We start from the raw sequence: 56,941 nt of genomic DNA, 5'->3' as shown, positions 1-56,941 counted from the left end.
CCCACCGGCTGACCAGCCGGGCGGGAGGCGGATCAGCCCTGCCAGCAGCCGTTCAGCCCTGCCAGAAGCGGATCAGGTCGAGCCCCGCGCCGTAGAGCCAGGGCGGCAGGCCGAGCGCGTCGGCCACCGCGAAGACCGCGCCGAAGAACCAGCCGCCGATCCGCGGGTTCCACAGCAGCGCGAACAGCAGCAGGAAGCCGTACGGCGCGAACAGGTCGTACATCTTGCGGTACTGCGGGTTCAGCCACGGCTGGATCATGTTGCCGCCGTCCAGGCCGGGCACCGGCAGCAGGTTGAGCACGCTGGCGGTGAGCTGGAGAAACGCCAGCAGCGCCAGGCCGGCCCAGAACTCGATCGGACCGCCCGCGCCGAGGCCGATCCGCAGCACCGCCACCAGGATCAGGGTGAACAGCACGTTGGTGGCCGGGCCGGCGAGGCTGACCAGGGTGTGCCGCAGCCGGCCCGGGATGGCGTGCCGGTCCACCCAGACCGCGCCGCCGGGCAGGCCGATGCCGCCGAGCAGCACCACCACCACCGGCAGCACGATGGACAGCAGCGGGTGGGTGTACTTGAACGGGTTCAACGTCAGGTAGCCCCGGTGCGCGATGTCCCGGTCGCCGGCCCGGTAGGCGACCACCGCGTGCGCGTACTCGTGCAGGCAGAGCGAGACCAGCCAGCCGGAGACGACGAAGAGGAACACGTCGAAGCGGACGTTGCCGAACCTGTTCCAGGCCATCACCCCGCTGGCCGCGAAGAGCGCGACCAGGCCCAGGAAGATCGGGCTGGGCCGGAACGCCGCCCGGGGCACGCCGAGCACCAGCGGTTCCCCGCCCGGGCGGTCCCAGGCGGTCATCACTCCGCCGTCGGCAGCAGGCTCATCCGGTACTCCACCCGGTCGTCCTCGACGAGCGCGACCGAGGTGACGCCGGACGCCGCGAGCTCCCGCCAGGTCTGGCCGATCCACGACTCGGCGTCCGCCTGACTGCTGAACGCCTCCGCCGGTCCGTCGACCGACGCACCGCCCGTGCCCTCGTACCGCCAGCTCCACGCCATGCCGCGTCTCCCCTCGCCGCTCGCCGCCCCGGGGGCGGAACCCCCGCAAGCGTAGTCGGAGATCGCCGCGCCGGCCGACGCGCGCCGCCCGCCGGGAGGCCCGGCCGCCCGGCGGGCGGCCACCGGCCGGTCGGCTCTAAGGTACGGGGCATGTCCGTTGACGGGTGGAACACGGTCCTGGTGCTCGGCGGTACCCGCTCGGGCAAGTCGGAGTTCGCCGAGTCCCTGGTGGTCGACGCGGCCACGGTCCGCTACCTGGCGACCGCCGCGGACGCCGACCCGGAGGACGCCGAGTGGGCGGCCCGGTTGGCCGGTCACCGGGAGCGCCGGCCGGGCAGCTGGACCACCGAGGAGACCGCCGAGGACCCGCGCCGGCTGGCTGACGTGATCGCCACCGCCGGCCCGAACGAGACGCTGCTCGTGGACGACCTGGGCGGCTGGGTGACGGTGCTGCTGGACCCGGCGCACCAGCCCGCCGACGACGTGGCCACGATCGCCGAGCTGGCCGAGGCGGTACGCGCCAGCGAGGCGCGGATCGTGCTGGTCAGCCCCGAGGTGGGGCTGTCGCTGGTGCCGACCACCCCGCTGGGGCGGGCGTTCACCGACGCGCTCGGCGCGGCCAACCGGGCGGTGGCGGACGCCTGCGACGCGGTGGCGTTGGTGGTCGCCGGGCAGCCCGTCTGGCTCAAGCCGGCCGCCCCGGCCCGCCCGACCGCAGTGCCCGCCCAGCCCGCACCCGGCGGCGCGCACCGGCACACCGAGGTCGCCGCGAGCCGCCCCGCCGAGCAGCTCACCCTGGCGCCGACCGACGAGCCTGAGGCGCCGCTGCCGGACGTGCTGACCCCGTCCGTGCCCGACGAGCCGACCGCGGCCGACACCAACGGCACCGCCTGGGCGGCGCCGACCATGGCGCTGCCGATGGTCGCCACCGGCCTGGTCATCCAGCCCGGCATGGAGCTGCCGATGCCGGACGAGTACGCCGGTCCCCAGGCCGTCGAGCGGCTGGGCACCCTGGACGTGCCCGGAGCGGGCCTGGGCGTGCTGGACCGGGTGGTCGGCTTCGCCGCCGCCACCCAGGGCACCCCAACCCCCGCGCCCTGGACGAACGTGCGGGTGCTGCTGCTCTACGGCGACCACCAGGGCGGCGCGGCGGCCGGCACGCTGCCCGGTGAGTCCGCTCGGCGCGCGGGTCAGGCCCGCGCCGGCCGGGGCGCGCTGGCCCGGCTGGCCGCGGAGAGCGGCGCCAGCCTCCAGGTGGTGGACACGCCCAGCTCCGCGCCGATCGAGCAGGAGCCGGCGCTGAACGGCGCGGCGGTGGAGTCCGCGCTGCGCTACGGCTGGCGGCTCGCCGAGGAGGCCGCCGACGCGGGCGTACGGCTGCTGGTGCTGGGCGCGTGCGGCGCCGGCACCGAGGCGGCGGCCGCGGCGGTGCTGGCGGCGACCGCCGGCGCGGAACCGCCGGCGGTGCTCGGGCGGGTGCACACCGCCGACGGCGAGATCGACGACGCGGCCTGGATGGTCCGCTGCGCGGCCGTCCGGGACGCCCTGCACCGCACCCGGCGCTCCCCCCGGGACGCCAAGGACGTGCTGGCCGAGCTGGGTGGCGGCGACATCGCGGTGGCCACCGGCGTGCTGCTGGGCGCCACCGCGCGCCGGGTGCCGGTGCTGCTGGACGGCCCGGTCGGGCTGGCCGCCGGCATGGTCAGCCGGGACCTGGCCGGCCAGGCCCGGCACTGGTGCCTGCTGGCCGACCACGGCGGTCACCCGGCCGTCCGGCTCGCCGCCGACGTGCTCGGCCTGAACCCCCTGCTCGACCTGCGGCTCGACCTCGGCGAGGGGGCCAACGCGCTGACCGCGCTGCCGCTGCTGCGCTCGGTGCTGGCGCTGGCCGCCGCGCTGCCGGCGCACCCCCGCCTGGGCGAGCCGGACTTCGCCGAGCCCGAGCCGGCCGGCCCCGGGCCGGCCAGCACCGCGCCGGAGCGGGACCCGTCCGGCTGGCGTGCCGGCTGACCCGGGCCGCGGCGGCGACACTCCGACCGACCGGCCGGCTGGGCCGGGGCGGCTCGACGGGCTCCGGCTGGCGCTGACCACGTTCACCGTGCTGCCGGTGCACGCCGGCCGGGTCGACCGGCGCACGGCGGGCCCGGCGATGACCCTCGCCCCGCTGGTCGGGGCGCTGCTCGGGGCGGCGCTCGCCGGGGTGCTGCTCGGCGCCGCCGCGCTGGCGCCGCCGCTGGTCGCCGCCGGGGTGACCGTGGCCGCCGGCGCGCTCGCCACCCGGGGGCTGCACCTGGACGGGCTGGCCGACACCGTGGACGCGCTCGGGTCGTACCGCCGGGGGGCGGCCGCGCTGGAGATCATGAAGAAGCCGGACGTCGGCCCGTTCGGGGTGGTCGCGCTGGTGGTCGTACTGCTGATCCAGGCGGCGTGCCTGGCGGAGCTGGCCGGTCGGTCCTGGCCGGCCACGACGGCGGCCGTGGTCGCGGCGACCGCCGCCGGCCGGGCCGGGGTGGCGCTGGCCTGCCGGCGCGGCGTGCCGGCGGCCCGGCCGGACGGGCTGGGCGCGCTGGTCGCCGGCACGGTCGGGCCGGTGGCGCTGGTCGCCGGGGTGGCCGCGGTCGCGCTGGCCGCGGCGCCGGCGGTGCCGGGCCGCCCGTGGCAGGGGCCGCTCGCCGTGGTGGCGGCCCTCGCGGTCGCCGCCGTCCTGCTGCGCCACCTGGTACGCCGGCTCGGCGGGATCACCGGCGACGTGCTCGGCGCGAGCGTGGAGCTGGTCACCACGCTCGCCTACCTGGGTCTGGTGCTGTCCGGCTGAACGCGGCGCGGGCCGGCGGGTAGCGTTTCCCCCGACAGCACCGGCACGTCCTGGCGGGGGAACGACTTGCTCATCACCGACGACTTCCTGCCCGTGCCGGTCCCCGAGTCGCTGAGCGCGACCTACCTGGTGCCGATGGCCGGGCTGCCCCGGGTGAGCGCGAAGACCGCGGTGCAGGCCCTGGAGGGCCGGCTGGCCGGGCCGGTGCACGGCCTGGCGCGGCAGATGCTGGACAGCCCGCTGATGAGCGTGGACACCCGTACCATCGACGAGTTTCCGCAGCTGCCGCCGGATCTGCTCACCGCGTTCGGGGCCACCGAGGCGCAGCTGGGCCGGCTGGCCGCGGCGAGCCACCTGGTGGTGGTGCAGGCCGAGTACCGGCCGGGCTGGCCGCCGGCGCACGAGTGGGCGGCCCGGGCGGTGGCGGCGGCGATCGCCGAGTCGGTCGACGGCGACGTGGTGGACGTGTTCGGCCTGCAGTTCCTCGACCCGGCCACCGCGCTGCGCTCGCTGCCGGACGAGCAGGGCCGGGTACGCCTGGTCGACTGGGTGCTGGTGCCGTACTCCTCCGACGCGGAGGGGCTCTGGTTCACCACCAAGGGGCTGCGCCGGTTCGGGCTGCTGGAGTTGCAGACCCAGGGCGTGCCGGACCACCTCACCCGGGCCTGGGGCGCGGTGATGACCGGGGCGGCCCGCCGGCTGCTGCGGGACTGGACCGACGGGCTGGCCGGCGAGGAGGCGCCGGCGTTCGTGCAGCTGCCGGTGCTGGCCACGGTCACCGGGCACGACATCGCGGTGGCGTACGGCAATCCGGAGCAGCACGGCGCTACCGCCCCGGTGCTGCTGCGGCTGGAGCTGGACCCGGCCACCGACCCGGAGGCCGACTCGTTCCTCAGCCTCCGCCCGCCGCCCGGGCATCCGGGGCCGGACGGGAAGTACTACGCGGCGGCCTGCGCGACGCTCTTCTCCGGCATCCAGCCGGACGTCCGGTACGCCCGGGCCGGCGACGCGATGAGCCGGGCGGTCGCCACCGCCCGGGCCGGCCTGGACGGCATCCGGGCCCGGTTCCTCGCCGACGCCCTGCCGCCCGAGGCGCAGCTGGTGGTGAAGTACGGCCTCCCCGGCGACGAGGGCCCGGAGTACGTCTGGGCGGGGGTGACCTCGTGGGAGGCCGCCGAGCGGATCGTCGGCGCCAGCGCCAGCGATGCCGACACCGACCCCACCGTGCGGATCGGCTCACCGGTGGTGGTCGAGGTTACGGACGTCGTCGACTGGGCGCTGCTGGACGGCACCGGCGTCATCGAGGGCGGCTGGACCCAGGCCGTCCTGGACGCCGGCGAGCCCCCCACCCCCTCCTGACGGCCGGCCCCCCGGCTCAGCTCCGGACCGAGGGCTGGACGAAGGGCGGGCGGGTGACGCGCATCCGGGCGCGGCGGCCGCGGATGTCCACCTCCACCAGGTCGCCGTCGGCGAGCTTCGGGTCGGTGTCCAGCAGCGCCAGCGCGACGCCCTGCTTGAGCGTCGGGCTGAACGTGCCGCTGGTGACGGCGCCGACCTCGGTGTCGCCGGCGTACACGGTCATGCCGGTGCGCGGGATGGCCCGGTCGACGGCCTCCAGGCCGCGCAGCGTACGGGCCGGGCCGGCGGCCTTCTCGGCGCGCAGCGCGTCCCGCCCCCAGAACGCCGGCTTGTCCCAGCCCACCGCCCAGCCGGAGCGGGCCTGCACCGGGGTGATCTCCAGCGACAGGTCCTGCCCGTGCAGCGGGTAGCCCATCTCGGTGCGCAGCGTGTCCCGGGCGCCCAGCCCGCAGGCCCGCGGCGCGGGGTCGGCCGCGAACAGGGCGTCCCAGACCGCCACCGCGTGCTCCGCGGGCACCACCAGCTCGTAGCCCAGCTCCCCGGTGTAGCCGGTGCGGCAGACGGTCAGCTCGGCGTCGCCCAGGGTGGCGGTGGAGAAGCTCATGTAGTCGTGCCCGGTGGGCAGGCCCAGCGCGTCCAGCAGCTCCGCCGAGCGGGGCCCCTGCACGGCCAGCACCGCGTACGCCTCGTGCTCGTCGGTGACGGTGATCCCGGCCGGCGCGGCCGCGCGCAGCCGGCGGACCACCTCGGCGGTGTTCGCCGCGTTCGGGATGAGGAAGACGTGGTCGTCGGCGTGCAGGTAGGCGATGATGTCGTCCACCACGCCGCCGGTGGCGTCGTCGCAGCAGAGCGTGTACTGCGCCCGGCCGGGCCCGATCTTGGCCAGGTCGTTGCTGAGGCAGGCGTTGACGAAGTCCGCCGCGCCGGGGCCGGTGACCCGCGCCTTGCCCAGGTGGGACACGTCGAACACGCCGACGGCCTCGCGGACGGCGGTGTGCTCGCGCAGCACGCCGCCGCCGGCGTACTCCAGCGGCATCTCCCAGCCTCCGAAGGGGGCGAACTTGGCGCCGAGAGCGGTGTGCCGCTCGTGCAGCGGGGAACGTCGCAGCCGGGTCGCGGCGGCGTCGGAGGTCACGTCCGTCATGGGTGGCAACCTACCGGTGGGCACCCGGCTGGTTAGCATCGGCGGGAACCCGTCATGAACATCGGCGGGACGCGCCCGACCTCCGGCGGGTAGGTTGCGCCGGAGACCCTCACCGCCGGTACGCGACGACGCGACCGGCCCGGCCCGCCCGGAGTAGCCTCAGTGACATCGCCCGGTACCACCACCCTTAGCCTGGTCGACACCGACCCCGCCGAGCTCGCCGTCGACGCGATCGTGATCGGCCTGCACAGCCAGACGGGCGGGCAGGACGCCGCGAGCGGCCTCGCCGGCACCCTGCTGCTGGCCAGCGGCGCGGAGAGCATCGCCGCCGCCTTCGACGGCAAGCTGACCGAGACGCTGGCGCTGCTCGGCGCGACCGGCGGCCCCGGCGAGGTGATCAAGCTGGCCACGCTGGGCACCGTCTCCGCACCGATCGTCGCCGCGGTCGGCCTCGGGCCGGAGCCGACCGGCGCGGCGCCGGCCCCGGAGTCGCTGCGGCGGGCCGCCGGCGCGGCCGTCCGGGCGCTCGCCGGTGCGTCGCGGGTGGCGCTGACCCTCCCGCTGCCGGACGACGCGGACGCCCCGGCCGCGCTGCGCGCGGTCGCGGAGGGCGCGCTGCTGGGCGGCTACCGGTTCGCCGGCTACAAGACCCGCCCGCAGCCGGCCCGGCGCGAGCCGGTGGCCGAGGTGCTGGTCGCGGTGCCGGACGCCGCGGACGCCACCGCCCGGGCCGAGATCGACCGGGCCACCGTGGTGGCCGGCGCGGTCCGCACCAGCCGGGACTGGGTGAACGCCGCCCCGAACGAGCTGCGCCCGCCGGCCTTCGCCGACGCCGTGGCGACCGCCGCCCGGGCAGCCGGCCTGACCGTGGAGGTGCTGGAGGAGGAGGCCCTGCGCTCCGGCGGGTACGGCGGCATCACCGCCGTCGGCCAGGGTTCGGAGGCACCGCCGCGGCTGGTGAAGCTCACCTACACCCCGGCTGGTGGCGGCAACGGCAAGCGGGTGGCGCTGGTCGGCAAGGGCATCACCTTCGACACCGGCGGCATCTCGATCAAGCCGGCGCAGGGCATGTGGGAGATGAAGTCCGACATGGCCGGCGCGGCGGCCGTCGGCGCCGCCATGCTGGCGATCGCGGCGATCAAGCCGTCGGTGGCGGTGAGCGGCTACCTGCCGATGGCGGAGAACATGCCGTCGGGCGCCAGCTACCGCCCCGGCGACGTGATCACCATGTACAACGGCAAGAAGGTCGAGGTGCTCAACACCGACGCCGAGGGCCGGATGGTGCTCGGCGACGCGATGGCCCGGGCCTGCGAGGACGGCACCGACTACCTGTTCGAGACGTCCACCCTGACCGGTGGGCAGGTGATCTCGCTGGGCAAGCGGATCGCCGGCGTGATGGGCACCCCGGAGCTGTGCGAGCGGGTCAAGGTCGTCGGCGAGTCCGTCGGCGAGCCGGCCTGGCCGATGCCGCTGCCGGACGACGTGCGCAAGGGCATGGACTCCGACGTCGCCGACATCTCCCAGGTCAACGCCGGGATGGACCGGGCCGGGCACATGCTGCAGGGCGGCGTGTTCCTACGCGAGTTCGTCACCGACGAGGTGGCCTGGGCGCACATCGACATCGCCGGCCCGAGTTACCACTCGGGCGAGCCGACCGGCTACTGGACCAAGGGCGGCACCGGCGTCCCCGTCCGCACCCTGATCCAGCTGGTGGAGGACGTAGCCGCCAACGGCTGACCCCTCCCGCGCTGCCCCCGCGCACATTCCCGGAAAGAGTGGCCATTCCCCGGGGAATGGCCACTCTTTCCCGTGAAAGAGGCGCGTCAGGGGTGGGTCAGAAGAGTTCGGGGCGGCGCTTGCGGCGTTCGTTGTGGTCGCGCATGCGTTGCGGGTAGCCCATCAGGCGGACGTCGTAGATGGGGATGGCGAGGCGGTGGGCGAGGCGGCGGGCGCCGTCGGGGCCGTCGATCCGTCGCCGGGTCCACTCGCCGTCGTCGGCGATCAGCATGACCGTGGTCTCGGTGACCGTGGTCCGCGGCTCGATGTACGCCTCGACCCCGCGCCGGGTGCGCACGAAGTTCTCCAGGTGCTCGAGGTCGGCCCGGTCGGCCGCCCGCTCCCGGCTCGTGGTGCCCGCGCGCCTGCGTCGTCGGAAGAGCCCCACCGACCGTCCCTCCCCCGCCCGTGCTCGACAACGGTGCCCAGCGTACGTGTCGGCGACGTGTCGTTGGGCACCTCACTACGCGCCCCGAGTGGGGTAGTGACAAGATGACCGAGGTGGGGTGTGTCCCTGTCATCCCGCCGTGACCCCCGATGCAGCGACGCGACCTGGGAGTTGAGCGTGAGCGAGCCGAACGAAGCGACCTTCGACATCGTCATCCTCGGAGGTGGCAGCGGCGGCTACGCGGCGGCGCTGCGCGCCGCCCAGCTGGACCTGTCCGTCGCGCTGATCGAGAAGGGCAAGCTCGGCGGCACCTGCCTGCACAACGGCTGCATCCCGACCAAGGCGCTGCTGCACGCGGCCGAGGTCGCCGACAACACCCGCGAGTCGGAGCAGTTCGGTGTCAAGGCCGAGCTGCTCGGCATCGACATGGCCGCGGTCAACTCGTACAAGGACGGCGTGGTCTCCCGGCTCTACAAGGGCCTGCAGGGTCTGGTGGGCGGCGCGAAGAACATCACCTTCGTGGCCGGCACCGGCAAGCTGGTCGGCCAGAACACCGTCGAGGTCGACGGCAAGCGGTACACCGGCCGCAACGTGATCCTGGCCTCCGGGTCGTACGCGAAGAGCCTGCCCGGCCTGGAGGTCGACGGCGAGCGGATCATCACCAGCGACCACGCGCTCACCCTGGACCGTGTCCCCTCGTCGGCGATCGTGCTGGGCGGCGGCGTGATCGGCGTCGAGTTCGCCAGCGTGTGGAAGTCGTTCGGGGTGGACGTGACCATCGTCGAGGCGCTGCCCCGGCTGGTCGCCGCCGAGGACGAGGAGTCGTCCAAGGCGCTGGAGCGGGCGTTCCGCAAGCGTAAGATCAACTTCAAGGTCGGCAAGCCGTTCGAGAAGGTCGAGAAGACCGAGAACGGCGTCAAGCTGACGATCCAGGGCGGCGAGACGGTCGAGGCCGAGCTGCTGCTGGTCGCCGTCGGGCGCGGCCCGAACACCGCCGACCTCGGCTACGAGGAGCAGGGCGTGAAGATGGACCGCGGCTACGTGCTGACCGACGACCGGCTGCGCACCAGCGTGCCGAACGTCTACGCGGTCGGCGACATCGTGCCCGGCCTGCAGCTCGCCCACCGGGGCTTCGCGCAGGGCATCTTCGTCGCCGAGGAGATCGCCGGCCAGAACCCGGCCGTGATCGACGAGGTCGGCATCCCGCGGGTCACCTACTCCGACCCGGAGCTGGCGTCCGTCGGCCTGACCGAGGCGAAGGCCAAGGAGCAGTACGGCGCCGACAAGGTGAAGACCTTCAACTTCAACCTCGCCGGCAACGGCAAGAGCCAGATCCTCAAGACCAGCGGCTTCGTGAAGCTGGTCCGGGTGGAGGACGGCCCGGTCGTGGGTGTGCACATGGTCGGCGCCCGGGTCGGCGAGCTGATCGGCGAGGCGCAGCTCATCTACAACTGGGAGGCGTACCCGGCCGAGGTGGCGCAGCTCGTGCACGCCCACCCGACCCAGAACGAGGCTCTCGGCGAGGCGCACCTGGCCCTGGCCGGCAAGCCGCTGCACGTCCACGGCTGACCCCACACTCATTCCGCGACGCCGGCGGCACAGCGGGCGAGGATCGCACCAGGCCACGAAGGAGTTTCAGAACATGCCGGTATCGGTCACCATGCCTCGGCTCGGCGAGAGCGTCACCGAGGGCACCGTCACCCGCTGGCTCAAGCAGGAGGGCGACACCGTCGAGGTCGACGAGCCGCTGCTCGAGGTGTCGACCGACAAGGTCGACACCGAGATCCCGTCCCCCGCGGCGGGCGTGCTGAGCCGGATCGTGGTGGGCGAGGACGAGACCGCCGAGGTGGGCAGCGAGCTCGCCGTCATCGCCGGCGAGGGCGAGTCCGCCGGTGGCGGCGAGGCCGCCCCGACCGAGCAGGCCGAGCCGGCCGCCGAGCCGACGGCCGCCGCCGAGGGTACCGGCCCGGAGCCGGAGCAGCAGCCGGCCGCCGCGCCGGAGCAGCCGGCCGAGCAGCCGCAGGCCCAGGCCGCCCCGGCGTCGTCCGGCGCGGGCACCCCGGTGAAGATGCCGGCCCTGGGCGAGAGCGTCACCGAGGGTACGGTCACCCGCTGGCTCAAGCAGGTCGGCGAGACCGTCGAGGTGGACGAGCCGCTGCTGGAGGTCTCCACCGACAAGGTCGACACGGAGATCCCCTCGCCGGTCGCCGGCACCGTGCTGGAGATCAAGGTCGCCGAGGACGAGACCGCCGAGGTCGGCGCCGACCTGGCGATCATCGGCGCCGCCGGCGCCGCCCCGGCCGAGGCGAAGCCCGAGTCGCAGCCGCAGCCCGAGGCGAAGCCGGCCGCCCAACCGCAGGCCGAGCCGGCCCCGCAGCCGAAGCCGCAGGCCCAGCCGCAGCAGGCCCAGCCGCAGGCCGGTGCCGAGGAGCCGACCCCGGGCATGTCGTACAACGAGCCGTCGGCCGAGGCCGAGACCGCGGCCGAGCCGGCGAAGGCCGAGGCGGCCGCCCAGCCGTCCGCCCCGTCGCCGGCCCCGCAGCGGCCGACCGCCCCCGTTCAGGGTGGCGGCGAGGAGGCCGCCGGCTACGTGACCCCGCTGGTGCGCAAGCTGGCCGGCGAGCACGGCGTCGACCTCTCCTCGGTCAACGGCACCGGGGTCGGTGGCCGGATCCGCAAGCAGGACGTGCTGGAGGCGGCCGAGAAGGCCAAGGCCGCCAAGGCCGCTCCCGCCCCGGCCGCCCAGGCGCCGGCCGCCACCGGGGGCGCCCCGGCGCAGCCGGCCGCGAAGCCGCAGCCGAGCAGCAAGCGGGGCACCACCGAGAAGCTGCCCCGGATCCGCAAGGCCATCGCCAAGCGGATGCACGAGTCGCTGCACGAGATGGCGCAGTTGACCACGGTGGTCGAGGTGGACGTCACCCGGATCGCCAAGCTGCGGGCCCGCGCGAAGGACTCCTTCCAGCAGCGGCACGGCGTGAAGCTCTCCTTCCTGCCGTTCTTCGCTCTCGCCTCCATCGAGGCGCTGCAGGCGCTCCCGGTCGTCAACGCCCAGTTGGACCTGGAAGGTGGCACGATCACCTACCCGGCCGCCGAGCACCTCGGCATCGCCGTGGACACCGAGCGGGGCCTGGTGGTGCCGGTCATCCATGACGCCGGGGACCTCAACCTGGGCGGCATCGCCAAGCGGGTGGCCGACCTGGCCGAGCGCACCCGGACCAACAAGATCAGCCCGGACGAGCTCGCCGGGGCGACGTTCACGCTGACCAACACCGGCAGCCGGGGCGCGCTCTTCGACACCCCGATCGTGCCGTCGCCGCAGTCGGCGATGCTCGGCACGGGCGCCGTGGTGAAGCGTCCGGTCGTGGTCAACGACCCGGAGCTGGGCGAGGTCGTCGCGATCCGTTCGATGGTCTACCTGGCCATGTCCTACGACCACCGGCTGATCGACGGCGCCGACGCGGCCCGCTTCCTGTCCGCGGTCAAGGAGCGCCTGGAGGCCGGCAACTTCGAGGCCGAGCTGGGCCTGTAAGCCACCGCGCTGGGTCGGTGACCCGCTACGCGCACGAGGGCGCCCCGGTCGTGATCGACCGGGGCGCCCTTTTGTCTTCGCGGGACGGGTCAGCCGCGCAGCGTCTCCTCGGAGACCTGCCAGAGCCGCTGCGCGGCCTCCGGGTCGAGGGCGTACGCGGCCACTCCGGTGCGGGTGCCGGGCTGGTTGAGGCCGGCCTGCTGGCGGTCCTCGAAGTAGCGCCCACTCACGCCGTCGAGCAGCGGCGAGGCCGCCACCAGCACGGACGTGGCCGCGCCCTGCTCCGGGGTCTTCCAGCTCGGGGCGGCCGAGCCGCCGCTGGCCGCCCGCAGCCGGGCCAGCTCCTCCTCGGTCACGTAACGCTGCAGGTTGGTGCGGATGCCGCCGGGCATCAGCGCGTTGGTGCGGATGCCGTCGTCGGCCCAGCGCCGGGTCGCCTCCACCGCGAAGAGCACGTTGGCGGTCTTCGACTGCCCGTACGCGGTCCACGGCTCGTACGGCCGCCGGTGGAAGTGGGTGTCGTCGAAGTCCACCGCCGCGCGCAGGTGCGCGCTGGAGCTGACCGAGACGATCCGCGCGCCACCGGCCGCGGCGAGCGCCGGTCGCAGCCCGGTGGCCAGCGCGAAGTGGCCCAGGTGGTTGGTGGCGAACTGCATCTCCCAGCCCTGCGGGGTGCGCATCAGGGGCGAGGCCATGATGCCGGCGTTGTTGACCAGGATGTGCAGCGGGCCGGCCCAGGAGGCGACGAACGCGGCGACGGAGTGCTGGTCGGCGAGGTCGAGCGGGGCGACGAGAACCCGCTCGTTGCCGGTCGTACCCGTGATGTCGGCCGCGGCGACGCGGCCCGAGTCGGGCCTGCGGACGGCGAGGGTGACCTCGGCGCCGGCCGCGGCGAGCGCGCGGGCGGTCTCCACGCCGATGCCCGACCCGCCGCCGGTGACGATCGCCCGCCGGCCGGTCAGGTCGACGCCCCGCACGACCTCGGCGGCGGTGGTCCGGGCGTCGAAGGGCGTGCTGACTGGTGTGCTGCTGGTCATTGGTCCGTCCTTGTCCGAGGCGGCCGGCGTCCGGCCGCTACGATGAGAAGCGGAGGCCCCTCCGGTACGTCTCCGAGACTAACCGGAGGATCCTCCGGTTGCCAACCGCAGCCCGTCATCGGCGAGGAGGAGACGTGCCGGAGCCCGGACCCCGACCACTGCGCGCCGACGCGGCCCGCAACCGTGAGCGCCTGCTGGAGGCGGCCGTCCGGGCGTTTTCCCGCCCCGGCCCCGAGGTAACGCTGGACGCCGTCGCCCGGGAGGCGGGCGTCGGCATCGGCACCCTCTACCGCCACTTCCCCACCCGGGACGCGCTGGTCGAGGCCGCCTACCGCAACGAACTGGCGAAGCTCTGCGACGCGGCCGCCGACCTGCTCGACCGGCTGCCCCCGGACCAGGCGACCCGGGCGTGGATGGAGCGGTTCGTCGACTACCTGGCCACCAAGCGCGGGATGGCCGACGCGCTGCGGCAGGTGATCGCCACCGGGGCCAACCCGTTCGCGCAGAGCCGGGACCTGCTGGTCGGCGCGCTGGCCCGGCTGCTCACCGCGGGCGCCGCCGCCGGAACGGTCCGCCCGGACGTGGACCCGGCGGACGTACTGGCCGGGCTCTCCGGGGTGTCGCTGGCCGCCGGCGGGCCGGAGGCCCGGGAGCTGGCCGGCCGCCTGCTCGACCTGCTCATGGACGGCCTGCGGTACGGCCGGACGGGTTGAGGCGGAATCGCCGCCGGCGCGGTCGGACGCTGAAAAAGTGGACGGATGGGCGGTGGGCGGCGCAGCAGGCGGCTGGGCCCCGCCGTCGCCGTCGCACCCGGCGCCCGGGTCGACCGCTTCGAGATCTTCTTCGACCTGGTCTTCGTCTTCTCGTTCTTCATCATCACCCGGGCCACCGCGCTGCACATCACCGGCGCGTCGCTCCTGCACGCCCTGCTGGTGCTCGCCGTGCTCTGGTGGGCCTGGGTGGTGCACAGCATCGTCGCCACCCGGGTCAGGCTCGGCGAGGGTTTCGTCCCGGTACTGATGACGGTGGGAATGGCGGCGCTGTTCACCTTCGCCCTCGCCCTACCGCAGGCCTTCCAGGATCCCCGGGGCAACGCCGCCGGGCCGCTGGTGGCGGCGGGGAGCTACGTCGTCATCCGCCTCGTGCACCTGACGCTCTACCTGCACGCCGTCCGGGACAGCCCGAACGAGCGCCGCCAGTTGCGGCAGTTCACCCCGGAGCTGATCGCCAGTACGCTGGTGTTCCTCGCCGCCGCCCTGGTCCCTGTCCGGATCAGCGACCCCGGGACGGCCGCGCTGGTGCGGGACTCGCTGTGGACCGCGGTGGTGCTGGTGCAGTACAGCAGCGGCATGATCGCCGGAACCTCGGGGTGGGGGATCACCTCGGCGGAGCACTGGACCGAGCGGTACGACCTGATCCTGATCATCGCTCTCGGCGAGTCGGTGATCTCGGTCGGCGTGGGCAGCAACCTGATCGGCCAGCCACCGACCTGGCCGGCGGTCACCGCCGCGGTACTCGGCATCATCTTCACGGCGGCCCTCTGGTGGGCGCACTACGACATGATCGGGCCGGCCGCCCGGATCGCCCTGCACGCGGCGAAGGACGGCCCCCGGGTGGCGATGGCCCGGGACGCGTACTCCTACCTCTACCTGCCGATGATCGCCGGAATCATCCTGTTCGCCCTCGGCGCCGAGGGGATCGTGCACCAGATCGCCGATCCGCACCTGACCACCAACGCCCCGGCGATCAGTCCCAACGTGCCGCTGCTCTTCGGCGGGGTGATCTGCTATCTCAGCGCGAACATGCTGTTTCAACTGCGTACCCTGCGCACGGTCAGCTGGACCAGGATCGGCGCCGTGCTGGTGCTGGTGGCGGCCATGCCGGTGGCCGGCGCGCTGCCCGCGCTGGCCGCGCTCGGCGTGCTGACCGCGATCTGCGTCGGCCTGGTGGCCACCGAGGTGGTGGTCTTCGCCGACGCCCGGCGGGCCCTGCACGAACTGATCTTCGAGGAGCGGACCACCCACGAGGCGAACGAGGCCGCCTGGCGGGCCCGCTGGCACGAGCCGGACGAGGGCGAGTGACCACGGCCGCCCAGTCCTGTCGGGCGGTTGCCCGGCGGGTCACTACGCCGAGTGCGAATTCGCCGGTCGGCAGAATCGGCGCCTCCGGGGTGGCCGGGCCTACGCCACCCGGGCAGGCTCGGCCCGGTGACCACCTTCTCGCTCCAGTCCACCCCCGCCGACGCGGCGAGCTGGCTCGACCTGGCCCGCCGCGCCGAGTCCGCCGGCTTCGCCGCGCTGCTCGCCGCCGACCACCCCGGCGCGGTCACCTCCCCATTCGTCGCGCTGGCCGCCGCCGCGTCGGTGACCTCGACGATCGAGCTGGGCTCGTACGTGTCGAACCTCGGCGTCCGGGAGCCGCTGCTGCTCGCCACCGACGTGGCCACCCTCGACCTGGTCTCCGGCGGCCGGGCCCGGCTCGGCGTCGGCGCCGGCCACACCCCCGCCGAGTGGCACGCGGTGGGCCGCGAGCGCCCAGACGTGGCCGGTCGGGTCCGCCGCTGTGTCGCCGTCGCCGAGGCGGTCCGGGCCCTGCTCGACGGCGCCACGGTGACCGTCGACTCCGCCGATCTGGTGACCCGGGACGCCCGGCTGGACAGCCCCCGGCCGGTGCGTGAGCGCATCCCGCTGACCATGGGCACCGCCAACTCGACCCTGCTGCGCTGGGCCGGCGCGCACGCCGACGTGGTCGGGCTGACCGGCTTCGGGCGTACCCTCGCCGACGGCCACGCCCACGACGTGCGCTGGCGGCCCGACCAGATCGAGGCGCAGCTGGCCTGCGTCGCGGCGGGCGCGGCCGGCCGGAGCGACCCGCCCGCGCTGGAGGCGCTGGTGCAGCAGGTGGTGGTCACCGACGACGCGGAGGCCGTCGCGGCGGAGCACGCGAAGGAGCTCGGCCTGACCGTCGCCGAGCTGCTGGCCACCCCGTTCGTGCTGATCGGCACCGCGGACGAGATCGTCGCCGCGGTCGCGGAGCACGAGCGCCGCTGGGGCGTCACCCGCTTCGTGGTACGCCGGGACGCGCTCGACCCGCTCACCCCGGTACTGGCCCGACTGGCGTGACGGTGCGAGAGGCGAGGGGCATCCTGATCCCGGCGGGCCAACTTTCGCGGATACCAGTGTGTAGCACCTTGTAGCACAGGGGGTTAAGCTCTATTCGTGGCTGAGCATGCTTCTCGAGAGATCACCCAACGCGAGTTGCGGAACGACTCCGGCTCGATCATGCGCGGCGTAGAACGGGGAGAGTCGTTCACGATCACCCGTAACGGCACGCCGATCGGTCGGCTGATCCCCATCAGGCGACGTACCTTCGTGCCGCGGGCCGAGGTGATGGCGGCCTTCGCCACCGCGCCCGTGCTCGACGGAGCGCAGTTCAGACGCGACCTGGACGAGGCACTCGACCAGGACCTGCCCGATCGTGAGTGGTGAGTCGCCGGCTCGTGGCCTGGTGGACACGAACATCGTCATCCACCTGCCCGGGCTGGACCCAGCCGAGCTGCCGGACGAGCTGGTCATCAGCGCCGTAACGCTGGCCGAACTCTCGGCAGGCCCACACCACGCGGACGAGCCTCGGGAAAGAGCGCGCCGCATGAGCCTGCTCCAGCACGCAGAAGCCACCTTCGACCCACTTCCGTTCGATGCAGAAGCGGCGCGCGCATTCGGTCTGATATCCGCTGCCGTGCTCGCCGCAGGACGCGGCACCCGTCGCCGCATCGCCGACCTGATGATCGCCTCGGTGGCACACACGAACGACCTGCCCCTGTACACCACCAACCCCGCCGACTTCGTCGGACTGGACGACCTGGTGACCATCCGTCCGGTGCGTCGTCCTTCCTGAGCCGAGGGCAGGCACCGGTACCACCCTGGCTGGCTCAGGTCGGCTGTTCGTAGAAGCGGATCTTCTCGCGGGCGTTGGCCGGCCGCGCGACGACGCGGTTCGGCAATGTCTCCGACGAGGCCACCCGGCGGTGGACCGGCACCGACGCCGGCCCCGCGTACGCGGTGACCAGCCTGGAAGAGTCGCTGCGCCGGCTCGGCACCGACCACGTCGACCTGTACCAGCTGCACCTCAACGACCTGCCAGCGTCCGCCGCGCTCGACCTGGTCGACGCCCTGGAGGGCCTGGTCACCCAGGGCAAGATCCGGGCGTACGGCTGGAGCACCGACAACCCCGCGTCGGCGCGGGCGTTCGCCGAGGCGGGGCCGCACTGCGCCGCCGTGCAGCACGACGAGTCGGTGTTCAAGGACAACCCGGAGATGTTCGCGGTCTGCGACGCGCTCAACCTGGCCAGCCTCAACCGCGGCCCGCTGGCGATGGGCCTGCTCACCGGCTCGACCCGGTCGGTCGGCCCGGACGACGTACGCGGCCGGGCACCCGAGTGGCTGGTCTGGTTCCGCGACGGCCGCCCCACCCCGCAGTGGTCGGCCCGGCTGGAGCGGATCCGGGCGGCGCTGACCGCCGACGGCCGCACCCTCGCCCAGGGCGCGCTGGGCTGGCTGCTGGCCCGCAGCCCGCGCACCCTGCCGATCCCCGGGTGCCGCACGGTCGCCCAGGCCGAGGAGAACTTCGGCACCCTGGCGTACGGGCCACTGCCCGCCGACGCCTTCGCCGAGGTGGAGCGGTTGCTGGCGGACCTGCGAGCGGCAGCCTGAACAGTTGGCGGCACCGACGGAGCGGGTCGGGTCGGTGCCGCCGGCCCGGGGCGCGGTTGTCCCTCACCTCGTCCGTCGAGGAGTGGACGTGCGGTCGTAGAGGCCGTCTTCCTCGGCGTCCGCCGTCATGCGATCGAGAATCTCGCGCCGCTCACGGAGCGTGCGCTCCTGGTGGTCGTCAGGGTCGCGCGGCTCTCGGAGATGGCCTCCCTGCAGGCAAGGTGGCGGTATCGCTCGGTCCTGACCTGTATCCATCCCGCTCCTTTGGAGCTGATGACGCAAACGCATCACTTGGCCGACCGGTCCAGCGCTCGATCCCCTCAGCGTGGCGACCGTGCCGGACCTGCCCTCCTGCCCGGCCTACGCCATTGGCGACTTCTCGATCACGAAGACGCCCAAGCCGTGCACGCCCTCCACCAGCCCTTCGGTCTTCAGGACGATCATGGCGTGGTTGACCACCCCCGCCGACACACCGTGCTGACTGCACAGCTGAGCCGTGGACGGCAACTTGTCGCCGGGGGCGAGTTCTCCGGACGCGATCTGCTCGCGGATGAGATCCGCGAGCTGCGCCCACTTCGGTTTGGCGGGCATCTACTCTCCCTGGTCTGCACCGCCATTTGAGCACGCCAACTCTTTTACTGACAAGTAAGAGGTACTAGGTGGTTGACCTATGAGTGGTACTAAGTATAAGTTCGCATCGACCCGCTCACCTGGTCTGCAAACCGCGAGCTGGTCGTCCTGTGGGAGCACCCGGCCGGCCACTTCCCCGGTGACCGGCCGGGTGCTCCCTGCCCGCGACCAGCAGTCGTCGGGCTTCATCCGAGCAGGCCCGGGGCGGGTGCCGGGCTCCGGCCGACCCTGCGCGCGCACGGTCGACCCCGCCCGCCCCGGCGCCACTGACCGAAACGGAGGCGACCGACGTGCGGTCGACGACCGACGAACCGGTGGACGCGATGGAACGGGTGCTCGGTGAGCTGCCCCAACCGTGGCTGGCCACCATCGAGGACGTACGGCTCGCCCTGCGGGCGCTGCGCGTGCACCAGCCGGAGGAGTGGCCCACCGGTGCGCTGTGCCGGGCCGACCGGACCCCGTACCCCTGTCTGGTGCATCGCTGGGCACGGCGGCTGCTGTGCTCGCGCGGCCTGCCCGACCAGGTGGTCGACGGGCTCGTCGCGCGTGGCGGGCAGTTGGTCGACGTACCCGGTGGTGGGTCGTGCTGAGGTGGCCGCGACGGAACGCGACGCCGGTTCCGCTCGCGCCGCGGCACCGGCGAACCTGGCGGTACGGGCGACGGTGGTGCTCGTGCGGGCTACGGTGGACCGGCTGCCCGGACCGGCACACCCCGGTGCCCACCGAGCCGCCCACGCCACCGCCGAACACCCGCTGGTGGGACGAGGCGACCCGGGCGAACCCGCAGGTCGGACGGGTCGGCTGGCTCACCCCGGCGCAGACCTGGCGGGCCAACGGCGGCCGGTGGTGAGCGTCCCGCACACGCCGCTGCGCCCGCTGTGGCTCTGCCGGTGCTGCGCGGGGCCGTGGCCGTGCGCCGCGGCCCGGTTGGCCCTCCGGCACGAGTACGCACACGACCGGGTCGCGCTACTGGTCTACCTGGGCGGGATGCTGCACGACGCGGCGGACGAGCTGCACCGGCTACGCCCGGACGACGGGCCGACGGCGCAACAATTGTTCGCCCGCTTCCTCGGTTGGGCGATTCCGCGCCGACCGGCGGAGCCCGGAGCTGCCGTCGAGCCTTCCCAGGACGCTTTCGGCCCGGGTGCGACGAGTGAGGGATTTCGCTCAACGCATCCAAGTCGCCGTCCGTACCCGAAGATATGAGCATGCGGATCCTGATGGCCGGCGCGTCCGGCTTCCTCGGCACCCGGCTGGTCGACCGGCTCACCGCCGACGGGCACCAGGTCACCAGGCTGGTGCGGCGGCCACCGCGCACCCCCGACGAGCGGCAGTGGAATCCGTCCGCGGCGCAGCTCGACCCGGCCGTGGTGGCCGGGTCCGACGCGGTGGTGAACCTGGCCGGCGCCGGGGTGGGCGACAAGCGGTGGGACGACGCCTACAAGCAGCTGATCCGGTCCAGTCGGGTGGACACCACCAGCACCCTGGCGATCACCATCGCCGGCCTGCCGGCCGCGGACCGGCCGACCGTGCTGCTCAACTCGTCCGCCGTCGGCTGGTACGGCAACACCGGCGACCGGGCCGTCGAGGAGGACGCCCCAGCCGGCGAGGGCTTCCTGGCCGACGTCTGCCGGGTGTGGGAGGCCGCGACCCGGCCGGCCGAGGACGCCGGGGTACGGGTGGTGCGGCTGCGCACCGGGCTGCCGCTGCACCGCGACGGTGGGCTGCTCAAGCCGCAGCTGCTGCCGTTCAAGCTGGGCATCGCCGGGCGGCTGGGCAGCGGCCGGCAGTGGCTGCCGTGGATCTCCATGCGGGACTGGCTGGACGCGGCGGCGTTCCTGCTGGAGCGGGACGACATCGCCGGCCCGGTCAACGGCGTCGGCCCGGCCCCGGTGACGAACGCCGAGTTCACCCGGGAGCTGGCCAGGCAGCTGCACCGCCCGGCGCTCATCCCGATCCCCGCGCTGGCCCTGAAGGTCGCCCTGGGCGGCTTCGCCCAGGAGGCCCTCACCAGCACCCGAGCCCTCCCCGCAGTGCTGACCAGGACCAACTTCCCCTACGCCCACCCCACCCTGGCCACGGCCATCCACGCCGCCCTGACGGACTAACCCCCCGGCACACCCGCCTGGCCGCCCGCCCGCCTGCCGTCGTCGATCATGGAGTTGTGGCTGTCGACAAAGGCGGCGAGCCTGACAAATCAGGTGCCACAACTCCATGATCGACGGGCCGGGGCCAAGGCCAGGGCCGGCGGGCGGGGCGGGTCAGGTGGGGTGGGGTGGGGTCAGCAGCCGATCACCCAGTAGCTGGGGGCGGTCTGCTTGAGGGTGGTCGTGTAGAAGGTGTTGTAGAGGCCCATTCGTTGGTTGCTGCCGAGGGCGTAGGCGTAGCCGGCGGACTGGTAGGCGCGGCCGGCGGCCACGTGGGCGTAGTTGCTGGCCGTGACGCAGGTCGGGGACGCGGTCGGGGTCGGGGTGGGCGTGGGGGTCACGGTCGGCGACGGGGTGGCCGTCGGGGTCGGGGTGGGGGTGCCGCCGCCGGGGTTCAGGCCGAAGAACAGGGCGTCGCGGTACGTCGAGCAGATGGTGTCGAGGAAGTACGCGGCTGCCGTGCCGCACTGGTCGGCGCCGGCGCCCGGGTCGACGGGCGTGCCGTGGCCCATGCCGGAGACCCGGTAGACCCGGACGGCGTCGTTGCCGTACACCTCCATGCTGGTGCCGGCGGGCAGCGACGACGTGCTGGTCGGGGTCTGCGACACGCCCAGCACGTTGGTCCACTGGTCCCGGCTCTCGGTGGCGTTCGCCGGCACCACGGTGGTGTCCGAGGTGCCGTGCCAGACGGACACCCGGGGCCGGCGTCCGGAGTACCCCGGGTACGCGTTGCGCACCAGGTCACCCCAGGCGGCCGGGGTCTTGTCCACGCCGCTGTACTGGCAGGTGCTGGTCGCCGCCGGCGGCGAGCAGCGGTACGGGATGCCGGCGATCACCGAGCCGGCGGCGAACACGTCCGGATAGGTGGCGAGCATGACCGAGGTCATCGCCCCGCCGGCCGACAGCCCGCTGACGAAGACCCGCCTGCCGTCCAGGCCGTAGTTCGACGTCGCGTAGTCGACCATCTGCCGGATCGACAGCGCCTCGCCCTGCCCCCGGCTGATGTCCCCCTCGACGAACCAGTTGAAGCAGCTCAGCGACTGGTTCGCGGACGACTGCTGGGGCACGATCAGGGCGAACTTCCACAGGTCGGCGTACTTCTGCCAGCCGGAGTTGGCGAAGTAGCCGGCGGCGTTCTGGGTGCAGCCGTGCAGCAGCACCACCGCCGGGGCGTTGGCCGGCAGGCCGTCCGGGCGGTACGCGTACATGGCCAGGTTGCCGGGGTTCGAGCCGAAGCCGGCGACCTGGGTCAGGCTGGCGGCCTGGGCCGGCGCGGCCACGGCGACCAGGGCGGCGGCGGCCAGCGCGGCCCCGGCGACCGCCCCGGCGAGCCGGGTGAGAAGGGACGATGAGCGGCGCACGGCGACCTCCCGTAGCAGACGGTGAGCTGAGTCACCCCCGAGTTGCCGCGACGTTACGTCGATGTTTCCGGCCGACGACATGGCCACCGCTCACACATTCGTCGCTGCCGATGTGGCGGTGGATCGCCCGGCGCGTCGCCGCGGACCGGCTTTCGTGTCCCACCGGTAGCGCCGGTTCCGGTTGGTAACGTCCGCTCCGTGCCGATCTCCGCCACCCGGACCGCCGACCAGCCGCCCGCCCCCGCGCCCGCCGTCGGCCCGGGTCGCCGGGCCGACCTGGTGGTGACGCTCGCCGCGATCGCGCTGGCCGTCTGGGTGACCAGCGGGCTCTGGCGCGACCCGAACCACCGGGCGATCACGGTCAACTCCAGCGACCAGGCGCTCTTCGAGTGGCTGCTCGCCTTCGGCGGGCACGCGCTCACCCACGGCGAGAACCCGCTCTTCACCCACCTGATCAACGTGCCGGACGGGGTGAACCTCGCGGTCAACACCTCGATCACCGTGTACGCGGCGGTCTTCGCCCCGCTGACGTACCTGGTCGGGCCGCCGGCCACCTTCCTGGTGGTGCTCACCCTCAACCTGGTCGCCACCGCGCTGGCCTGGTACTGGCTGCTGTCGCGGCACCTGGTGCGCAGCCGACTCGCCGCCGGGACGGGCGCGTTGTTCATCGCGTACTCCCCGGGCATGGTGGCGCACGCCAACGCCCACCTGAACTGGACCGCGGGCTGGCTGGTGCCGCTGCTGATCCACGGCGTGTTCGCGCTGCGCCGGCCGGAGCACCGGTGGCGCAACGGCGTGCTGCTGGGCGTGCTGGTCGCGGTGGCGTTCTCGATCGCCGCCGAGGGGCTGTTCTTCACCGCCCTGGCGCTCGCCGTGTTCCTCGCCGCCTGGGCGCTGCACCCGGCCCGCCGCGCCGAGGCCCGGGCGGCGCTGCCGCACTTCCTGCGCGGGCTGGCGGTCACCGCGCTGGTGGCCGGGGTGCTGCTGGCGTACCCGCTGTGGCTGCACTTCGCCGGGCCGCAGCGCTTCCACGGCACCGGCTTCGACCCGATCATCCACTCCGAGGACATCGCGGCGTTCGGGGCGTACCCGAGCCGGTCGCTGGCCGGGGCGGCCGGGCTGGACACCGGGCTGGCGCCCAACCCGACCGAGGAGAACTCGTTCTTCGGGGTGCCGCTGCTGCTGCTCGCGGTGGCCTGCTTCGCGCTGCTGTGGCGGCGCGCCGACCGGGCTCGCCGGGCCACCCTCGCCGCGCTGGGGACGACCGCGCTGGTCTTCGCGGTGCTGTCCTGGGGGCCGGTGGCGAAGTGGGCCGGCACCCGTACCGGCCAGATACTGCCGTTCGGCGTGCTGGACAACCTGCCGGTGGTCAACGCCGCCCTGCCGTCCCGGCTGGCGCTGGTGGTCGCCCCGGTGATCGGCGTGCTGCTGGCGTACACGGTGGACCTGCTGCGGGCGGACCCGCCGCGCCGCCGCGGCACGGCGGTGGCCTGGGTGGTCGGCTTCGCGGTGGCGCTGCTGCCGCTGCTGCCGGTGCCGCTGCTGACCACCGTCCGCCCGCCGGTGCCGCAGTTCATCACCGCCGGCACCTGGCGGCAGTACGTCCCGCCGGGCGGGGTGCTCACCCCGCTGCCGCTGACCCTGGACGTCACCCCGGACGGTCAGCGCTGGCAGGCGTACGCGCTGGCGCACCGGCAGGGCGAGTTCCGCATCCCGGCCGGGTTCTTCCTCGGCCCCGGCGGCCCGGACGGCCGGGGCCGGATCGGTCCACCGCCGCGCACCCTCGACACCCTGATGGACGAGGCCGCCCGGTACGGCCTGATGCCGATCGTCACCGACGGCAGCATCCGGCTGGTCCGGGCCGACCTGCGCTACTGGGGTGTCGACGCGGTGGTGCTCGCCGACGAGGTGGACGGCGCCAAGTACGACGTCGACGAGGAGACCGTGCGCCGCACCGCCACCGCCCTGCTCGGCGAGCCGCGCCGGGTCGACGACGTCTGGCTCTGGACCCGGCCGCCCGGCGGCTGGTGACCGACGCGCCACCGACGGGGCGGCGCGGGACGGCGCCGATGGTGTGCAATGGAGCGATGTCCGGTCGCCGACTCCTCGCGATGGTGGGTGCGACGCTGGCGCTCGCCGCCGCGCTGCCGGCCGGCGTGCCCGCGGCCGCCGCGCTGCCGGCCGGTGCGACCGCGGCCGGCGACGGCCAGGCCGAGGTGCCGCGGCGGCTGCACGACCCGTGGCTGTGGCAGGCCACCGTCGGGCAGCGCCCGGTCGGCCCGGCGACCGTCGTCTTCCACACCGACCAGACGCGCTACTTCGAGTCGACCGGGGTGCTGGTCGGCCGGGACGGCGGCTACCGGCTCCTCTACCAGGACATCGGCGAGGACGACGGGCTGCTCTCCCCCGACGGGCGGCACTATCTGCGGCCCGGCCGGGGCACCCTGATCGACCTGACCACCGGCGACGAGCGGCCCACCCATCCCCGCGGCATCCGCGCGCTGGCCTGGTCCCCCGACGGCCGGACGGTGCTGGGCACCCGCGACAACGACGACGCCGTGATCACCTACGGGCCGGACGGCCAGGCCCTGAACGACCCCGCCCACCCGGACACCCTGGTGACCGTCGACCCGTTCTCGGGCGCGGAACGGCGGGTCGACCCCGGCCCGTACGCCAGCCACGCGGCCGGCGCCTGGTCGCCCGACGGCGCGCTGGTCGCGGTGGCCGGGCCGCCGGACGAGGCCGCGGTGATCTCCGGGCGGCAGCGGTTGACCGTCCTCGACCCGGCCACCGGCCGGGTCAGTTGGCGGGTCGACCTGGACGAGCGGCACGCGCTGGCCGGCCGGGGCGCGTGGTCCCCGGACGGGCGCCGGGTCGCCCTGCTCGCCGTCGACGGCTGCACGACCCGCTGCCGGGACGACGCCGAGCTTGTCGCCCAGGCCTGGCGGCTGGAGTTCCTGGACGCGGCGACCGGCCGCCCGGTCGGCATCCCGGTGCCGGTCGACGGCCTAGCCGAGGAGCTGCTCGGCTGGCAGGGCGCCGACCCCGTGGTGGAACGGCACTCCCGCGACGAGGACTCCCACGCCCGGCACACCGAGATCGTGGCCGTCGGCCCCGGGGCGGGCGAGCGGGTCCTGGTCACCGCCCCGGCCGCGTCCACCGGGATCGAGATCCCCGGCCAGCTGCTCACCCGGGCGGCGTACGGGCAGGGCGAGCCCCGCCCCTCGCCCTGGGCCGCACCGTACTGGCTGTACGGCGTGCTGCTGGTGGTGCCCGGGCTCGCCGCCGCCCTGATCGTCTGGTGGCGCCGCCGGCGACGGCCCGCTCCGGCCGACCCGGTGGCTACCGCCGACTGACCGGCCCGGGCCGGCACTCGCGCGACGAGGCTCACGCCGGGTCGGGGGCCGGCGCGGGTCTACGCTGGTGGGGTGAGTGCGACTACTTCCGGGTTGGCGGCCGTACGGGCCGGGGTGCTCGACTACCAGGCCGCGTGGGACGAGCAGCGGCGGCTGCACGAGGCGGTGGTGGCCGGCGAGCGCGGCGACACCGTGCTGCTGTTGGAGCACCCGAGCGTCTACACCGCCGGCAAGCGCACCGAGCCGTGGGACCGACCGATGGACGGCACCCCGGTCGTCGACGTCGACCGCGGCGGCAAGATCACCTGGCACGGGCCGGGCCAGCTCGTCGGCTACCCGATCGTCAAGCTGCCCGACCCGGTGGACGTGGTCGCCTACGTGCGGCGCACCGAGCAGCTGCTGATCGACGTCTGCGCCGAGGTCGGGCTGGCCGCCGGCCGGGTCGAGGGGCGCAGCGGGGTCTGGGTGCCCGCGGACGACCGGGGGCCGGCCCGCAAGGTCGCCGCCATCGGCATCCGGGTGGCCCGCGGGGTGACCCTGCACGGCTTCTCGATCAACTGCGACTGCGACCTCGGGTACTTCGACCGGATCGTGCCGTGCGGCATCCGGGACGCCGGGGTCACCTCGCTCACCGCCGAGCTGGGCCGCCCGGTCACCGTGGCCGACGTGTTGCCGGTGGTCGAGCGCCACCTGCCGACCCTGCTGGTGGCCTGAAAAAAATCCGCCGAGGTGTCCCTGGGCCCACGAGGCCGTTCGTCCCTATGGTGAAGGCCGGCGACCACGCCGGCCGCGGACCCCACCGGAGACGATCATGCCCATGTACGTGGCCCTCATCTACACCGCCGACGTCGACTGGACCCGACCCGAGTACGCCAACGAGATGGCGGAGTACAACGAGTTCGGGGCGGCCGCCGCCGCGGTGATCCGGGGCGGCAGCGCGCTCTACCCCACCGCCACCGCCACCACCGTCCGGGTCTCCGGCGGCAAGGGCGGCGACGTGCTCACCACCGACGGCCCGTACGCCGAGACCAAGGAGGCGCTGACCGGCTTCTACCTGCTGGAGTGCGCCGACCTGGACGAGGCGGTCAAGGTCGCGTCGACCATCCCGGCGGCGTGGAACGGCGCCGTCGAGGTCCGGCCGGTCATCCAGTTCTGACGATGACCCCGGTGCTGCCCGGTGACGCGGCGGTAGAGCGGGTGGTCCGCGACGAGCGGACCAGGATCCTCGCCACGCTGATCCGCGTCACCGGCAGCGTCGACCTCGCCGAGGACGCCACCCAGGACGCGGTGCTGCGCGCCCTGGAGACCTGGCCGCGTGACGGCGTACCGGACAATCCGCGCGCCTGGCTGCAGGTGGTCGCCCGGCGGCGCGCGGTCGACCTGATCCGCCGGGAGGCGAACCGGGTCGGGAAGGAGGCCGAGGCGATGTCGCTGCTCGACCCCACCCCCGAGCCGCCCGAGGTGGTCCGCGACGACCTGCTGCGGCTGTTCTTCACCTGCTGCCACCCCACCCTGTCGCTGGACGCCCAGGTGGCGCTCGCGCTGCGCACGCTGGGCGGACTGACCACCGCCGAGGTGGCCCGGGCGCTGCTGCTGCCGGAGGCCACCCTGGCCAAGCGGCTCACCCGGGCCAAGCAGAAGATCCGCCAGGCGGGCATCCCGTACCGGGTGCCGGCTGCCGAGGAGCTGCCCGGCCGGCTCACCGGCGTGGCCAGCACCGTCTATCTGATCTTCAACGAGGGGTACGCGGCGGCCACCGGCGCCGACCTGGTGCGCGGCGCGCTGGCCGACGAGGCGCAGCGGCTGGCCCGGCTGCTCGCCGAGCTGATGCCGGACGAGCCGACCGTGCTCGGCCTGCGGGCGCTGCTGCTGTTGCAGGACTCCCGCCGGGCGGCGCGGACCGGCCCGGACGGGCGGTTGCTGCTGCTGGCCGAGCAGGACCGGTCCCGCTGGGACCGGGCCGCCGTGGTCGCGGGGGTCGAGCTGGTCGGGCGGGCGCTGCGCCGCACCCCCGACCACCCCGACCGGTACGTGGTGCAGGCCGCGATCGCCGCCTGCCACGCGCTCGCCCCGAGCTACGACCGGACCCCGTGGGACGCGGTGGTCTCCTGGTACGACGTGCTGCTCACCGTGGACGACACGCCGGTGGTCCGGCTGAACCGGGCCGCGGCCGTGGCCGAACGCGACGGCCCGGCCGCCGGCCTCGCCCTGGTCGACGCCCTGCCCGGCCTCCAGGCGTACCCGTGGTGGCACGCCACTCGCGCCGAGCTCCTGCGCCGCCTCGACCACCCCGTCGAGGCCGCCGCCGCGTACGACCGGGCGCTGGCGCTGGGCGTGAACGGCCCCCAGGCCGACCACTTGCGCCGCCGCCGCGCCGAGCTGACCGGCTGACTCGCGTACCGTCGGCGGGTGCGCATCGATCTGGTCACCCTGGTCGTCGACGAGTACGACCCGGCCATCGCCTTCTTCACCGGAGTGCTCGGCTTCGAGCTGGTCGAGGACTCCCCCGCTTCGACCAACGACGGCCGGCCCAAGCGCTGGGTGGTGGTCCGCCCGCCCGGCGGCGGCACCGGCCTGCTGCTGGCCCGCGCCGACGGTGAGCGCCAGCGGGCGGCGGTCGGCGACCAGACCCACGGCCGGGTGGGCTTCTTCCTCCAGGTCGACGACTTCGACGCCGCCTACCGGCGGATGGTCGAGGCTGAGGTGGAGTTCGTCAAGCTGCCGCGCACCGAGCCGTACGGCCGGGTGGCGGTCTTCCGCGACCTCTGCGGCAACAGCTGGGACCTGCTCGGCCCCGCCTGACCGGGTCCCCGTCTGACGCGTTGCGCACGGCTCCCACACCGGCCCACAGCAGGCACACTCAGTGACGTCGAGCCTACCGTCCAGGACACGTCCCCGCCCGCTTTGCTCTGCCGCCACGGACGCATCACTCACGATCGGTTACCGATGCGTACGCGGCAGCAGAGCAAAGCGGGGGAACGGGGCAGCGCCACCGGCGCGCGGCGTCTGAGATAAGGCCAGTTCAGCGACCCAAGGCCAGCCGGAGGCGCCGACGACCGATGGCCACCGCCGCCACGGCGGTGACGGTACGTGACGCCGGCGCCCTCCTTGCCCGAAGAGCACCCTGCGTGACGGCCGGGTCAGGGCGTCAGCCGGTGCAGGTCCCGCGGGAAGGCGGTCACCTCGCGCACGTTCGCGGCGCCGGTCAGCCGGGCGACGAAGCGTTCCAGCCCGATCGCGAAGCCACCGTGCGGCGGCATCCCGTGCCGGAACGCGTCCAGGTAGCCCGCGTACGGCGCGGCCGGCTCGCCCCGGGCCGCCAGCGCCGCCAGGTAGTCGGCGTGCCGGTGCAGCCGCTGGCCGCCGGTGACCAGCTCCAGGCCGCGAAAGAGCAGGTCGAAACCGTTCGAGTACGCCGGCCGCGCCGGGTCGGGGTGGGTGTAGAAGGGCCGCTTCGCCATCGGGTACCCGGTGACGAAGAGGAAGTCGCAGCCGTGCTCGGCCCGGGCCCACTCCCCCAGCGCCCGCTCGTGGGCCGGGGCCAGGTCCGGCTCGTCGGCCGGCGCCCCGGCGATCTTCAGCGCCTCGGTGAAGTGCACGGCCGGAATCTCGGCGGGCACCTCGGGCAGCGTCACGCCCAGCGTGGCCAGCGCGCCCCCGGCCCGCTCGGCCACCCCCGCCAGCATGCCGGCGAGGGTGTCGCGCAGCACCGCCATCACGTCCCGGTGGTCGGCCACGAAGCCCAGCTCGACGTCGAGCGAGGTGTACTGCGCCAGGTGCCGCGCGGTGTCGTGCGGCTCGGCGCGAAACACCGGCCCCACCTCGTAGACCCGCTCGAAGACCCCCACCATCAGCTGCTTGTAGAACTGCGGCGACTGGGCCAGGTACGCGGGCCGACCGAACCAGTCCAGCGCGAACACGTTCGCCCCGCTCTCGGTGGACGAGCCGACCACCTTCGGGGTGTGGATCTCGACGAAGTCCCGGGCGTCCAGCGTCGCCCGGAAGCCCGCCACCGCCGCCGCCGAGATCCGCAGCGCGGCCGACCGGGTCGGGTGCCGCAGCGCCACGGGTGCGTGCTCGAGCTGGGTGGGCAGGCCGGCGGTCAACGCAGGCCGGTACAGGTCGAACGGCGGCGGCTCGGCGGGCGGGCCGAGTGGTCGTACCGTCGGGTCGGTCAGCTCGACCCCGGCGGGCGCCGCGGGGTTCGCGGTGGCCGTGGCGAGCACCTCGACCACGGTCTCCTCCGGCAGCGACTCGACCACCGTGCGGACGGCCGGGTCGGTGACCACCACCTGGGCCAGGCCGGCGGCGTCCCGGACGATCAGGAAGGCCACCGACTTGAGCAGCCGGCGGCGGTGCACCCAGCCGGCGATCCGGATGGACTCCCCGACGTGGTGGCTGAGCTGGGCGGACAGGATGCGCTTCATGGTGGGCTGCTCCTCGGTCGATCGCCACGCCTGCGCCGCCCTCGGGCGGCGAAGCGTCGCCTCGGCCCCTGGCAGGTGTGGGCGAGCGGGAACCTCGCGGTGCCACCACACCTTCGCCCCCGCCGTGGCGGGGGCCTCGTTCGTCGCCTTTTCACCGGGGCCGGCCGGGCGGGCTCTACTGGGCGCCGACCGGCGCCGTTCTTCCCGCAGCTCGGGAGGGTCTTCGCGCGACCGGCGCCAGACCGCCTTCCAGCAACCGGCGGCTCTCTGCACTGGCGGATCGGCGCGCTACTCGGCTCCGTCACAGCTCTGCCGGCGAAGCTAGCAGGCGAGCCGGTCAATGTAACGCGCATTTTTCCGCACTCGGTGTCCGGTGTCACAAGGCCTGCGGCGTGACGCCGGTCGCCCGACGCACATCGACCGCCGCCGTCCGGCGTAGGCTCGGTTTTGTGACGATCGAGCAGTCAGCGCCGACGACTCAGCAGGCAGCCCGCCCCGCGACGGTCGCCCCCGAGGGGCGCCGGATGCTGCGGATCGAGGCGCGCAACGCCGAGACGCCGATCGAGCGCAAACCCCCGTGGATCAAGGTCAAGGCCAAGATGGGCCCGGAGTACACCCAGCTGCGCGGGCTCGTCTCGCGCGAGGGGCTGCACACCGTGTGCCAGGAGGCCGGCTGCCCCAACATCTACGAGTGCTGGGAGGACCGCGAGGCCACCTTCCTCATCGGCGGCGACCAGTGCACCCGGCGCTGCGACTTCTGCCAGATCGACACCGGCAAGCCGGCCGAGTTCGACGCCGACGAGCCCCGCCGGGTCGCCGAGTCGGTGGCCACCATGGGCCTGCGCTACGCCACCATCACCGGTGTCGCCCGCGACGACCTGCCCGACGGCGGCGCCTGGCTCTACGCCGAGACCGTCCGGCAGATCCACGCGCTGCGCTCCGGCTGCGGCGTCGAGCTGCTGATCCCCGACTTCAACGCCGTCCCCGAGCAGCTCGCCGAGGTGTTCGGCTCGCGGCCCGAGGTGCTCGCGCACAACGTCGAGACGGTGCCGCGGATCTTCAAGCGGATCCGCCCGGCGTTCCGCTACGAGCGGTCGCTGGACGTGATCCGGCAGGCCCGCGCGGACGGCCTGGTCACCAAGAGCAACCTGATCCTGGGCATGGGCGAGGAGCGGGCCGAGGTGTCCCAGGCGCTGCGCGACCTGCACGACGCCGGCTGCGAGCTGATCACCATCACCCAGTACCTCCGCCCCTCCCCCCGGCACCACCCGGTGACCCGCTGGGTCAAGCCGGAGGAGTTCGTCGAGCTGCGCGAGGAGGCCGAGGAGATCGGCTTCGCCGGGGTGATGAGCGGGCCGCTGGTGCGCTCGTCGTACCGTGCCGGGCGGCTCTACCAGCAGGCGCTCGACGCCCGCGAGCAGGTCACCGCCGCCTCCTGAGGCGCCGGCATCCCGCGTCGGCCGCCGCCGGCCGCCGCGCGGATGTCATGATCACAGGCATGACCGCGGGGGTACGCCAGCAGGCGCGCGACGCGTCGCCCCCGGGTGGCCGTCGGTGGCCGGCGCCCCCGGTGCTGCTCGCCCTGCTGGTCGGGCTGGCCGGGGTCGGCTACCGGCTGGCGCTGGTGCTGGCGGACACCCCGCGGCACAACAGCGACGAGGCCACCATGGGGCTCGCCGCGCTGCACATCGCCCGCGGCGAGGACTTCCCGGTCTTCTTCTACGGCCAGGAGTACATGGGGGTGCTGGAGGCGTACCTGGCCGCACCGCTGGTGGCGCTGGCCGGGCCGTCGGTGCTCGCCCTGCGCCTGCCGCTGCTCGCGCTGTACGCGGTGTTCCTGCTGCTGGCCTGGCGGCTGACCCGCCGGCTCGGCGGCGACCGCTGGTTCGCGCTGCTGGTCGTCGGTCTGCTGGCCCTGGGCTCCGACCGAATCGTGAAGAACCAGCTGATCGCCGGGGGCGGCTACCCCGAGCTGAACCCGATCGGCGCCGGGCTGGCCCTGCTCACGCTGAGCCTGGCCACCCGCACGGCGGGCCGCCGACTCTGGCGGTACGCCGCGTTCGGGCTGCTCACCGGGCTGGTGCTCTGGGTCGACCCGCTGCTGCTGCCGTACCTGCTGGGTTTTCTCGGGGTGCTGCTGGCCGCCGCCCGGCGGGCACTGTGCGGCCGGGCCGGCCTGCTGCTGGCCGCCGCCACCCTGCTCGGCGCCGCCCCCCTGCTCGGGCACAGCCTGACCCACCGCCGCAACCCGGTCACCGCGATCCTGGCCGCCGGGGGCGCGGACGCGACGGCCCCCTGGGCCGACCGGCTGCACGGTGGGCTGGTGCTCGGCCCACCGCTCGGCATGGGCCTGTGCGCGCCGAGCGAGTGCGCCACCTGGCAGCTGTGGTGGGCGGTCGCCCTGCCCGTGCTGCTCCTGCTGGCCAGCCTGTCCGCCTGGTACGCGCTGTGCCGCCGCCCCGCCCCGGGCGCCGCCACCGTGCGCGAGCCCGAGACTGCGCCCAGCCTCCGGGTGGGGGCGGCAGCGGTGCGGCTCGCGCTGGTGCTCGGGGCGGTGGGGACGCTGGTGGCGTACACGGTCAGCAGTGCCGCCGGGCTGACCCCCGTGGAGAGCTCCCGCTACCTGTCCTGTCTGGGCCTCGCGCTGCCGGCGCTGCTCTGGCCGCTCTGGCAGGCGGCCCGGGGCGTGGCGGCCGGATGGCTGCGGGTGGTCGCGGTCGGCACGCTGGTGGCGCTGGTCGGCACCGCGGTCGTCGCCACCGCCGGGGCGATCGGCCGGGTGCCGGTGCAGCGGGCCGAGGAGCAGCGGCACCGGGCGCTGGTCGAGGCGCTGCGCGATCGGGACGTCCGGTACGTCTACGGCGAGTACTGGACTTGCAACCGGCTCGTCTTCGTCACCGGTGAGCAGATCCGCTGCGCGGTGGTCGACGAGCGGTTGCGCCCCGGCCATGACCGGCTGTCGGCGTACCGGCAGGCGGTGGAGCGCGCGGCCGACGCCGGGTACGTCGCGCCGGTCGGCTCCCCGCTCGCCGACCGGCTGGACCGGCAGCCCCCGCCCGGCCTGGCCCCGACGACGGTCGCCGGCTGGCGACTCTGGCTGCCCCGGCGCTGATCCCGGCAGCCGGAACCGGCGTACGGAAACCGGCCGTTCGGCGGCCGTTGGGTGCTGAGCCGGCCGGGGATCATCCGCCCGAGTGGGGACCACTAGACTCTGGGACATGGCAAAGCCCCAGGAGAAGGTCTCGTTCGGCCAGCGGCTGAAGCAGATCGGGATGGTGTTCCGGTTCACCGCCAAGCAGGACAGGTGGTTCGCGCCGCTGACCGCGGCCGCGGTGCTGATCCCGCTCGCGCTCACCGTGGTCGCGGTGATCCTCTGGGGCTGGATCTGGCTGCCGATCGGCATCCTGCTCACCCTGCTCGCCGTGCTGATCGTGCTGAACCTGCGGTCCAACAAGGCGATGATGAACGCCGCCGAGGGGCAGCCCGGCGCGGCGGCCCAGATCATGGAGAGCATGCGCGGCGACTGGCGGGTCACCCCGGCGGTCAGCTCCACCACGCAGATGGACATGGTGCACCTGGTCATCGGCCGGCCCGGCGTGATCCTGCTGGCCGAGGGCAACGGGCAGCGGGTCCGCGGCCTGCTCGGCCAGGAGAAGCGCCGGCTGGCCAAGGTGATCGGCTCGGCGCCGCTGCACGACTACGTGATCGGCCAGGGCGAGGGCGAGCTGCCGATCCGCAAGCTGCGGACCACCCTGATGCGGCTGCCGCGCACCCTCAACGGCAAGGACGTCAACGCGCTCGACAAGCGGCTCAAGGCGCTCACCGCCCGCCCGCAGATGCCCAAGGGCGCGATCCCGAAGAACATGCGGCCACCGGGCCGCTCGTTCCGCCAGTCGCGGGGCCGCTGACCCTCCCGACGTACGCGAAGAGCCGGTCCCGACGCACGGGCCCGGCTCTTTCCGTACGCCCCGGCTCTCTCCGTATGGAGCGCGGGGTGCTCGCTCGGTCAGGGGCGGGGGCTGCGGGCGGCGTCGGTGATCACCGAGTCGGCGAGCCGGTCGTGCAGGCCACGGCGGTGGCCGTCCATGATCAGGGCGGGCAACACCAGGGCGAGCAGCAGGCCGCGCAGCAGCGCCCGGGGCACGCCGAGCCGCCCACCGTCGGTCCAGTTCACGCAGCGAACCTTGGTGATGTACATGCCCGGGGTCTGGGCGAACAGGCCGAGGAAGAAGCCGTACTCCAGGACGAGCACCAGCACCGGCGCCCAGCCGTCCCGGACGGGGTCGGCGAAGCCGCGGGCGACGAGCAGGCAGAGCACCCAGTCGATCACCAGGGCGCCGAACCGGCGACCGAGGCTCGGCGGGGCGAAGGACGGGTCGGCGGCGGGCGGCACCGGCGCCGCGGCGTACGGGGTGGTCACGGTGCTCAAGGGTAGTCAGCGCCCGATGGCCGACGTGGTTCGGCGTCCAGCGAGGAATCGGGCTAAAACCATCAATTAGCCATCAACAGCCTCAACGGGTATCGTCCCACCGAGATCCGGATGGCACCGAGCGGGGCAGCTGACGCTCCGCGAGCGACGTAACACGGCAGAAACATAGGAGACATGGCCGGGCAACCCCACGGTCATACCGTCGCCAGAGCCCAGCCACCGGAGTGGACGTGCCAGGAGGACGTGTGTTTGCCAATCCCGAGGAACTCCTGCGATACCTCAAGAACGAGGACGTGAAGTTCGTCGACGTGCGTTTCTGCGACCTGCCCGGGGTGATGCAGCACTTCAACATCCCGGTCGAGTCCGTCAACGACGACCTCTTCACCGACGGCCTCGCGTTCGACGGCTCGTCGATCCGAGGCTTCCAGTCGATCCACGAGTCGGACATGCTCCTGCTCCCGGACGTCGCCACCGCTTTCCTCGACCCGTTCCGCGCGCAGAAGACCCTCGCACTGAACTTCTTCGTCCACGACCCGTTCACCCGCGAGGCGTACTCGCGCGACCCGCGGAACGTGGCGAAGAAGGCCGAGGCCTACCTGGCGGCGAGCGGCATCGCCGACACCGCGTACTTCGGCGCCGAGGCGGAGTTCTACATCTTCGACTCGATCCGCCACGAGACCTCGGCGCACCAGTCGTTCTACTACATCGACTCGATCGAGGGCGCCTGGAACACCGGCCGCGAGGAGGCGGGCGGCAACCGCGGCTACAAGACCGCGTACAAGGGCGGCTACTTCCCGGTGCCGCCGGTCGACCACTACGCCGACCTGCGCGACGGGATCGTGCGCCGGCTGGTCGACAGCGGCTTCACCGTCGAGCGGTCGCACCACGAGGTGGGCACCGCCGGCCAGTCGGAGATCAACTACAGGTTCTCCACCCTGCTGCACGCCGGCGACCAGCTCCAGCTGTTCAAGTACATCGTGAAGAACGAGGCGTGGGCCAACGGCAAGACCGCCACGTTCATGCCCAAGCCGCTCTTCGGTGACAACGGCTCCGGCATGCACACCCACCAGAGCCTCTGGCTGAACGGCGAGCCGCTGTTCTACGACGAGACCGGGTACGCCGGCCTGTCGGACACCGCCCGGTGGTACATCGGTGGCCTGCTGCACCACGCCCCGTCGCTGCTGGCCTTCACCAACCCGACGGTCAACTCGTACCGCCGGCTGGTGCCGGGCTTCGAGGCGCCGGTCAACCTGGTCTACTCGCAGCGCAACCGGTCCGCCTGCACCCGCATCCCGGTGACCGGCAGCGACCCGAAGGCCAAGCGGGTCGAGTTCCGGGTGCCGGACCCGTCGGCGAACGTCTACCTCGCCTTCTCGGCGATGATGATGGCCGGCCTGGACGGCATCAAGAGCAAGATCGAGCCGCCGGCGCCGATCGACAAGGACCTGTACGACCTCCCGCCGGAGGAGTGGGGCGACGTCAAGCAGGTGCCGGGCTCGCTGCCGGCCGTGCTCGACTCGCTGGAGGCCGACCACGACTACCTGCTCGACGGCGGCGTCTTCACCCCCGACCTGATCTCCACCTGGGTCGACTGGAAGCGCGCCAACGAGGTCGACCCGGTCCGCCTGCGGCCGACCCCGCACGAGTTCGCGATGTACTTCGACTGCTGAGGCAGATCAAGGCCCACGGACGGCGGTCACGCCCGGCTCCCAGCCGGCGTGGCCGCCGTTTTCGTGTCGACCGGGCGCGCCGTCGACGAGCAGCCGCCGTTCCCGTGGAACTCTCTCCCGGGATGGTGTCGGATCCGGTCCGAGTCGTTCGTGGAACGGGAGGATGACATTCCCATCGGTTCCCACGCGCACCGGGAGGTAGCGGCATGGCGGCAAAACTGATCTACGTGAACAACGTGTCGATCGACGGCTACATCGAGGATGAGAAGGGGGCCTTCGACTTCGGCCCGCTCGACGACGAGGTGTTCACGTTCACCACCGACCTCCTGCGGTCGGTCGGCACCTTCCTCTACGGCCGGCGCCTGTACGAGTCGATGGCGCTCTGGGAGACCGACCCCGCACTGGCCGCGCAGTCCGACCTGATGGCCGAGTTCGCACGCGTCTGGCAGGCGGCGGACAAGATCGTCTACTCCACCACCCTCAGCTCGGTGTCGACCGCCGACACCGGCCTGGAGCGCCGCTTCGACCCCGACGCCGTACGACGCCTGAAGGAGACGGCCGAGAGCGACCTCACCATCGGCGGCGCCAACCTGGCGGCGCAGGCCATCCAGGCCGGGCTGGTGGACGAGTGCCAGTTGCTCGTCTGGCCCACCGCCGTCGGCGGCGGCAAGCCCGGGCTGCCCACCGGCGTACGCACCGACTTCACGCTCCTCGACGAGCGCCGGTTCGGCAACGGCGTCCTGCTCCTGCGCTACCGCCCGCTCGGTCACTGAGGCGGCAGCGCCGGGTCAGCGCGCCCGGGCCTCGATTCGGCGGGCCCTGGCCCGGCGGGCCGCCCACCAGGCCAGCGCCACCAGCAGCGCGGTCATCGCGATCGCCCCGGGCGCCTTGGCGTAGCGGGCCACCGTGGTGCCGTCCGGCAGGGTCAGGAAGGCCGCCACCGCGGCCGGCAGCACGAACCAGGTGGTACGCCGGGCCGAGACGGCCAGCACCGCCAGCGGCCAGGTGGCATACCAGGGGTGGAACACCGGGGCCAGGGCCACCGTCGCGGCCAGCGCGGCACCGGCCCCGAACAGCGCGACCCGGGGCCGGGCGGCCTCGATCCGGCGGACCCGCTGCGGCACGTCGTTCAGCCCGCGCAGCGCCGTCCAGGCCCGCCACCAGAGCACCGCCAGCAGCACCACCAGCAGCACCAGCGCCACCGCCCGGGCGGCCGGCACCGCGCCCGGGTGCCGGCCGGCCGACGCGCCGACGTAGTTCACGACGAAGCCGACCGCGGTCGGCGGTGAGGTCCACTGCTGCGAGTCGCCGCTGCGGGCCAGCCCGGCCACCCAACCCAGCCCCAGGCCGGACAGCGCCGAGGTGGCCGCCAGGGTGACCAGCACCCCGGCCGCCAGCAGGCCGCCGTCGCGCGCCAGCGCCCGCCAGGTGTACCGGCCGAGCACCGCGGCCAGCGCGGCGAACGGCAGTACCACCACGGCGGTCGCCTTGACCGAGACGGCCAGCCCGAGCAGCACGCCCGCCACCAGCAGCGCCCGCGGCTTGCCGGGCAGTCGCACCAGCACCAGCAGGGCGAGCAGCAGCAGCCCGAGCATCACCGCGTCGTTGTGTGCGCCGGCCACCAGGTGCACGCCGACCAGCGGGCTGGCCAGCGCCAGCCAGGCCGCCCGGCTGGTCGGCACCCCGCCGGCCCGGGCCAGCCCCGGCAGGCAGAGCCCGGCCAGCAGCACCCCGGCCAGGGCGAACAGCCGCAGCACCAGCAGCGTGCCGACCAGGCCGCCGCCGACCGTGGCGGCCAGCGCGGCGAGCAGCACGAAGAACGGGCCGTACGGGGCCGGGGTGTCCCGCCACATCGGCGCCACCGACTCCAGCCACGGGCAGCCCGCGGCGGCCACCCCGACGGCGTACGGGTCACTGCCGTGCGCGTACGACCAGCCCTGGCAGGCGTACGAGTAGACGTCCCGGCTGGACAGCGGCGGCGCGGCGAGCAGCGGCAGCAGCCACAGCCCCGCCGTGAGGTACGCCCAGCGGGTCGACGGGACGCCCCGGCGCAGCGCCCACCAGGCGCCCACCATCAGCCCGGTGCCGGCCAGCCAGCAGACCAGCGTCCAGGGGCCGTTGCGGTCCAGCCACGGGCCGGTGAGCGGGGCGTGCGGCAGCGCCCCGCCGAGCCAACCGGTCACGGTCAGCAGGACGGCGCCGGCCAGCCCGACGTACCGGGCGAGGCGGGCACGGCGGTCGGTCGGTGCGGCGGGCGCGGTCGGTGGGGCGGGCTCGGTCACCGGCCACCCCTCCCCGCCCGACGTGGAGCGGGCGGTCATGCGTCGGCGGGAACCGGCCGGCGGGCCGCCCGGGCCGACCGTACCAAGCGGACCGTCACCACGATCACCAACAGCGTCATCAGCGGCGCGCCGGGCATCTTGGAGTACTTGGCCAGGCCGGTGCCGTTCGCCAGCACCAGGAACGACGACACCAGCGCGACCAGGGCGAACCAGCGGGTGTCCCGGCGGGCGGTGGCGGCCAGCAGCACCAGCGGCCAGGTCCAGTACCAGGGGTGGTAGAGCGGGGCCAGCGCCACCGTGGCGGCCAGCGCCAACCCGGCGTGCCAGAGCGGGTCACGGGTGCGGGCCCGCCACCACAGCCAGACCAGCAGCACCGCCAGCACCAGCACGCCGATCGCCCGGGTCACCGGCACCGCGTTGATGTGCGCGCCGAACAGCACCGCCACGTACCCGGCGGTCTGCCCGACCGCGGTCGGCGGTGACGTCCAGGCGATCACCAGGCTGCCCTGCTCCAGGCCGCCGATCCAGCCGAAGTCGAGGCCCGCCGCGGCGGTCACCGCGACTAACGCGGCCAGCGCGCCGCCGACCACCGGGCCGCCGTCGCGCAGCAGGGTCCTGATCGAGTACGGCCCGGCCATCGCGGCCAGCGCGGCGAACGGCACCACCACCAGCGCGGTCACCTTGATCCCCGCGGCCAGCCCGAGCAGCACCCCGCCGGCCAGCAGCGGCCAGCGGCGGCCCGGCCGGGACGCCACCACGGCCAGCCCGGCGACCAGCAGGCCGATCATCAGCGCGTCGTTGTGCGCCCCGGCGACCAGGTGCACGCCGACCAGCGGGGAGGCCAGCGCCAGCCAGATCGCCCGCTCGACCGGCACTCCGCAGCGGCGGGCCAGCACCGGCAGGCAGGCCGCGGTGAGCGCCACCCCGGCGACCGCCAGCAACCGGAACAGCACGATGCTGCCCGCCAGCGAGCCGGTCGCCTTCACGATCGCCCCGGCGAGCACCACGAACAGCGGCCCGTACGGCGCCGGGGTGTCCCGCCAGATGAACGAGATGGTGTCCAGCCACGGGCACGGCAGCGCCGAGACCCCCTGCTCGTACGGGTTGATCCCGGCCGAGAAGCTCGCCCCCTGGCAGGCGTACGCGTAGGCGTCCCGGCTGGCCAGCGGCGGCGCGACCAGCAGCGGGAGCAGCCAGAGCCCGGCGGTGACCAGGGCCCAACGGGCCGACGGCACCCGGTCGCGCAGCGTCCACCAGGCCCACGCCATCAGCCCGAGCCCGAGAAACCACAACCCGATGACCAGCGGCCCGAACCGGCCCTGCCAGACGGCCACCGGGTCGGCGTCCAGCGGTGCGCCGGGCAGCACGCCGCCCAGGAACCCGGTCACGGCCAGCACCGCCGAGCCGGTCAGTCCGATCCAGCGGGAGAGGTGGTGAGACACGTCCGACATGCTGCCAGTAGTGCGGACGCCGCGCCGAGGTGGGCAGGCGTGCCCGGGCTCAGCCGTCGGCGTCGAGCACCCGTTCCATCGCGGCGCGGGACCGGCGGGCGGTGCGCAGGTACTCGTCGAGGAACTCGCCCGGGTCGTCCCGGCCGAGCAGCCGGACCACCCCGGCCAGCTCCACCCCGTGCCGGGGCAGCTGGTCGCCGGCCCGGCCGCGGACCAGCATCAGCGCGTTGCGGACCTGCGCGGCCAGCGTCCACCCGGCGGCCATCTCGGCGGCGTCCGTCGGGTCGACCAGGCCGGCGTCCCGGGCGGCCGCGAGGGCGTCGAGGGTACGCGTGCCGCGCAGCGCCGGCAGCTCGCCGGCGTGCCGCAGTTGGAGCAGCTGCACCGCCCACTCCACGTCGGCCAGGCCACCCCGCCCGAGCTTGGTGTGGGTGGCCGGGTCGGCGCCGCGGGGCAGCCGCTCGTGCTCCACCCGCGCCTTGATCCGGCGGATCTCCACCACCTGCTCGCGGGTCAGCCCGCCGGCCGGGTAGCGCACCGGGTCGACCATCGCCTCGAACTCGGCGCCCAGGTCGGCGTCGCCGCAGACGAACCGGGCCCGCAGCAGCGCCTGCGCCTCCCAGACCCGCGACCAGCGGGCGTAGTACTGGGCGTACGCGGCGAGGCTGCGCACCAGCGGGCCCTGCCGACCCTCCGGGCGCAGGTCGGCGTCGACGCCCAGCGGCGGGTCGGGGGCGGGCATGCCGAGCAGCCGGCGCAGCTCCTCGGCGATCGCGTGGGCGGCGGCGCTGGCCGCGCCCTCGGCCAGCCCGGCCGGGGCGTCGTGGACGAAGAGCACGTCGGCGTCGGAGAGGTAGTTCGACTCGTACCCGCCGAGCCGGCCCATGCCGATCACCGCGAAGCGCAGCCCGGGCGGCCCCGGCTGGGCGGCCCGGGCTGCGCGCAGCGCGGCCGCCAGGGTGGCGTCGGTGACGTCGGCCAGCGCGGTGCCCACCGCGGTGATGTCGGCCAGCGCGGCGGCCGGTGAGCCGCGGTCCGGGCGCGGGGCCAGCCCGCCGGCCCGGCTGAGCAGGTCGGCGCAGGAGATCCGGACCAGCTCCCGGCGGCGCAGCGCGCGGACCGCCCGGGTGGCCTGCTCCGGCTCCGGGTAGCGGGCGGCCGCCGCGGCGAACCCGGCGCCGAGCACCTCCCGGGCACGCGGCGTCAGCTCGCTCTCCTCGGCCAGCAGCCGCAGCGCCTCCGGCTCCCGGGCGAGCAGGTCGGCGGCGTACCGGGACGACGACAGCACCCGGGCCAACCGGCGGGCCACCGGCCCCTCGTCCCGCAACAGCCGCAGGTACCACGGGGTGCCGCCGAGCTTGTCGGAGACCTGCCGGTAGTTCAGCAGGCCGCGGTCCGGCTCGGGCGCGTCGGCGAACTCGCTCAGCAGCACCGGCAGCAGGGTGCGCTGGATGGCCGCCGTCCGGCTCACCCCGCCGGTGAGCGCCTGGAGGTGCCGCAGCGCCCCGGCCGGGTCGGCGAAGCCGAGGATCTCCAGCCGGTGGCGGGCCGCCTGCGGGGTGAGCCGCAACCCGTCGGCGGGCACCCGGGCCACCGACTCCAGCAGCGGCCGGTACAGCAGCTTGGCGTGCAGCCGGCGTACCTCGGTGGCGTGCGCGACCCAGTCGGCGCGGAACGCCTCGACGGCGCTGCGGCCCGGCGCGGCGGTGTAGCCGAGCGCGGCGGCCAGCCAGCGCAGCGCGGCCGGCTCGGCCGGCACGGTGTGGGTGCGGCGCAGGCCCTGCAGTTGCAGCCGGTGCTCGACGGCGCGCAGAAAGCGGTAGCCGCGCAGCAGCGCCTCGCCGTCGGCCCGGCCCACGTAGCCGCCGGCGACCAGCGCGCGCAGCGCCGGCAGCGTGCCCGGCGCGCGCAACCCCTCGTCGCCGCGGCCGTGCACCAGCTGCAGCAGCTGCACCGCGAACTCGATGTCGCGCAGCCCGCCGGAGCCGCGCTTGATCTCGCGTTCCAACTCCTTCGCCGGGATGCTGTCGATGATCTTGCGGCGCATAGCCCGGACGTCCTGCACCGCCTCGGGTCGCTCGGCGGCCGTCCACACCAGCGGCGCGAGCGCGTCGATCCACTCCTGGGCGAGGGTCAGGTCGCCGGCGGCCGGGCGGGCCTTGAGCAGCGCCTGGAACTCCCAGGTGCGCGCCCAGCGACGGTAGTAGGCGAGGTGACTGGCCAGGGTGCGCACCAGCGGGCCGCGGTTGCCCTCCGGGCGCAGCGCCGCGTCGACCGGCCAGGCGACCAGCCCGCAGATGTGGATCAGCCGGGTGGCGACGGTGGTGGCCGCGGCCAGGTCGTCGTCCTCCGCGGCCACGAAGATGACGTCCACGTCGGAGACGTAGTTCAGCTCGTTGCCGCCGCACTTGCCCATCGCCACCACGCCCAGCCGCGGCTCGGCGGTGCCCTCGGGCAGCTCGTCGACGGCGATCCGGTACGCCGCGCCCAGGGTGGCGTCGGCCAGCGCCGAGAGCGCGGCCATGGTCTGCTCCAGGCCGCGCCCGCCGGTCAGGTCGGCCGCCGCGATCCGCAGCAACGCCAGCCGGTACGCCTGCCGCAGCACCGCCACCGGCTGCTTCGACGCGGTCAGCCGCCCGGCCAGGGCCAGCTCGAGCCGGCCGTCGGCGGTCGGCGCCAGCCCGTCCGGGGCGGTGCACAGCACCGTCCACTGGCCCGGGTTGGCCACCAGGTGATCGCCCAGCGCGGCCGAGGCGCCGAGCACGGCCACCACCCGCCGGCGCAGCCCCGGGTCGGCGTGTAGTGCGCCGAGCAGCGCGGACGGCCGGTCCTCCGCCCCGGCCCCGGCGCGGCCACCGTTCCCGGCCGGCCCAGCGGTTCCGGCCGGCCCAGCGGTTCCGGCCGGCCCAGCGCCGTTCCCGGCCGGCTCAGCGGTTCCGGCCGGCCGGTCGCCGGTCGACGGGACCGCCCGGCCGCCGGCGGCGCGGTGTTCCGCCTCGACCAGGCGGTGCAGTTGGCGCACCGCCAGGTCGGGGTCGGCGGCCCGGGAGAGCGCGGCCAGCAGCTCGGCCGCCGGCTCGCCGGCGGGCTCCTGCTCGGCCGGGCGCCACAGGCCGAGGCCGTCCGGCCCGAGCAGGTCTTCCGCGCGGGGGCCGTCGGCGGCCTCGGCGAAGCCGTACCGGGCGAGGCGTCCCCTGGCCGGTCTGGTCATCTCACTGCCCGAGCAGCGGCAGGCTGCGCCGGGTGGGATCGTCGCCCAACTCGCCGAGGGCGAGCGCGGCGAACCGGACGGCGAACGGCTGCCAGACCTCCTCGACGTCGGCCATCACCCGGTCGCAGGCCGCGACCACCAGCTCCTCGTCGTAGCCCAGCTCGGCCAGCAGCTCGGAGCCGCGGGCCCAGTCGGCGATCATCGCGGTGTCGCACTCGATGTGGAACTGCAGCCCCCAGGCCCGGTCGCCGAGCCGGAACGCCTGGTGCGGGTAGCGGGTCGAGGCGGCCAGCAGGGTGGCCGCCCGGGGCAGCTCGGTGATCTCGTCGGAGTGCCACTGGAGCACGTCCGGGATCAGCGGCACGTAGCGGAAAAGCGGGTCGACCTCGGCCGCGTCCCGCCTGCCCACCACGCCGGGGCCGACCTCGGGGCCGGACGGGCTGCGCTCGACCAGGCCGGCGTGCGCGGTGGCCAGCAGCTGCGCGCCGAGGCAGACGCCGAGGGTCGGCACCCGGTGTCGGACCGCCTTGCGCAGCAGCCCCTCCAGCGCCGGGAACCAGGGCGCGCCGGGCGTGCCGTCGGGTCGCGGATACGCCTGCTGCTCGCCGCCGAGCACCACCAGGGCGGCGTACCCGTCGAGGTCGGCGGGGAGCGCGTCACCGGCGTGCGGGCGGAGCACGCACAGCTCCAGACCACCCTCGGTCAGCCACTCCCCCAGCCGGCGGAGGTCGTCGGTCGGGTCGTTCTCGATCACCAGCGCGGTCGCCACGCCGTCGAGGCTAGCCGGTGGGTCCGACCACGACCGGTCCGGCTCGGTGCGGTGGCCGCTAGGCTCGCGCAGGTGCCCACCGACGACTGCCTGCGCCCTGCGGCCCTGCGCCCCGGCGACACCGTCATGCTGGTGTCGCCGTCCGGCCCGACCCGCCCGGAACGGGTGGCCCGCGGGATCGAGCTGCTGACCGGCTGGGGGCTGCGGCCGGTGGCCGCCCCGAACGCGTACGCCCGGCAGGGCTATCTGGCCGGCGGCGACGAGCTGCGCGCCGCCGACCTGAACACCGCGTTCGCCGATCCCGAGGTGCGCGGGGTGCTCTGCACCCGGGGCGGCTACGGGGCGCAGCGGGTGGTCGACCTGATCGACATGGACGTCGTCCGGCGCGACCCGAAGGTGGTGGCCGGGTTCTCCGACATCACCGCGCTGCAGTTCGCGCTCTGGCGGGGCGCCCGGCTGGCCTCGGTGCACGGGCCGGGCGTCGCCTGGCGGGACGAGCGCACCCCGTTGCGCTCGGCGGAGTCGCTGCACGCGGCGCTGACCACCACCGAACCGGTGGTGGTGGCGGCGGCCGCCGAGGAGACCGCCGGGGTACGGGTGCCGGGGCGGGCGGAGGGCCCGCTGCTCGGCGGCAACCTCTGCCTGATCACCGCCTCGATCGGCACCGGCGACATGCCGGACCTGACCGGCGCGGTGCTGCTGGTGGAGGAGGTGCAGGAGCCGCCGTACAAGGTCGACCGGATGCTTACCCACCTGCGCCGGTGCGGCGCGCTGGACCGGATCGCCGGGGTGGCGGTGGGCCAGTTCACCGAGTGCGCCGACGACTGGGACACCACGATCGTCGACGTGCTCACCGACCGGCTGGGTGACCTGGGCGTACCGGTGCTGGGTGGCCTGCCGATCGGTCACGGCCCGGGCCAGCTGACCGTCCCGGTCGGCCCGCGCGCCGTCCTCGACGCGGACGCCGGCACGCTGACCGTCGCGCCGGCGGTCCGCTGACGGTCCGCGCGCCCGCGGTCCGCGCGGCGGTGGCGTACGGATGCGGCACCCACCCAAGCGAAAAGGGCTCATAAACCCCCGAAACGTGAAGACGGGTCAGTACCGTCCCTGACATGTCATACCCGACACAAGCTCAGGAAACGGCCGGATCGTCGTCAGTGCGGAGGGTCAGATGAAGCGTCGGAACGCGGTACGACTCGCGGTGGCGGCCGGCCTGGTGGCCGCGGCGGCCGTCAGCCTCGCCCAGCAGGTGCCGCTGGCCCGGGCGGACGACGGCGGACCGGTCGCCGGCGACCACGGTTGGCACCCCCGCCCGCCCACGCCCCAGCCGCCGCCGTCGCCCACCCCGTCCCCGACCCCACCGCCGGGGCTGGGAGCTCCCCTGCAGGCCTGGGCGTGGACCCAGCTCACCCCGGACGGCACCCAGGTCCGGTTCGTCACGCCCGCCCCCACCTGCCCGGTCCTGGTGGTCACCACGGGCACGAACTCGGTACGGCGCCCGATGGTGCTGGCCAGCCGGGTGACGACGTACCCCACCGACGCCACGGTCTGCACCCGCCTGGTGCCGAACGAGGCCACCTCCGCACAGATCGACAAGGCGACCAGCCCGGGGGTCCCGGTGGGCCCGAACGTCAACGGATTCGTTCCGCTGCCCAACTGGACCCAGCCGGGAGCGACCACCAACCGGCCCACCAACATCGCCGAGATCGGGGACACCGGGTGCCGGATCCCGCCCGCCCCCTTCCCCCAGCAGATCTGCACCAACACGCCCACGACCTGGCCGCTGCAGACCGTCGCGACCAACGCGGCGACGAGCCCGGTCCCGCCGAACCTGGTGGTGCACACCGGTGACTACATCTACCGGGCGCAGATCAGCCGCCAGCCCGCGCCGCTCTGCGGCCAACCGGGTTCCAGCCCGAACAACTCGCGCACCTGGGGCTGCCTGGTCGCCGACTTCCTGGCGCCGGCCGCGGCGCTGCTGGAACGGGCGCCGTTCGTCTTCGTCCGCGGCAACCACGAGACCTGCGGCCGCTCCGGCGAGGTCTGGTTCCGGTACCTGGCCCCCACGCTCAGCACGACCGCGTGCACCGGCGCGAACCCGCAGGACTACAGCGCTCCGGTCCAGATCCGGGCGGGCGCCCTCACCCTGCTGCTCACCGACACGTCCTGCGCCGGGGACGACCAGACCCCACCCACCTGCTCGACGGCGAACCAGGTGGCCATCTACCGGGGCGAATTCGAGCGGGTGAACAGCACCCTGGTCCGGCCGGGGGACAACTTCCTGCTCAGTCACGTCCCGATCTGGGCGGTCGTCGGGCAGACCCCGACCCTGCAGAACCCGGTCTACATCGACCAGGATCTCGAGGCGGCCGTGACGGGCACCACCCTCGGCACGTTCAACCCGGGGATCAAGCTGATCCTCTCCGGCCACGTGCACCTCTACCAGATGCTCAACTTCGCCGCCGGCAGCTCGCCCGTGCGACCGGCGCAGGTCACCGTGGGCGACTCCGGCACCGAGCTCGACCAGAAGACCTGGACGGACAGCAACCTGATCGGCAAGGACGTCGACGGTGTCCCACTGGGCAACCTGATCACCCTGCAGACCTTCGGCTACGCGGTCCTGCGGGACATCGGCACCACCTGGAACCTGCGCTTCTTCAACCAGTCCGGCAACCAGGTGGCCGGCACCAGCTGCAACCTGAGCGGCACGCAGTTCGTCGGCTGCGTCTGACCGCACCCGCGGCGGGGTGGGCCGGGACCGTTCCGGGCCCACCCCGCTGATCCGTTGGCCGGGCTCGCTCGGATCGGGCTCGCCCGGCTCGGCCGCGCGCGGTGATCGGGGCGAGATTGCCAGCTGGCTGACAGGTTCGGGATGGGATTCGCCCAGCTTCGTCGGTCACGCTCGGTGACGTCATCGCACCACCACCGCAGAGCTGGAGGACTGATGTCCCGCACGATGTCGAAGAAGCGCCTGCTGGTCGGCCTGGCCGCCGCCGGGGTACTCGGTGTGGGGATCGCCGCCCCCACGGTGGCGTTCGCGGAGAACACCGCCACGCCGAGCCCGAGCGCCAGCAGCAGCGACCAGGGCACCGACCGGCAGCAGCAGAAGGCCGACCGGCAGCAGGAGTTCGCCGACGCGCTGGCCAAGGAGCTGGGCGTGCCGGCCGACAAGGTGACCGCCGCCCTGCAGAAGCTGCGCGAGCAGCGCCAGGCCGACCGACCGCAGCCGCCGTCCGCCGAAGAGCGGCAGGCGCAGCTCAAGTCTCGGCTGGACCAGGCCGTCAAGGACGGCAAGCTGACCCAGGAGCAGGCCGACGCGATCACCAAGGCCGTCGAGGCCGGGGTCTTCCCCGCCGGTGGCGGTGGCCGCGGCCACCACGGCATGCGCGGCATGCCGGGTATGCCCGGCAACTGAGCCGACCCCGCCGGGCCCGGCCGTACTCTCTCTCCTCCGCGACCGGGCTCCCCGCGGCCCCGCCCTCGCACCAGGGCGGGGCCGCGTCGTCACCTCAGGTACGGCCCGTCCGCGCCGACCTTCCCCGGCGCCGGGTTGCCGGGCAGGCTCAGCACGTAGACCCGCAGGTTGCCCTTGCCGGTGGCCGTCGCGGTGAGGGTGCCGTCGCCGACCACCCGCACGTCGCCGGTGACCGCGTCGGTGTACGTCCCGTTCGGCACGCCGGTGAAGGTGGCTCCGCCGGAGATGCTGACCAGCGCGAAGCTGTCCACCCCGCCGCCGGTCCAGCGCCGCTTGAAGGCCAGCGTGTTGCCGCTGACGCCCTCGGTCGAGTACTGCCCCTTCTGCAGCGCCGGCACGGCCCGGCGAATCCGGTTCAGCCGCTGCACGTGCTTGACCAGCGGCTGGTCCAGCGTGCCCGCCACGGCGCCGCTGGCGGAGCCGACCACGCCGAAGTCGGTGGCGGTGACGCTGCCGGCCAGGTGGTCGCCGTAGTACGCCCGGCCGGTGGTGGCGAGCGGGCAGGTCGGCCCGCAGTCGATCCGGGCCCCCTTCTGGAACTCGATCTCCGAGCCGTAGTAGAGCGTCGGTATGCCGCGGAACGTCCACATCAGGCTCATGTTCTCCGCCCACGCGTCGGTGCCGCCGGCGTACCGGGTGGCGGACTTGTTCGGCCCGTAGTCGTGGCTGTCGACGTAGACGGCGTTGTACGTCGCGTCGTTGTAGCTGTCGTCGGAGTCCTTCCCGTTGAAGAAGGCGTTCGTGGCGTCGCCGAAGTTCATGTGCATCCGCATGTCGATGACGTTCATGCCGGAGGCCTTCGAGTGGTCCGGCGCGTGGTAGTCATTGCCGCGCAGGACGGCGTTGTCGGTGGTGGGCTGCCCGTTCGGGCCGAGCAGCTGCTCGTAGTCGTACTGCTCGATCGCCGCCCGGACGTCGTCCGGGCTGTACTCCTTGCGCTCGGCCCAGGTGTAGAACTGCGCGGAGTGGTTGACCGAGCCGCGGTTCCACTTGTCGTTGACGAACGCGGCGACCTCGCCGAAGACGTAGAAGTCCCTGCCCTTCGCACCGAACTTCGACACCGCGTGCTGCCGGATGGCCGGCAGGAAACGCCGGTTCCAGGTGACCCGCGGGATGTGCACCGCGGTGTCGATCCGGAAGCCGTCCACCCCCATGTCGATGTACCTGTTGTACGCGTTGATCAGGTACTGCTGCACGGTGGCGTTCTCGGTGTTGAAGTCCGCCAGGTCCTCGTGCAGCCAGCAGCTGCGCGCGTCCTCGCCCTCCCAGTTGCCGATCCAGCACTGGTGGTAGAGGTCGGCGGGGAAGAGCTTGCTGGTCGGGGTGGGCCACTGGCAGTTGTAGATCGTGTAACCCTCGGCGCTGCGCGCTCCGGTGGGCGTACCCCAGTTCAGGCACCGGTTGCCGGTGGGCGCGGCGGACGACCAGAGGTCGCCGTCGTACGGCCGGCCCTTGGCCCTGGCGTTCTGCGCCGGGGTCAGCGCCGGGTCGTTCCCGGTCGCCTCGACCATCGGGTCGTACTCCCGGCCGGCCTGCGGCTGGTCGTAGTACCACTTCCACTGGTCGTCGCGGACGCCGTAGACGGTCGGCGTGAACAGGCCCTTGGCGCCCCAGCGCGAGCTGTGGTTGTAGACGACGTCCTGGAAGATCTTGATGCCCTTGGCGTGTGCCGCGTCGATCAGGTCCTGGTAGGACGCGCCCGGGCTCTCCAGCCGCGGGTCGACCCGGTAGAAGTCCCAGCCGTGGTAGCCGTGGTAGTCGTAGTCGGAGCGGTTGAGCACCACCGGGGTGATCCAGATGGCCGAGAAGCCCAGCCCCTTGATGTAGTCGAGCTTGTCGACCAGGCCCTTGAAGTCGCCCCGGAACATCGGGTCGTCGTTCGCCGCGTTGCCCGACGCGACGTGCTGGCTGCCGCCCCGGTCGTTGCCGGGGTCCCCGTCGGCGAAGCGGGCGGTCATCACGAAGTAGATGCTGTCCTCGCGCGGGTCGCCGCCGAGCGGGGACCCGCCGGCGGGCGCCGTCGAGGTCCGGGCGGTCGCGGGGGCACTCGCCGTCGACCGGTTACCGGCCGCGTCCACCGCCCGCACCGTCCAGGTGTACGCCGTGTCCGGCGACAGGTCGTACGCCACGTACGACGTGGTGGTGCTGGTGACGGTGGTGCTCCCGGCGGCGCCCCCGGTACGGGTCAGCTCGTACCCGCTGACGCCCCGATCGTCGGTGGCGGCCGACCAGGTCAGGGTGACCGCGAGCCCGTCCGCCCGGGCGCTCAGCCCGCCCGGCGCGGACGGCGGCGTGGTGTCGGGGCCGACCGGCGTGCACGGGTCGGCGGCGTTGGCGGTGATCCGGCCGCCGTCGACGGTGCTCCGCCCGGCGCCGAGGGTGTAGTCGGCGCCGTTGTTGTTGTCCCAGCTGCCGGCGTTGTCGTTGAACGCGGCGGTCAGCCCACCGGCGGTGCCCAGGTCGACGACCCTGCGCGCCCAGCCGGCGCAGGCGACCGTCATGGCGACGCCCGGCGCGGTGGTCCAGGCGCCGCCGGTGGGCCGGTAGTGCAGGTTCGCGGCGCTCCAGCCGCGCGGGGTCAGGTGGTAGAACACCTCGGCGGTGCTGCCCGGCCCGGCCGTGGTCGACGGGCTGCCGGTCGGCGACGGAGGCGTGGTGGTCGACGGGCTGCCGCTCGGCGACGGGCTCGCGGTCGGTGACGGGGTCGCGGTGGCGCAGGGGTCGCCGGAGCCGATCTTGCCGGCGGCCACGGTCACCGGGCCGGTGCCGAGCCGGTAGTTCGCGCCGTTGTTGTTGTCCCAGACGCCGGTGCCGTTGGTGAAGACGACCTGGAGGCCGGTGGCCGCGCCGAGGTCGATGGTGCGCCGCCGCCAGCCGGTGCAGGCGGTGTCCATGGCGACCCCCGGCACCGGCGTCCAGGCCGCGCCGTCGACGCCGTAGTGGATGTCAACCGAGCTGCCCCACACGCTCGGGGGTTGGTAGTAGACGGTGACCGTGTTGGCCGCCGCCGCCCCGGTGAGCGGCAGCAGGCCCGCGGTCAGGCCGGCGGCGAGCGCGAGCGCGCCCCACCGGCGTCGGATGCTGGTCGTGGTACGCCTCATGGCGGCTCTCCTGACACCCGCACCCGCTCTACGGGCGCAAAAGGATGAAGGCTTTGCAAGAACTTGCGGCTTGCGGTGCCAGGAAGTTACCAGCTTCAATCCCCCGAAACCAGGGGTTCACAATCGACGGTGGAGAATCCCCGAAGCGACAGGGGGTGGAAGAGCTTGCACCTGCGGAAACACCTTGCGGTCCGGTTGGGGTGCATCTGTTGCCGCACGGGTGGCAACAGATGCACCCGGAAGACGTCAGCCGGCGGCCGGCGGCGTGAAGACGCCCAGCAGGTTGCCGAACGGGTCCCGCAGCCGGGCCTGCACCAGCCCGCTCGGGGTGGTGTTCGGCGGCACCAGCACCGTGGCGCCCGCCACCTCCGCGCGCCGGCAGGTCTCCGCCACGTCGGTCACCTCGGCGTAGAAGGTCGCGTAGGTCGGTAAACCGGCGTCGAGGGCCCGGATCGCGCCCCCGATCCCCTGCTCGCCGCCGGCCACGGTCTGCCGGTAGGACCCGCCCTGCACCTCGAAGACCCAGCCGAACAGGTCGGTGTAAAAACGCTCGGCCTCGTCGGGCCGGTCGGAACCGATCTCGAACCAGGTCACGGGCGTGCTGGACATGCTGCCTCCTCGTCGTGGCACCGGCCGGGGTGGCCAACGCCGTCAGGAGTCAGCCTCGGGGGCGTCCGCGACACCGTCCTGTCGGTGTTTTCGGGGAATTTCAGCCGGGCCCACGCCGGAGCGGGCTGATCCGCTCCACCAGATCCGGCCGCCGCCTGCGGTATCGGGCGAGAAAGTCCGACGCGAGGGTAGGAGCGATCTTCATGGTCCGGACCTCCAACTCGTGCAGGCGCACCAACACGTCGACCACCTCCTCGTCCAGCACGAGGGCGGCCTGCGCGTCCGGCGTCTCGCCGCGCACCGGCACCAGCACCTCGATGAGCTGTTCGCCGGGCCCACCGTCGCGTACGTGGAATTCGACGTCGAGCAGATCCTCCACCAACCCGGCCAGTCGCCTGTCGACCCGCTCGTCCACGCCCAGCATCCCGGCGACGCCCCGGAAGACGGCCCGGAAATGGCCGCTCTCCCCGAACAGCTCAGCACCGCCGGAGAACAACACCTCGCTGGCCAGACGAGCGGGTGTGTCCGGATCGCCGGTCAGCCGTTCGACCAGCAGCCGCAGGTACGCCGACCGATCCCACTTCGCGACCTGCCGAGCCTGAACGGCGGCCCGGGCGGCGCGCAGGTAGACCAGCTTCCGCGCCGCTGTGGTCGCCGGTCGCAGTGGCAACAGCCAGGCGTCGAGCAGCGTGTGCGCCGGGGACCGGAGAACCCCCGGCTCGGTCTCGGCGAAGGCACCGAGCGCGGTGGGCAGCTTGTCGAAGAAGGGCTCCAGCGTATGCGCCAACACGTCCAGGTCGGCATCGCAGAGCAGGTGGGTGCTCCGCCGCAGCCGGGCCAGCCGCCGGTCTGACCACGGCGGCACGACCGCGCTGGAGCTCGCGCCATGTGTCCAGGTCAGGTCCACGGCAGGCGGCGCGGCGAAACGGTCCCCCCACCGCACCAGGACGTTTCGACCGTTCCCGTCACGCCCGCGATCCAGCGCCAGCCCGTCCCCGAGGCTGTCCCACTCCTCCGGGTCGAGCTGCGAACGCCAGAGCCCCACCTGGGAGCGCCACTGCGCCACCGGGTCGGTCGACTCGGGGAACATCGCCCGCCCGTCCACCTCGCCCCCACCGACCAGCGCCAGCAGAAGCAGGTTCGCCCCGTACGCGGCGTACCGGGCGGGCACCGGCAGTCGCCGAGGACGGTAGTCGTCGAACCGCCCGACGCCCACCCGGTACGGGGCGGCGCGGAACAGTCGCAGCAGCAGCCTCCGCCAGGCGTACCGGTCTGCGTGGTCGCGCTCCTCCAGCCGTTCGGCGAGGAAGGCGAGGACGGTGGACCGGGTGCTCAGCACCGCGTACGAGAGCAGCGCGTGCAGGAGGTCATCGTCGACCGGTTCGCCACCCCAGGAGAGGCTGGTTGCCGCCTCCCGGGCCACCATGTCCTCGACCACCTGTGCAGTGAGCCGGGCGACCAGGTACTCCCCGAAGGTGGCGTGCAGGAACTCGTACGTCTCGCGCCGCTGTTCGTCGACCGACGCCCGGGACCGGTGGATGAAGAAGAACCGGCCCAGCACCACCTCGGCGGCCCGCAACGGCACCCGGAGACCGGCCCGGTCGCCGGCCGTCGCCGACTCGCCGAACGGCAGGACGGAGAGGTCGGCGTCCAGCTCGGTCTCGGTGACCCACTGGGCCCGCCGATTGAACATGGCGAAGGCGACCACCGCCAGCCGGCGCAACTCCGCTTCGACCGCCCGGTCGAGCTCCGCCTCCGGCAGCCCGTCGCGCTGTTTGACCGCCTCGCGCCGGGCGAACCGCCGCAGCAGCCGCTCGTACAGCTCGCCCCGGCGCAACCCACCCGCCCCGCCCAGCTCGTTGCCCTCGGCGTCGTAGAGAGCCAGCATCAGCAACAGCAACGGCTGCTCGGCCAACTCGCGGTGGCGGAGCACGGTGGCCAGGTCCAGCGGCCGGCCGCCCTGAGCCCGGAGCGCCCCGGCGTTGACCCGGTTCCAGGTCTGCACCCAGGCGGACACCCGGGCGTAGTCGAAGGGCTCCAACCGCACCGCCACCGTGTCGGGCGGCGGCTGGGCCCGGTCCGCGACGCTGGTCCGGCTCGTCACCACCACCGCCACCGGTCGGCCCTGGTCGGCCTCCCGCCGCTGGAAGGCCGCCACCCGCCGGAGGTAGTCGGTCTGGCTGACCCCGGTGGCCTGGAGCAGTTCGTCGAAGCCGTCGAGGAGCACCACCGGCAGCGCGTCACCGGCGGCACGGGACAGCGCCGGCCAGTCCGTGCGCTCGCCGGTGTCCCGCCGGACCGCCTGCTCGATCTGGTCCTGGAGCTCACCCGCCGCGTACACATCGCGCAGCACCACCCGGACCACGAAGAAGTCCGCAGCGGGCAGCTGGGCGGCGACCACCCGGGTGAGCACCGACTTGCCCGAGCCGGGCTGCCCGAGCACCAGCAGCGGCGCCCGGACAGCCCGCGACGAGGCGAGGTGCACGACCAGCGCCTGCCACAGGTCGTCGCGTACCGGCTGGCCCTCCCACCAGGTCTCCTCGCCGGGTCGCGCCTCGGGGTTCAGCTCCGCGATCCGGCACAGCGGAGGAACGTACGCCTCGCACAGCGTCGGCACGGTCAACCCGGCGGGCACGTCGCCGGACGAGATGACCGGCCGGCCGAGCTCGGCGGCGTACGCACGCGCCAGGTCGGCGCGTCGATCGTCCGGGGCACGCCCGGTGGAGAGCTCCGCCAGGGCCCGGCGCAACTCGACGAAACCCACCGCCAGCCCGCGCACCTGCTCCCTGGTCGCCTCGTGCTCGTGCCGGCCGAGCCAGAACGACACCTCGGGGAAGTCGACGGCCAACTCGGTGAGCAGGTCCGCGTAGCGCTCGGCCGCCATCATCGGGAGCGGCGGGTACCGCAGGAACGCCTGCTGCTCCCGGGTCAGGCGGTCCCACATCGTCAATCCGGACAGGAACCGCGCGAGCCGGTCCGCCAGGTCGCCATAGAAGGCGGTGACCGCGTCGTGCAGCGCGGTGTAGGGCAGATGCGGACCGGGCACCGGCGCCGCCGTCGAGAAGAACGCGTCGGTCAGCGCCCGGGCGTCGACCGCGCCCGCACCGGCCAGCGACAGCTGCTCGGCCTTGACGATCCGCGCTTCGCTCAGGTCGAACGGCAGGTCGAACTCGGCCAGGACGTCGAAGAAGGCGGTCACCACGATCACCGCGTGTGCCGCCTCCAGCCGCCGGGTGCGCCCGTAGCGGGACAGCTCGGACCGCTTCTCGGCGACGCCGCGCAGCAGCTCGTGCCCGAGCTTGACGAACGCCTTGACGTCGAGGACACCAAGCAGGGGTGGCACCGGCACCACGGCGGTCAGCCGGTCGAACCAGTCGACGAAGCGGCTCTTCTCCCCGCCGAGCAGGCGTACCGCGTCGGCGTAGCTGAGCGTGTCGGACACCGGCGTTCCTCCCCAGGGACGGCAGACCCGCCAGGATCCCCGATCCGGCGAGCCGACGCTGTCGGGTTTCAGACCAGGCTCAGCGCCCGCATCCGCTCGCGTGGGAGGTCCAGATCGGCGGGATCCAGCTCCCGGGTCACCCGCTCGGACAACGCCGTCACCGAGACGATCCGGTCGGTGCGGAAGCAGCGGACCTCGTCGCGGAGCCGGCACCAGGCCACCAGGTACCAGTGGCGGGAGTTGCCGAGGTAGCCGAGCGGCTCGACGTCCCGCGACGAGACCGTGCCGGCGCGGTCCGCGTACCCCAGGCGGAGCACCCGTCTCGCGGTGACCGCGTCGGCGACGGCGGCCGGGACGGACGCGGCCGGCCCGCCACCGACCAGGTGCACCCGGCCGGCGAGCCGGTGCGCCTCGGCGACGTCGGCGGGCGGCATCACGGCGACCAGCTTGCGCAGCGCCGCACCGGCGGCCGGGGCGAACGGGGTGCCGCCGAGGCGGTGCAGCGCCACGGCCATCGCCACCGCCTCGCCGGGGCTCAGGTTGACCGGCGGCAGGGTCCGCGAGCGGTCGACCCGGTAACCGCCGGTGCGGCCCGGCTCGGCCCAGATCGGCACCCCGGCCTGCTGGAGCGCGGCGATGTCCCGCTCGACGGTGCGGGTGCTCACCTCGAAGCGCCGGGCCAGCCAGCTGGCGCTGCGCGGCCGGGGCGACACCGCCCGCAACTCCTCCACCAGGGCGTACAGCCGGTCGGTACGGTTCACCCCCGGAACCTAGCCCGGGGGTACGACAGCTCAGGCGATGCAGGCGCAGACGATCAGCGCGGCGCCGAAGTGGGTGGCCGCGCTCACCCGGGCCGCCGGGTGCGGCTGGTCCGAGCAGATCACCTCGCCCAGCCGGCCCGGGGTCAGCAGGTCCAGCACGAAGAACGCCAACGCCATGATCAGCAGGCCGATCAGCCCGAAGAGCACCGTCGAGGCGAGCCCCTTGCCGAAGTCGTCGTAGCTGGTCAGGATCGCGGTGAAGACGATGCCGGCGATGCCGAGCTGGTTCGCGGCGAGCAGCAGCGCGGCGTTGCCGTTGCGCCGCACCCAGATCAGCTCCCGCAGCTTCCCGGGGGTGAGCAGGTCGACCAGCACGAAGCCGGCCGCCAGCAGCCCCACCCCGACGACCCCGAACACGACGCTCTGCCATGCTCCGGTGAGCAGATCCTCCAGCACCGACGGCCTCCCGACCAGATCCGCCCGGCGGGGGTGCCGGCGCGGTGATCGAGACGATATCGGGACGGCACCACCGCCGGCAGCCCCGCGCCCGGCCGGTGCGGCACCGACCGCGCGGCGTCGATGGTCTGACCGTACGGGGCTGGGCCTGGCGCGCCGGACGGGACGAGAATCGCCCCCATGCAGCCGTCGGAACAGGCCCGCATCGCCCAGGTGGCCGCCCTCTTCGACCGGGTCGCCGACACGTACGACACGGTGGGGGTGCCCTGGTTCACGCCGATCGCCGAGGGGCTGGTCCGGCAGCTCGCCCCGCGCGCCGGCGAAGCCGCCCTCGACATCGGCTGCGGGCGGGGCGCCGCCCTGCTCCCGCTGGCCGAGGCGGTCGGCCCGACCGGCTCGGTGACCGGCATCGACCTGGCGCCCGCGATGGTGACGGCCACCCGGGACGAGGCGAGCCGGCGCGGCCTGACCTGGGTGGACGTACGGCTGGCGGACGCCGCCGCGCCCGACCTGCCGGCCGCCGGTTTCGACCTGGTGGCCTCGTCGCTGGTGCTGTTCTTCCTGCCCGACCCGACGGCGGCGCTGCGGGGCTGGCGGGAGCTGCTGGTGCCCGGCGCCCGGCTCGGTGTGGCCACCCTCGGCGACCGCGACCCCCGCTGGGAGCAGCTGGACGCGTTCTTCCGGCCCTACCTGCCGCCGCAGCTGCTCGACGCCCGCACCAGCGGCGCCGCCGGCCCGTTCGCCAGCGACGCCGGCGTCGAGGAGCTGCTCACCGCCGCCGGCTACCAGCGGGTACGCACCGTCGGGCTCGACGTCGAGGCCGTCTTCACCGACCCCGAACACTGGTACACGTTCTCCATGTCGCACGGCCAGCGGGTGATGTGGGACGCCGTCCCCCCGGACGAACGCGCGACCGTACGCGCCGCCACCACCGACTTCGCCGGTCGGCTGCGCGACGCCGACGGGATGATCCGGTTCACCCAGCGGGTGCGCTACACGCTGGGTGAGCGCCCCCGCTGAACGCGACCGAAGCTACAGCGACAGGTAGCGCTGCCGCTCGTACGGGGTGACCTCGCGGCGGTACTGCTCCCACTCGGCGCGCTTGTTACGCAGGAAGAAGTCGAAGACGTGCTCGCCGAGCACCTCGGCGACCAGCTCCGAACCGGCCATCACCTCGATCGCCTCGGACAGGTTCTCCGGGAGCGCCTCGTACCCCATCGCCCGGCGCTCGGCGCTGGTCAGCGACCAGACGTCGTCCTCGGCGCCCGGCGGCAGCTCGTAGCCCTCCTCGATGCCCTTGAGCCCGGCGCCGAGCAGCACCGCGAAGGCCAGGTACGGGTTGGCCGCCGAGTCCGGTGAGCGGACCTCCACCCGGGCCGAGTTCGGCTTGCCGTACGCCGGGACGCGGACCAGCGCGGACCGGTTCAGGTGACCCCAGCAGACGTACGCCGGGCTCTCGGTGATCCGGTCCGGCAGCGCCTGCGGGAAGAGCCGCTTGTACGAGTTGACCCACTGGTTGGTGACCGCGGTGTACTCCCGGGCGTGCGTCAG

The 56,941-nt window shown here is 74.1% G+C and carries 49 protein-coding genes and 2 pseudogenes (2 of these 51 cut by a window edge); 32 read left to right on the top strand and 19 right to left on the bottom strand.

The genetic code is table 11. From position 1 onward, the window contains the following. Nucleotides 1-12, top strand: partial view of a TetR/AcrR family transcriptional regulator gene (locus ACFY3U_RS04995; RefSeq protein WP_387195027.1) — the 3' end only. It extends 546 nt beyond the left edge of the window; only the last 12 of its 558 coding nucleotides appear in the window; its start codon lies beyond the left edge, outside the window; its stop codon occupies nucleotides 10-12. A gap of 40 nt (nucleotides 13-52) precedes the next feature. Here ACFY3U_RS04995 and ACFY3U_RS04990 read toward each other — a convergent pair whose 3' ends face one another. Together ACFY3U_RS04990 and ACFY3U_RS04985 are read right to left on the bottom strand one after the other, a co-directional pair. Further along, a complete protein-coding gene (locus tag ACFY3U_RS04990; RefSeq protein ID WP_387195024.1) occupies nucleotides 53-853 on the bottom strand; it encodes a site-2 protease family protein in 801 nt (266 codons plus the stop codon). Beyond that, on the bottom strand, nucleotides 853-1,053 hold the full coding sequence (locus tag ACFY3U_RS04985) for a hypothetical protein (protein WP_387195021.1): 201 nt from the start codon (nucleotides 1,051-1,053) through the stop codon (nucleotides 853-855). The genes ACFY3U_RS04990 and ACFY3U_RS04985 overlap by 1 nt, the downstream gene beginning before the upstream one ends. A gap of 150 nt (nucleotides 1,054-1,203) precedes the next feature. Between ACFY3U_RS04985 and ACFY3U_RS04980 the strand changes: the two genes are divergently transcribed. From ACFY3U_RS04980 to ACFY3U_RS04970, 3 genes are all read left to right on the top strand, one after another. Next, nucleotides 1,204-3,063, top strand: a complete 1,860-nt coding sequence (locus ACFY3U_RS04980) for a bifunctional adenosylcobinamide kinase/adenosylcobinamide-phosphate guanylyltransferase (RefSeq protein ID WP_387195018.1) — start codon at nucleotides 1,204-1,206, stop codon at nucleotides 3,061-3,063. 67 nt (nucleotides 3,064-3,130) lie between these two features. Then, nucleotides 3,131-3,868, top strand: a complete 738-nt coding sequence (locus tag ACFY3U_RS04975; protein WP_387195951.1) for an adenosylcobinamide-GDP ribazoletransferase — start codon at nucleotides 3,131-3,133, stop codon at nucleotides 3,866-3,868. A gap of 66 nt (nucleotides 3,869-3,934) precedes the next feature. Beyond that, entirely contained in the window at nucleotides 3,935-5,227 is a 1,293-nt protein-coding gene (locus ACFY3U_RS04970) for a DUF2314 domain-containing protein (RefSeq protein ID WP_387195015.1), read from the top strand. Between the two features lie 16 nt (nucleotides 5,228-5,243). Here the strand turns inward: ACFY3U_RS04970 and gcvT are convergent, their stop codons facing one another. Further along, a complete protein-coding gene (gene gcvT, locus ACFY3U_RS04965) occupies nucleotides 5,244-6,371 on the bottom strand; it encodes a glycine cleavage system aminomethyltransferase GcvT (RefSeq protein WP_387195012.1) in 1,128 nt (375 codons plus the stop codon). A 162-nt stretch (nucleotides 6,372-6,533) separates the two neighbouring features. Here gcvT and ACFY3U_RS04960 point away from each other — a divergent pair, with 162 nt between their 5' ends. Further along, nucleotides 6,534-8,108, top strand: coding sequence for a leucyl aminopeptidase (locus tag ACFY3U_RS04960; protein WP_387195009.1), 1,575 nt, complete (start codon nucleotides 6,534-6,536; stop codon nucleotides 8,106-8,108). A gap of 97 nt (nucleotides 8,109-8,205) precedes the next feature. On the opposite strand, the gene ACFY3U_RS04955 is transcribed toward ACFY3U_RS04960, so the two are convergent. Continuing rightward, nucleotides 8,206-8,535, bottom strand: a complete 330-nt coding sequence (locus ACFY3U_RS04955; protein WP_387195006.1) for a hypothetical protein — start codon at nucleotides 8,533-8,535, stop codon at nucleotides 8,206-8,208. 177 nt (nucleotides 8,536-8,712) lie between these two features. On the opposite strand from ACFY3U_RS04955, the gene lpdA reads away from it, so the two are divergent. Together lpdA and sucB are read left to right on the top strand one after the other, a co-directional pair. After that, complete coding sequence (gene lpdA / locus ACFY3U_RS04950) at nucleotides 8,713-10,104, top strand: dihydrolipoyl dehydrogenase (protein ID WP_387195003.1); 1,392 nt, start codon at nucleotides 8,713-8,715, stop codon at nucleotides 10,102-10,104. Between the two features lie 73 nt (nucleotides 10,105-10,177). Next, complete coding sequence (sucB, locus tag ACFY3U_RS04945; protein WP_387195000.1) at nucleotides 10,178-12,064, top strand: 2-oxoglutarate dehydrogenase, E2 component, dihydrolipoamide succinyltransferase; 1,887 nt, start codon at nucleotides 10,178-10,180, stop codon at nucleotides 12,062-12,064. 89 nt (nucleotides 12,065-12,153) lie between these two features. On the opposite strand, the gene ACFY3U_RS04940 is transcribed toward sucB, so the two are convergent. After that, nucleotides 12,154-13,101 (bottom strand): SDR family NAD(P)-dependent oxidoreductase, encoded by a 948-nt coding sequence (locus ACFY3U_RS04940; RefSeq protein WP_387194997.1) that lies wholly within the window; start codon nucleotides 13,099-13,101, stop codon nucleotides 12,154-12,156. 134 nt (nucleotides 13,102-13,235) lie between these two features. Between ACFY3U_RS04940 and ACFY3U_RS04935 the strand changes: the two genes are divergently transcribed. From ACFY3U_RS04935 to ACFY3U_RS04910, 6 genes and pseudogenes are all read left to right on the top strand, one after another. Beyond that, nucleotides 13,236-13,814 (top strand): TetR/AcrR family transcriptional regulator, encoded by a 579-nt coding sequence (locus ACFY3U_RS04935; protein WP_387194994.1) that lies wholly within the window; start codon nucleotides 13,236-13,238, stop codon nucleotides 13,812-13,814. Nucleotides 13,815-13,859: 45 nt separating this feature from the next. Next, entirely contained in the window at nucleotides 13,860-15,182 is a 1,323-nt protein-coding gene (locus ACFY3U_RS04930; RefSeq protein WP_387194991.1) for a low temperature requirement protein A, read from the top strand. 126 nt (nucleotides 15,183-15,308) lie between these two features. Further along, nucleotides 15,309-16,223 (top strand): LLM class flavin-dependent oxidoreductase, encoded by a 915-nt coding sequence (locus tag ACFY3U_RS04925; protein WP_387194988.1) that lies wholly within the window; start codon nucleotides 15,309-15,311, stop codon nucleotides 16,221-16,223. 96 nt (nucleotides 16,224-16,319) lie between these two features. Continuing rightward, nucleotides 16,320-16,589, top strand: a complete 270-nt coding sequence (locus tag ACFY3U_RS04920) for a type II toxin-antitoxin system Phd/YefM family antitoxin (RefSeq protein WP_387194985.1) — start codon at nucleotides 16,320-16,322, stop codon at nucleotides 16,587-16,589. 19 nt (nucleotides 16,590-16,608) lie between these two features. Next, a complete protein-coding gene (locus tag ACFY3U_RS04915) occupies nucleotides 16,609-16,998 on the top strand; it encodes a type II toxin-antitoxin system VapC family toxin (protein ID WP_387194983.1) in 390 nt (129 codons plus the stop codon). A gap of 53 nt (nucleotides 16,999-17,051) precedes the next feature. Beyond that, nucleotides 17,052-17,813 (top strand): annotated as a pseudogene (locus ACFY3U_RS04910) (aldo/keto reductase); the annotation flags it as partial. A gap of 360 nt (nucleotides 17,814-18,173) precedes the next feature. Here ACFY3U_RS04910 and ACFY3U_RS04905 read toward each other — a convergent pair. Further along, complete coding sequence (locus ACFY3U_RS04905; protein ID WP_387194980.1) at nucleotides 18,174-18,404, bottom strand: winged helix-turn-helix domain-containing protein; 231 nt, start codon at nucleotides 18,402-18,404, stop codon at nucleotides 18,174-18,176. 329 nt (nucleotides 18,405-18,733) lie between these two features. Here ACFY3U_RS04905 and ACFY3U_RS04900 point away from each other — a divergent pair, with 329 nt between their 5' ends. From ACFY3U_RS04900 to ACFY3U_RS04885, 4 genes and pseudogenes are all read left to right on the top strand, one after another. After that, nucleotides 18,734-19,033 (top strand): hypothetical protein, encoded by a 300-nt coding sequence (locus ACFY3U_RS04900; RefSeq protein ID WP_387194977.1) that lies wholly within the window; start codon nucleotides 18,734-18,736, stop codon nucleotides 19,031-19,033. Between the two features lie 125 nt (nucleotides 19,034-19,158). Continuing rightward, entirely contained in the window at nucleotides 19,159-19,293 is a 135-nt protein-coding gene (locus ACFY3U_RS04895) for a hypothetical protein (RefSeq protein WP_387196001.1), read from the top strand. Then, nucleotides 19,266-19,538: pseudogene (locus tag ACFY3U_RS04890) on the top strand (hypothetical protein); the annotation flags it as partial. The gene ACFY3U_RS04895 and the pseudogene ACFY3U_RS04890, both read left to right, overlap by 28 nt. A 113-nt stretch (nucleotides 19,539-19,651) precedes the next feature. Beyond that, nucleotides 19,652-20,551, top strand: a complete 900-nt coding sequence (locus tag ACFY3U_RS04885) for a TIGR01777 family oxidoreductase (protein ID WP_387194974.1) — start codon at nucleotides 19,652-19,654, stop codon at nucleotides 20,549-20,551. Nucleotides 20,552-20,724: 173 nt separating this feature from the next. Here ACFY3U_RS04885 and ACFY3U_RS04880 read toward each other — a convergent pair whose 3' ends face one another. Continuing rightward, entirely contained in the window at nucleotides 20,725-21,951 is a 1,227-nt protein-coding gene (locus ACFY3U_RS04880; RefSeq protein WP_387194971.1) for an alpha/beta hydrolase family esterase, read from the bottom strand. 204 nt (nucleotides 21,952-22,155) lie between these two features. Between ACFY3U_RS04880 and ACFY3U_RS04875 the strand changes: the two genes are divergently transcribed. The 6 genes from ACFY3U_RS04875 to ACFY3U_RS04850 all read left to right on the top strand — a co-directional run bounded on the left by ACFY3U_RS04875 (nucleotide 22,156) and on the right by ACFY3U_RS04850 (nucleotide 28,109). After that, nucleotides 22,156-23,982, top strand: coding sequence for a DUF2079 domain-containing protein (locus ACFY3U_RS04875; protein WP_387195948.1), 1,827 nt, complete (start codon nucleotides 22,156-22,158; stop codon nucleotides 23,980-23,982). A 56-nt stretch (nucleotides 23,983-24,038) separates the two neighbouring features. Then, entirely contained in the window at nucleotides 24,039-25,307 is a 1,269-nt protein-coding gene (locus ACFY3U_RS04870; RefSeq protein WP_387194968.1) for a hypothetical protein, read from the top strand. A gap of 72 nt (nucleotides 25,308-25,379) precedes the next feature. Beyond that, nucleotides 25,380-26,021 (top strand): lipoyl(octanoyl) transferase LipB, encoded by a 642-nt coding sequence (lipB, locus tag ACFY3U_RS04865; protein WP_387194966.1) that lies wholly within the window; start codon nucleotides 25,380-25,382, stop codon nucleotides 26,019-26,021. A 97-nt stretch (nucleotides 26,022-26,118) separates the two neighbouring features. Beyond that, complete coding sequence (locus ACFY3U_RS04860) at nucleotides 26,119-26,463, top strand: YciI family protein (RefSeq protein ID WP_387194963.1); 345 nt, start codon at nucleotides 26,119-26,121, stop codon at nucleotides 26,461-26,463. 2 nt (nucleotides 26,464-26,465) lie between these two features. Continuing rightward, nucleotides 26,466-27,698 (top strand): RNA polymerase sigma factor, encoded by a 1,233-nt coding sequence (locus ACFY3U_RS04855; protein WP_387194960.1) that lies wholly within the window; start codon nucleotides 26,466-26,468, stop codon nucleotides 27,696-27,698. Between the two features lie 18 nt (nucleotides 27,699-27,716). Further along, nucleotides 27,717-28,109 (top strand): VOC family protein, encoded by a 393-nt coding sequence (locus ACFY3U_RS04850; RefSeq protein WP_387194957.1) that lies wholly within the window; start codon nucleotides 27,717-27,719, stop codon nucleotides 28,107-28,109. A gap of 338 nt (nucleotides 28,110-28,447) precedes the next feature. On the opposite strand, the gene aspS is transcribed toward ACFY3U_RS04850, so the two are convergent. Further along, the gene (aspS, locus tag ACFY3U_RS04845) at nucleotides 28,448-29,734 is read right to left on the bottom strand and encodes an aspartate--tRNA(Asn) ligase (RefSeq protein WP_387194954.1); all 1,287 of its coding nucleotides are present in this window, start codon (nucleotides 29,732-29,734) and stop codon (nucleotides 28,448-28,450) included. Between the two features lie 392 nt (nucleotides 29,735-30,126). Between aspS and lipA the strand changes: the two genes are divergently transcribed. From lipA to ACFY3U_RS04830, 3 genes are all read left to right on the top strand, one after another. Continuing rightward, nucleotides 30,127-31,173, top strand: a complete 1,047-nt coding sequence (gene lipA / locus ACFY3U_RS04840; protein ID WP_387194951.1) for a lipoyl synthase — start codon at nucleotides 30,127-30,129, stop codon at nucleotides 31,171-31,173. A gap of 59 nt (nucleotides 31,174-31,232) precedes the next feature. Further along, entirely contained in the window at nucleotides 31,233-32,846 is a 1,614-nt protein-coding gene (locus tag ACFY3U_RS04835; protein ID WP_387194948.1) for a DUF423 domain-containing protein, read from the top strand. Between the two features lie 106 nt (nucleotides 32,847-32,952). Beyond that, nucleotides 32,953-33,642 carry a DUF4191 domain-containing protein gene (locus ACFY3U_RS04830; protein WP_387194945.1) on the top strand — a complete coding sequence of 230 codons (690 nt, stop codon included), beginning with the start codon at nucleotides 32,953-32,955 and terminating at the stop codon, nucleotides 33,640-33,642. 98 nt (nucleotides 33,643-33,740) lie between these two features. On the opposite strand, the gene ACFY3U_RS04825 is transcribed toward ACFY3U_RS04830, so the two are convergent. Further along, nucleotides 33,741-34,163: an RDD family protein gene (locus tag ACFY3U_RS04825; RefSeq protein ID WP_387194942.1), complete on the bottom strand. Its 423-nt coding sequence runs from the start codon at nucleotides 34,161-34,163 to the stop codon at nucleotides 33,741-33,743. A gap of 245 nt (nucleotides 34,164-34,408) precedes the next feature. Here ACFY3U_RS04825 and glnA (ACFY3U_RS04820) point away from each other — a divergent pair, with 245 nt between their 5' ends. After that, a complete protein-coding gene (glnA, locus tag ACFY3U_RS04820) occupies nucleotides 34,409-35,833 on the top strand; it encodes a type I glutamate--ammonia ligase (protein WP_387194939.1) in 1,425 nt (474 codons plus the stop codon). A gap of 206 nt (nucleotides 35,834-36,039) precedes the next feature. Continuing rightward, nucleotides 36,040-36,606, top strand: coding sequence for a dihydrofolate reductase family protein (locus ACFY3U_RS04815; protein WP_387194936.1), 567 nt, complete (start codon nucleotides 36,040-36,042; stop codon nucleotides 36,604-36,606). Nucleotides 36,607-36,621: 15 nt separating this feature from the next. On the opposite strand, the gene mptB (ACFY3U_RS04810) is transcribed toward ACFY3U_RS04815, so the two are convergent. From mptB (ACFY3U_RS04810) to ACFY3U_RS04795, 4 genes are read right to left on the bottom strand one after another with little or no spacing between them, the layout of a single operon-like run. Further along, nucleotides 36,622-38,115 (bottom strand): polyprenol phosphomannose-dependent alpha 1,6 mannosyltransferase MptB, encoded by a 1,494-nt coding sequence (gene mptB, locus ACFY3U_RS04810; RefSeq protein ID WP_387194933.1) that lies wholly within the window; start codon nucleotides 38,113-38,115, stop codon nucleotides 36,622-36,624. Between the two features lie 35 nt (nucleotides 38,116-38,150). Then, a complete protein-coding gene (gene mptB, locus ACFY3U_RS04805) occupies nucleotides 38,151-39,566 on the bottom strand; it encodes a polyprenol phosphomannose-dependent alpha 1,6 mannosyltransferase MptB (protein ID WP_387194930.1) in 1,416 nt (471 codons plus the stop codon). Between the two features lie 49 nt (nucleotides 39,567-39,615). Beyond that, the gene (locus ACFY3U_RS04800) at nucleotides 39,616-42,777 is read right to left on the bottom strand and encodes a bifunctional [glutamine synthetase] adenylyltransferase/[glutamine synthetase]-adenylyl-L-tyrosine phosphorylase (RefSeq protein WP_387194927.1); all 3,162 of its coding nucleotides are present in this window, start codon (nucleotides 42,775-42,777) and stop codon (nucleotides 39,616-39,618) included. Nucleotide 42,778: 1 nt separating this feature from the next. After that, nucleotides 42,779-43,546: a type 1 glutamine amidotransferase gene (locus tag ACFY3U_RS04795; RefSeq protein ID WP_387194924.1), complete on the bottom strand. Its 768-nt coding sequence runs from the start codon at nucleotides 43,544-43,546 to the stop codon at nucleotides 42,779-42,781. Between the two features lie 72 nt (nucleotides 43,547-43,618). On the opposite strand from ACFY3U_RS04795, the gene ACFY3U_RS04790 reads away from it, so the two are divergent. From ACFY3U_RS04790 to ACFY3U_RS04780, 3 genes are all read left to right on the top strand, one after another. Next, nucleotides 43,619-44,545, top strand: a complete 927-nt coding sequence (locus ACFY3U_RS04790; protein ID WP_387194921.1) for an LD-carboxypeptidase — start codon at nucleotides 43,619-43,621, stop codon at nucleotides 44,543-44,545. Nucleotides 44,546-44,717: 172 nt separating this feature from the next. Next, on the top strand, nucleotides 44,718-46,277 hold the full coding sequence (locus tag ACFY3U_RS04785; protein ID WP_387194918.1) for a metallophosphoesterase: 1,560 nt from the start codon (nucleotides 44,718-44,720) through the stop codon (nucleotides 46,275-46,277). 213 nt (nucleotides 46,278-46,490) lie between these two features. Further along, on the top strand, nucleotides 46,491-46,961 hold the full coding sequence (locus tag ACFY3U_RS04780) for a hypothetical protein (protein ID WP_387194914.1): 471 nt from the start codon (nucleotides 46,491-46,493) through the stop codon (nucleotides 46,959-46,961). A gap of 89 nt (nucleotides 46,962-47,050) precedes the next feature. On the opposite strand, the gene ACFY3U_RS04775 is transcribed toward ACFY3U_RS04780, so the two are convergent. From ACFY3U_RS04775 to ACFY3U_RS04755, 5 genes are all read right to left on the bottom strand, one after another. Next, a complete protein-coding gene (locus tag ACFY3U_RS04775) occupies nucleotides 47,051-50,122 on the bottom strand; it encodes a carbohydrate binding domain-containing protein (protein ID WP_387194911.1) in 3,072 nt (1,023 codons plus the stop codon). A 246-nt stretch (nucleotides 50,123-50,368) separates the two neighbouring features. Then, nucleotides 50,369-50,731, bottom strand: a complete 363-nt coding sequence (locus ACFY3U_RS04770; protein ID WP_387194908.1) for a VOC family protein — start codon at nucleotides 50,729-50,731, stop codon at nucleotides 50,369-50,371. A gap of 100 nt (nucleotides 50,732-50,831) precedes the next feature. Next, nucleotides 50,832-54,173, bottom strand: a complete 3,342-nt coding sequence (locus ACFY3U_RS04765; RefSeq protein WP_387194905.1) for an NACHT domain-containing protein — start codon at nucleotides 54,171-54,173, stop codon at nucleotides 50,832-50,834. 68 nt (nucleotides 54,174-54,241) lie between these two features. Then, complete coding sequence (locus ACFY3U_RS04760) at nucleotides 54,242-54,934, bottom strand: helix-turn-helix transcriptional regulator (protein WP_387194902.1); 693 nt, start codon at nucleotides 54,932-54,934, stop codon at nucleotides 54,242-54,244. A 30-nt stretch (nucleotides 54,935-54,964) separates the two neighbouring features. Next, nucleotides 54,965-55,390, bottom strand: a complete 426-nt coding sequence (locus ACFY3U_RS04755) for a DUF350 domain-containing protein (protein ID WP_387194899.1) — start codon at nucleotides 55,388-55,390, stop codon at nucleotides 54,965-54,967. A gap of 180 nt (nucleotides 55,391-55,570) precedes the next feature. Between ACFY3U_RS04755 and ACFY3U_RS04750 the strand changes: the two genes are divergently transcribed. After that, on the top strand, nucleotides 55,571-56,410 hold the full coding sequence (locus tag ACFY3U_RS04750; RefSeq protein WP_387194896.1) for a class I SAM-dependent methyltransferase: 840 nt from the start codon (nucleotides 55,571-55,573) through the stop codon (nucleotides 56,408-56,410). A gap of 12 nt (nucleotides 56,411-56,422) precedes the next feature. On the opposite strand, the gene glnA (ACFY3U_RS04745) is transcribed toward ACFY3U_RS04750, so the two are convergent. After that, nucleotides 56,423-56,941 carry the 3' end of a type I glutamate--ammonia ligase gene (gene glnA, locus ACFY3U_RS04745; RefSeq protein ID WP_387194893.1) on the bottom strand. Its footprint extends 831 nt past the window's final position, so only the last 519 of its 1,350 coding nucleotides appear in the window; the start codon falls outside the window, past its right edge; its stop codon occupies nucleotides 56,423-56,425.

Source organism: Micromonospora sp. NPDC000089 (assembly GCF_042899365.1).
Taxonomy (GTDB): domain Bacteria; phylum Actinomycetota; class Actinomycetes; order Mycobacteriales; family Micromonosporaceae; genus Micromonospora.
This window is presented reverse-complemented; position numbering and strand designations above follow the sequence as displayed.

Excerpts from the sequence above, each read along its gene's own strand:
- ACFY3U_RS04905 (WP_387194980.1), bottom strand. The coding sequence starts at position 18,404 with ATGCCCGCCAAACCGAAGTGGGCGCAGCTCGCGGATCTCATCCGCGAG.
- ACFY3U_RS04855 (WP_387194960.1), top strand. The coding sequence starts at position 26,466 with ATGACCCCGGTGCTGCCCGGTGACGCGGCGGTAGAGCGGGTGGTCCGC.
- ACFY3U_RS04940 (WP_387194997.1), bottom strand. The coding sequence starts at position 13,101 with ATGACCAGCAGCACACCAGTCAGCACGCCCTTCGACGCCCGGACCACC.
- ACFY3U_RS04780 (WP_387194914.1), top strand. The coding sequence starts at position 46,491 with ATGTCCCGCACGATGTCGAAGAAGCGCCTGCTGGTCGGCCTGGCCGCC.
- ACFY3U_RS04885 (WP_387194974.1), top strand. The coding sequence starts at position 19,652 with ATGCGGATCCTGATGGCCGGCGCGTCCGGCTTCCTCGGCACCCGGCTG.
- mptB (WP_387194930.1), bottom strand. The coding sequence starts at position 39,566 with ATGTCGGACGTGTCTCACCACCTCTCCCGCTGGATCGGACTGACCGGC.
- ACFY3U_RS04770 (WP_387194908.1), bottom strand. The coding sequence starts at position 50,731 with ATGTCCAGCACGCCCGTGACCTGGTTCGAGATCGGTTCCGACCGGCCC.
- ACFY3U_RS04775 (WP_387194911.1), bottom strand. The coding sequence starts at position 50,122 with ATGAGGCGTACCACGACCAGCATCCGACGCCGGTGGGGCGCGCTCGCG.
- ACFY3U_RS04750 (WP_387194896.1), top strand. The coding sequence starts at position 55,571 with ATGCAGCCGTCGGAACAGGCCCGCATCGCCCAGGTGGCCGCCCTCTTC.
- ACFY3U_RS04870 (WP_387194968.1), top strand. The coding sequence starts at position 24,039 with ATGTCCGGTCGCCGACTCCTCGCGATGGTGGGTGCGACGCTGGCGCTC.
- ACFY3U_RS04980 (WP_387195018.1), top strand. The coding sequence starts at position 1,204 with ATGTCCGTTGACGGGTGGAACACGGTCCTGGTGCTCGGCGGTACCCGC.
- gcvT (WP_387195012.1), bottom strand. The coding sequence starts at position 6,371 with ATGACGGACGTGACCTCCGACGCCGCCGCGACCCGGCTGCGACGTTCC.
- ACFY3U_RS04800 (WP_387194927.1), bottom strand. The coding sequence starts at position 42,777 with ATGACCAGACCGGCCAGGGGACGCCTCGCCCGGTACGGCTTCGCCGAG.
- aspS (WP_387194954.1), bottom strand. The coding sequence starts at position 29,734 with ATGAAGCGCATCCTGTCCGCCCAGCTCAGCCACCACGTCGGGGAGTCC.
- ACFY3U_RS04860 (WP_387194963.1), top strand. The coding sequence starts at position 26,119 with ATGCCCATGTACGTGGCCCTCATCTACACCGCCGACGTCGACTGGACC.
- sucB (WP_387195000.1), top strand. The coding sequence starts at position 10,178 with ATGCCGGTATCGGTCACCATGCCTCGGCTCGGCGAGAGCGTCACCGAG.
- ACFY3U_RS04990 (WP_387195024.1), bottom strand. The coding sequence starts at position 853 with ATGACCGCCTGGGACCGCCCGGGCGGGGAACCGCTGGTGCTCGGCGTG.
- ACFY3U_RS04930 (WP_387194991.1), top strand. The coding sequence starts at position 13,860 with ATGGGCGGTGGGCGGCGCAGCAGGCGGCTGGGCCCCGCCGTCGCCGTC.
- ACFY3U_RS04785 (WP_387194918.1), top strand. The coding sequence starts at position 44,718 with ATGAAGCGTCGGAACGCGGTACGACTCGCGGTGGCGGCCGGCCTGGTG.
- ACFY3U_RS04985 (WP_387195021.1), bottom strand. The coding sequence starts at position 1,053 with ATGGCGTGGAGCTGGCGGTACGAGGGCACGGGCGGTGCGTCGGTCGAC.
- ACFY3U_RS04830 (WP_387194945.1), top strand. The coding sequence starts at position 32,953 with ATGGCAAAGCCCCAGGAGAAGGTCTCGTTCGGCCAGCGGCTGAAGCAG.
- ACFY3U_RS04835 (WP_387194948.1), top strand. The coding sequence starts at position 31,233 with ATGACCGCGGGGGTACGCCAGCAGGCGCGCGACGCGTCGCCCCCGGGT.
- ACFY3U_RS04815 (WP_387194936.1), top strand. The coding sequence starts at position 36,040 with ATGGCGGCAAAACTGATCTACGTGAACAACGTGTCGATCGACGGCTAC.